We start from the raw sequence: 56973 nt of genomic DNA, 5'->3' as shown, positions 1-56973 counted from the left end.
GGATTCATCTTCTCAGGAACATCTCCTGATGGACGTCTTGTTGAGATCATCGAGTTAGAAGATCATCCGTGGTTTGTTGCGTCACAGTTCCACCCAGAATTCACATCACGACCAACACGCCCGCAAGCACTATTCCGTGACTTTATCGGTGCAGTAACACAATTGAAGAACTAATTATGGCCGGCAGCTTCACTTTCTGAGTGGGAGCTGCCGTTTTTTTGCGTTTTATGTGATGTTTGTCTATTTTTATGTGATGAGCTCTAATTTTTATGTGATGGATTCCGATTTTTATGTGATTAACTATGCTTTTTATGTGATTGAGTTTTTATGGCGACTAGAAGTACATAATTTTAAAAGCCTGGCATACAGCCAGGCTTCATGTTATTCATCATATTCTTCTAAAATCTCTTCCGTCGTCAAAAATAAGGCGTAATACGCGAATAAAGCGGTCAATCCAGATGGAAAACCGAGTCGTGAGCCATCATCCAGGGGTACTAATCCGCGAACGGCCTTTGTATCGATCACGATATCGGCTAATTCCTCCACATTCACATCCATTTCAGCATCTTTTCGTCGTCCGCCGATCAAAATGACGTTGCAATCAACATTTTTACGTAATTCTGAACAAAGTGATACTGCTTCTTTGTCATCTAAAAAGCGCGAAGCCACTACTACACTATCGACGGGGAGCAGATCAGACAACGCTACATCTGAAAAATTAGCCCCGGCGCGAAATTTATTCTCTCCATACAGTGCTTCACTCACAACGGCTTTCATCTCATCAAAGCCTTTAAAATAGACTGTTCCTTCAGAAAGTACGCTTTGTGCCAACAAACGTGAAGCTTCTTCGATCGACTGTTCTTCTTTATCTGAAATGGATTTTAGCAATCCTGCAACTTGTGTTGAAAATATTTTTAACATGAAAAAGAACTCCTTACTTTTTTTCAAATCATCGTGTTTTTGTTTATTAATTTAGTATACTTAATTTAACAATACAAATCATCGGGAACAGCAGGAATTGGTATCCTCTGTCTCGAATGGTATAGGGACAATATGGTTTTGTAAAGAAACTCTAGATGAGGTGAGCAATAATGAGCGGGAAAATTTTAATTGTAGACGATCAGTATGGCATCAGAATTCTTTTGAACGAAATCTTTCAAAAAGAAGGTTATAAGACGTATCAGGCAGCGAACGGTGTACAAGCTCTTTCAATTGTGGAGAAGGACCGCCCTGATCTTGTCATTTTAGATATGAAGATTCCTGGAATGGATGGCTTAGAGATCCTTCGTCGTGTAAAAAAACATGATGAAACGATTCAAGTGATTATCATGACCGCTTATGGTGAGCTGGACATGATTCATGAGGCTATGAAGCTGGGAGCTATCACTCATTTTGCAAAACCTTTTGATATTGATGAGATTCGCGCAGCGGTTAGGAAAGAACTTCCATTAAACACGCCATCATCATAAAAGATTAAGAAATGCTGGTGTGTCGGCAATGATAGCGGTTACACCCCGAAAACGTTGATGTGTTGCGGTTTTCAGGCGATATTGGTATGCTATACTAGAATGAAATATGAGCATAATGAAATGTTTAGCAAGACGCCATGAAAGGTAAACTAAAGTGGCTTCTTTTTGCTGTGTATGCGCATTTCAGCAAATATACTATACAAAAATGTAGTTGGTCTGCTCGTGCCAATATCTAAGGAGGACATTACTATGCCTTTAGTTTCAATGAAAGAAATGCTTGAAAAAGCAAAAGCGGAAAATTATGCAGTTGGTCAATTCAACTTGAACAACCTTGAGTTCACTCAAGCGATCCTTAAAGCTGCTCAAGAAGAGAAATCTCCAGTAATTCTTGGTGTTTCTGAAGGTGCTGCTCGTTATATGGGCGGATTCAAACTTGTAGTAGCTATGGTTAAAGCTCTTATCGAAGAGTACAAAGTAACTGTACCTGTAGCGATCCACCTTGACCACGGTTCTAGCTACCAAAAGTGTGCTGAAGCGATTCATGCAGGCTTCACATCTGTAATGATCGACGGATCTCACCACCCATTAGAAGAGAATATCGCTCTTACTAAAAAAGTAGTTGAGCTTGCTCACTTCCACGGTGTTTCTGTTGAAGCAGAACTTGGCCGTATCGGTGGACAAGAAGATGATCTAGTTGTTGAAGATGCAGATGCAGCTTACGCGATTCCATCTGAGTGTGATCAACTTGTTCGTGAAACTGGTGTTGACTGCTTCGCGCCTGCACTAGGATCTGTTCACGGACCTTACAAAGGTGAGCCTAACTTAGGATTTGACCGCATGAAAGAAGTAATGGAACTAACTGGTGTACCTCTTGTACTTCATGGTGGTACTGGTATCCCAACAAAAGATATCCAAAAAGCAATTTCTTTAGGAACTGCTAAAATCAACGTAAACACAGAAAACCAAATTGCTTCTCACAAAGCAGTTAAAGAATACATCGGATCTAACCCAGACAAGTATGATCCTCGTAGCTACTTAACTGCAGCTCGTGATGCAATCCAAGCTACTGTAGCTGGAAAAATGCGTGAGTTTGGTTCTTCTAACAAAGCTTAATATAACCTTTCTCATGAAACCGCCTATACATCATAGGCGGTTTCATTTACACTATAAGAGTGCAAAAACACGATCCACGTATAGATAATAAAAGTATGATACGAAGTTTTGTAAGCGTAATCCTTCGTGTATGAAGACGAACATGTTATAAAAGAATATAAAAGATAGACATACTCAAAAAAACAGGAGTGATCATTTTTGAAATTCTTTATTGATACTGCAAACATTGATGATATTAAAGAAGCCTATGACCTGGGCATTTTATCTGGAGTAACGACGAACCCTTCTTTAGTCGCTAAAGAAAAAGGCGTTGATTTTCATGAAAGACTGAAGGAAATCACGAGCCTAGTCTCGGGTTCTGTTAGTGCTGAGGTGATCGGAACTTCTTATGAAGAAATGGTTTCAGAAGGTCGCGAACTAGCGAAAATCGCACCAAACATCACGGTAAAAGTTCCAATGACACTGGATGGATTAAAAGCGGTAAAAACGTTCTCTGATGAAAACATCAAAACAAACGTAACGCTTATTTTTAATGCAAACCAAGCCTTGCTTGCAGCTCGCGCAGGTGCAACGTATGTATCACCATTCTTAGGTCGTTTAGACGATATCGGTCAAGATGGCTTGGAGCTTGTTTCACAAGTGGCACAAATTTTTGCGATCCATGAGATTCCAACAGAGATCATCGCAGCATCGATCCGCCACCCTGTTCACGTAACAGAAGCGGCATTACGAGGCGCGCACATCGCAACAATTCCGCCAAACGTGATCAAAGGATTAGTAAAGCATCCACTAACAGATCAAGGGATCGAAAAATTCCTAGCTGACTGGGACGCTGCGAATAGAAAGTAATTGTAAACACTGCTTTTGGAAGTGGTTGATTTCCGTTACAGATGCTCGCTTTCCGTGGGGCAGGCCGTGAGCCACATTCGGACGTTTCACTCTTAAGTGTCTCACTTGTCTAGTTGCAGTGGCTAGACCCTCGAGGTCAAAAGTTAAATGGCTAAGAAGGCAAAGTGCGCCTTCAAATCCATTCACCTTTTGCTTGTCGGGTCTTAACGAGCCACTTCCACTTTTCGGACTGCCCGCCTGTCCCGCAGGAGTCTCGCATCTTTCACTCCAATCAACGATCATAGAAGACAAAATTTGAAAGTTACTTTCTTTTAGAAAAGTACGTCCTTTTAGATTTGTTTTTTCATCTTCATTGCAAGTTGATTGTAGCGGAAGGTTGCCGACTCCTATGGGACGAGTGGACTGGTGGAGACTCCTAATGGCGCAAAGCGGCAGGAGGCTCACCGTTCGCCCCATGGAAAGCGCGCAACCTGGAGCGGAAATCGACTACTCTCAAATAAAGCTACCTTAAACACTCAAATTTTCATACATGAAAAGAAAATATTGGTAAATAATAGTACTATCTAAAAAGGTAATGCAATCACAACTTTTGTGACTCTTACTGAAAGGAGTTTACCATGGAAAAACTGATGATTGAAGGGGGCTATCCTCTAGAAGGAACGGTCCATATAAGCGGAGCAAAAAACAGTGCGGTGGCTTTGATCCCCGCAACAATATTAGCAGAATCTACCGTTACCATTGAAGGTTTGCCTAACATATCAGACGTTCGTATTCTACGTGATCTGTTAGAGGAAATCGGAGGGGAAGCTTACCTGGATGAGAATCAGACTCTAACGGTTAACCCTGAAAAAATGATTGCGATGCCGCTGCCGAGCGGAAAAGTGAAAAAGCTTCGTGCTTCGTACTATTTGATGGGAGCGATGCTTGGCCGTTTCAAAAAAGCGGTCATTGGATTGCCAGGAGGCTGTAACCTAGGACCTCGTCCGATCGATCAGCACATCAAAGGCTTTGAAGCGTTAGGTGCAAAAGTAACGAACGAGCAAGGAGCGATCTATCTTCGCGCGGACGAGCTCGTTGGTGCAAAAATCTACTTAGACGTTGTTAGTGTTGGTGCGACCATCAATATCATGCTCGCAGCAGTAAGAGCAAAAGGCCAAACGATCATCGAAAACGCGGCTAAAGAACCTGAGATCATTGATGTGGCTACCCTTTTAACAAGCATGGGTGCCAAGATCAAAGGAGCAGGAACGGATGTTATTCGTATCGATGGTGTCGATGAGATGCATGGCTGCCGTCACTCGATCATACCTGACCGTATTGAAGCGGGAACATACATGATCCTAGCAGCATCTATGGGTCAGCAAGTATTGCTAGATAATGTGATTCCTCTACACTTAGAATCTCTCATTGCTAAATTGAGAGAGATGGGTGTATACATTGAAACAAAAGATGATCAAGTGCTCGTTTATCGTGGAAAAGATCCACTCAAGAGCGTTGACATCAAAACGCTCGTCTATCCAGGGTTTCCAACGGACCTTCAGCAACCGTTCACTTCACTTTTAACAAGCTCAGAAGGAACGAGCATTGTAACAGATACCATCTACAGTGCGCGTTTTAAACATATCGACGAACTTCGCCGTATGGGAGCGAATGTGAAAGTAGAAGGACGTTCTGCTATAATAAATGGGCCAGCCAAACTTGAAGGGGCAAAAGTGAAAGCTTCTGACCTTCGAGCAGGAGCAGCTCTTGTTGTAGCGGGTCTTATGGCTGAAGGTGTAACAGAGATCTCTGGTCTTGAGCATATCGATCGCGGCTATGAATCTTTAGTAGACAAGTTAAAAGGACTTGGAGCTAAGGTATGGCGTGAGAGCTTAGGTGCTGAAGAGTTGGAAGAGCTTAAGAATTCATAAGTTAAAACGAGAAATCACCATCACCTGGTGATTTTTCTTCAGGATAATTATGTAAGCGGTTAAAGTATGGGGAGGGAAACACACATGGAAAGAAGTTTATCGATGGAGCTTGTTCGTGTAACAGAGGCGGCAGCTCTTGCATCAGCACGTTGGATGGGAAGAGGAAAGAAAGACGAAGCGGACGATGCAGCAACAACTGCGATGCGTAACGTTTTTGATACGGTTCCGATGAAAGGGACAGTTGTGATTGGTGAAGGCGAGATGGATGAAGCTCCTATGCTTTATATCGGAGAAAAACTTGGGACAGGCTATGGTCCTCGTGTGGATGTTGCAGTAGATCCGTTAGAAGGAACGAACATCGTTGCATCTGGAACGTGGAACGCTTTAGCTGTTTTAGCGATTGCTGATCACGGAAACCTGCTTCATGCACCAGACATGTACATGGACAAGATTGCAGTTGGACGCGAAAGTGTTGGCAAGATTGACATTAACGCACCTGTTATCGATAACTTACGAGCAGTAGCAGAAGCGAAAAACAAGAATATCGAGGACTTGGTAGCAGTAATCCTAGACCGACCACGTCATGAGCAGATTATTCAAGATATTCGTGAAGCTGGTGCGCGTATCAAGCTGATTTCAGATGGCGATGTAGCAGCGGCGATCAATACGGCGTTTGACGATACCGGTGTTGATATTTTATTCGGTTCAGGAGGAGCTCCTGAAGGTGTAATCGCAGCTGTTGCATTAAAATGCCTTGGCGGAGAACTACAAGGTAAGCTGCTTCCTCAAAACGACGAAGAATTAGAACGCTGCAAACGCATGGGCATTGACGACGTTAATCGTGTATTGTACATGGACGACCTTGTAAAAGGGGACGACGCGATCTTTGCTGCAACAGGTGTTACAGACGGCGAGCTTTTAAAAGGAGTACGTTTTGACGGATCGACAGGTACAACGCAATCTGTTGTTATGCGTGCAAAGTCAGGAACCGTACGATTTATTGATGGAAGACACAGTTTGAAGAAGAAACCAGATCTTGTGATCAAACCATAAATAACGAGTGAGGCCGGACAACTTCGTCCGGTCTTTCCGTTACATTTATATGAATTAATCTTAGATTCAGTTGCAAAAGCTCGAGATGTATTGTAAATTCTCGTTAGAAGTGATTTACTTCTGAGTTTCTGTTGCTTGATTAAAGACCGAATATGTGGTTAAAATAAGAAGTATGATTCATTTTGTTCGATACATTTTCTTCATACCCACTAATACCCTTAACTTTCAAAGGAACTCCTTCCATTAAAAAAACCAAAACCAAACCAACAAAACAAACAAAAAAATCCCATCATAATTTTTAATAGATGTTTAGTTAGTTATTAATAGAAAAGCGTGGTGTCACTATGGGGATAGATTTAGCAACATTAGAGACAAAGAAATTAAAAGAGCTTTATGAGCTTGCCAAACAATATAATATTCAATATTACGGTAAATTAACAAAGCGTGAATTGATGTTTTCAATTTTGAAAGCACAAGCAGAACTTGATGGTTATTCATTCATGGAAGGTGTTTTGGAGATCATCCCGAACGAAGGATTCGGCTTCTTGCGTCCGATCAACTACTCACCGAGTTCTCAAGATATATACATCTCGGCTTCCCAGATCCGTCGATTCGATTTGAGAAACGGAGATAAAGTATCAGGGAAAGTTCGTCCTCCAAAGGAAAACGAACGCTATTATGGACTTTTACAAGTTAACGCGGTTAATGGTGAGGACCCTGAAACGGCAAAAGAGCGTGTGCATTTCCCTGCACTGACGGCTTTATATCCAGAAAAGAAAATGGTTATGGAGACAACAGGGAACAACATTTCAACGCGGATCATCGACATGATGGCGCCTGTTGGTTTTGGTCAGCGTGGTCTGATCGTCGCTCCTCCAAAAGCGGGTAAGACAAGCTTGCTAAAGGAAATCGCACATAGTGTGACGACGAACAACCCGCAAGTGGAGCTGATCGTCTTGCTTATCGATGAGCGTCCTGAGGAAGTAACAGATATCGAGCGTTCTGTTAAAGGAGACGTTGTAAGCTCAACGTTTGATGAAGTGCCAGAAAACCATATTAAAGTGGCAGAGCTTGTATTAGAGCGTGCCATGAGACTTGTTGAGCACAAAAAGGATGTTGTTATCCTGCTCGATAGCATCACTCGTCTGGCACGTGCATACAACCTTGTTATTCCGCCAAGCGGCCGTACACTATCTGGTGGTATCGACCCTGCTGCGTTCCACCGTCCGAAGCGTTTCTTCGGTGCTGCTCGTAACATCGAAGAAGGTGGGAGCTTAACGATCCTAGCAACGGCTCTAGTTGATACGGGATCTCGTATGGATGATGTGATCTACGAGGAGTTCAAAGGAACAGGAAACATGGAGCTTCACTTAGACCGTAAGCTGGCTGAGCGCCGTATTTTCCCTGCGATCGACATTCGCCGTTCTGGAACGAGAAAAGAAGAGATGCTTATCGCAAAGGATCATCTTGAGGCACTTTGGTCGATCCGTAAAACGATGGATGACTCGTTCGATTTCGTAGACAAGTTCATGAAACGCATGCGTAAAACGGAAAATAACGAAGAGTTTTTCGAGCTTTTTGAGAGTGAAAAAAAGGGAGCGCCAAAGCGAGCTAAACCCGTAACAAACTAACGAAAAAGTATGGTTGCAAATGGGTTTTGTCCCTGTTATACTATTTTTATGTGTTTATAACTCTGTCTCCGCATAGGAAACAGGGCAGAAGGAGTGGAATTAGAATGAAACAAGGAATTCATCCGAATTATAAAAAGGTTATCTTTGTTGACGCTCAAAGCGGATTTAGCTTCCTTTCAGGATCAACTTTGTCTTCAAGCGAGACAATGAAGTGGGAAGACGGTAACGAATATCCAGTAATTAAAGTGGATGTTAGTTCTGACACTCACCCGTTCTACACTGGCCGTCAGAAGTTCTCTGATGTTGGTGGACGTGTTGACCGCTTTAAGAAGAAATACAACCTTAAGTAATTTGTTGCAAGTAAAAGGGCAGGAGTCTTTCTTGCCCTTTTTTCTTTTGTATTTTATAGAAAACAAGAACTCGGTAACTGTTTTGATGGACCGGGTTTTTTATACGCCTTAAAAGGAGTAAAGCACTCCTGTAACGAACGTTTATGTATGGTAAAACATCATACATTTCGTACATACTAAGGAAAAGATTGTTGCGAAAGGGGGAGCAGGCCATGTATGTGATGAATCAAAATGGCTGGATCGAATTGATCTGCGGCAGCATGTTCTCTGGAAAATCAGAAGAACTTATTCGCCGCGTAAGAAGAGCGACGTATGCAAAGCAAAAAGTACAGGTGTTTAAGCCGCTTATCGATAACCGCTACAGCGAGGAATCGGTTGTGTCTCATAACGGAACCGCTGTTATGGCTGAACCAGTTGGACGTTCTGTTGAGATCTTAAAAAACGTATTGCCTGAAACCGAAGTCGTAGCGATCGACGAAGTGCAATTCTTTGATGAAGATATCATTCCGGTTGCTCAAGAATTAGCGGATCAAGGAATGCGCGTTATCGTTGCTGGACTAGATCAGGACTTTAAAGGCGAGCCGTTTGGACCCGTTCCAAAGATGATGGCTCTTGCTGAACATGTGACAAAGCTTCAAGCAATCTGCATGGTTTGCGGATCACCTGCGAGCCGTACACAGCGTTTGATCGATAACAGACCTGCTTCTTACGATGATCCAGTGATCTTAGTGGGAGCATCGGAGTCTTATGAGCCGCGCTGCCGCCATTGTCATGAAGTACCAGGAAAAAAAAGAAACCTCCTATCAAGCGCAGAGGGCTTAGAAGGTCGGTTGAAATAATATAGTGTGATCTGATTAGATATAGTCCGGGAGCTTTGTGCTCTCGGGCTTTTTTTGACGTTGGTGGTGCTTGCGGAAGGCAGCATTCAGTTGGAGTGGAGTCGAAACATGTCGTGGTGTGTCGACTCGTGGATAAATGGCCAAAACTTGTGGATTGAACGAAGAAATTTATGGATTGAAGGCCAAAACTTGTGGATTCAAGCTCCAAACTTGTAGATTCATCGCTACCTTTGACAATCATCCAGCCTAAAAACGTCTACCAACTTAACATAATCACCTCCTAAACAGGAAATCCTAACGATATGGGAGGTGTTTATAGTGAAAAAGGCAATCTATGCGCCGCTTTTAGCACTATTGGTAACAACAGCATGTTCACCTATGCAGTCTTATAAAGAAGAAGGGGCTAAAATTGAGCCTGCCGCTCATGAAGATAAACGGGATATTCGGGATAACCTGTTTGGTCATGGGATTATCAATTACCACCTAACCAAAAACGAACCACGAAACAACTACAGCTATGACACCAATATGAATCCAAATGATTATCGGACGATGAATACCACACGATTTGATCTTTCCGATGATCAAGATATGATTCGTCAGGCTGTTATTGATTCATCTGGGATCAATCCGCAGATGGTCACAGTAAACGGAAATTATGCACACATTCATGTGAATGTGCCGCATGATATGTCCAAGAAAGAACGGGCAGCTACGCATCGTAAAATTATGAACGCTGTAGAACGAGCAGTTCCACGATACAATTTCTCATTAAAAATCGATCATTAATGTGGGAAATAAAATGGGAAATGGGGTCAGACCCCATTTCCCATTTTATTTCCCAAGTCTTCGAGATGCTTGCTGGATAGGATCCCATGACCCATTATAAGGAGGAGCGTATGCTAAATCCAAATCTGCCAATTCCTCTACATCCATCTCATGATAAAGTGCTGTTGCGAGGACGTCGATCCGTTTATCTACGCCTTCTTCACCGACAATTTGTGCACCTAGTAATTTCTCTGTTTCTTTGTGATACGTTAATTTTATTTCTAACTTCTTTGGATTAGGATAATAACCGGCATGACTTTTCGAAGTAATCTTGATCTCTGCAAAAGGAATGTTCAGTTTTTCTGCTTCTTTATTCGATAATCCAGTTTTTCCTAGTGTTAGGTCCATGAATTGGATGATGGACGTTCCGACGATTCCTTTAAACGGTTTCTTTACACCCACCATGTTTAATCCGGCAATCCGCCCTTGCTTATTTGCTGTTGTTCCAAGTGGAATATGATCATTTAGTTTTTTTACACGGTGATAGTGAGTCGCACAATCACCAGCGGCATACACACCGTCCACACTCGTTTCCATCGACTCATTTACGACGACAACTCCCTGTTCATTGAGTGCCACGTCCGTTTCTTTTAAAAAGCCTGTGTTGGGTGACACACCGACTGACACGATTACAAGGTCTGTTGGATAATCTTTTTTAGCTGTTTTTACGAATTGAACGTGATCGTCGCCTTTAAAACCGAGCACTTCTTCTTCTAAACAAAGTTCGATCCCATGTTTCTCTGCTTCTTCATGGATGAATGGAGCAAAATCAGGATCAAAGATATTTCCAAGCTGATTGCTGCGCTGGATGATACGTACCTTTTTACCGAGTCTTAGTACGTTTTCGGCCATCTCAAGACCGATGTATCCTCCACCGATGATGGTTACGTGTTGAACATTTTTTAACCCAGCCATGAGATTCTCGGCATCAGGAATCGTCTTAAGCGGATAGATTCCCTGTAGATGCAATCCTGTCCATTGCTTCGGTATGATCGGACTAACCCCTGTCGCAACTAAGAGCTTATCATAAGGCACCTCAAACGATTGCCCTGTCTTCGTATGTATACCAGTCACTTTTTTAGAGTTGGTATCTATAGCTTTTACTTCGTGAAACGTACGAGCATCCATGCCGTATTTTTCCCGGAACGTCTCAATACTGCGAGCGATAAGTTCATCAGTAGAAGGGATGAGCCCGCCTACTACATAAGGAAGTCCACATTGTCCATAAGAATAGATACCGCCTTTTTCAAGAACGGTTATGTTAGCATCTTTTTCATTTCGAACAATCTGCATAGCGGCACTCATACCAGCCGCATCTCCACCAATAATGCAATATTTCATCTGATCAGCTCCTTACGTCTCTCTAACCATATAGTATTCCCATTGTTGCGAAAAAAGTAACGTTTATAAGTATGATGCCACAACTCTCTTCACTTTGACCAACAAGAAGTACAGAGTTAAAACGAACTATGATAGTAGAAAGAGGTGGTGGACTGTGCTAGAGATCAAATCGAACGGAACGGACTGGAACGCACCGGTTCAGCCGATTCATACACTGATAAAAAAGCTTGAACAAAAACCATTGGATCCTGTCTATGAAGGCATGGGCAATTTTATTATTAAATATAAGAATGAAAATCAAACGGACAACCCGCGTTATGTTGGTTGTACGCATTTTCTTGGTCATTTTGCGACCATCCCTTATGTGTTCAATGTGATCACGAACGAAAAAGTGGTGATAGAGGAGCTGACGAAAGCGATTCGAATGAACCAAGAACGTATCGATTATGAGCAGTTGCGTCGCAATATCTTTTCCTATTAATTTCCTTTTGTCCTGTGCTATGCTTTTTGTGAGGTGAGGGGAATGATGGGCAATATAGCTTCGTTAAACATTAAGCTGCCAGAAGAAGTTAAGACACAAACTAAAACTTTTTTTACAGCCTACAATAAAAAGCCGCAGCAGCAACCTGTTTTTTTACATAAAACTCATTTTGAAGGTGACGGAGTAGGGGATACGAAGCACCATGGTGGAGCAGATAAAGCAGTATGTGTGTACCCGTTTGAGCATTATGAAAAATGGACCACTGAGCTGAATTTAGAAGCACCGTTGTCTGTCCCAGCATTTGGAGAAAACCTTACTGTTAAAGGTCTTTTAGAGGATGATGTTTGTATTGGTGACGTGTTTTCTGTGGGTAAAGCGATCGTGCAGATCACACAGCCTCGTCAGCCATGTCAGACGTTAGCTTCTATTCTTTGTCGGCCAGATATGATCAAAAAGGTTGTTGATACGGGGCGAACCGGTTATTACCTTCGAGTTTTAAAAGAAGGATTGGTTGCAGAAGGTGATGAGATGTTGCTGATTGAAAAACACCCTGCACACATTTCTGTAACAGAATCGAACAGGATCAAGTATGGGTTTTTAAAAGATGCTGAAAAAATTCAAAGACTGATCGAAGTGAAAGAATTGGCTGAATCGATGAGAGAGTCGCTGCAAAAACGAAAAATGTAAATATCGTCTCAAGTTTCATAAAGGCTCTCTTTTTAAGGAAAGGGCGGCCTTTTTTATTGATTTCGTTCCTTTTTGCTTTTGACTGTAACACCTGTAATAGTCTATAATTATAATGTTATGCATATAAAACAGAGGTGAAAAACCATGTTAGAACGTTTAGAGACGATCGAAGCAAGATATGACAAGTTAAATGAATTACTCAGTGACCCTGAGGTTATAAATGATACGAATAAGCTGCGCGATTATTCAAAAGAGCAATCTTCCCTTCAAGATACAGTAGCGGTTTACCGTGAGTATAAAGAAGCGAAAGAGCAATTAGATGAAGCAAAATTAATGCTCGAAGATAAGCTTGATGCTGAAATGACAGCGATGGTAAAAGAAGAGATCTCAGGGCTAAACCAACAGATCGAAGAATTTACTGCTCAGTTAAAAATTCTATTGCTTCCAAAAGATCCGAACGACGACAAGAACGTTATCGTCGAGGTTCGTGGTGCGGCAGGTGGAGACGAAGCGGCACTTTTCGCTGGCGACCTTTACCGTATGTACACGCGTTATGCAGAGATGCAAGGATGGAAGTCTGAAGTAATCGAAGCTTCTTACACAGAGCTTGGTGGATACAAAGAGATCATCTTTATGATCAATGGTGCTGGTGCTTATTCGAAGCTTAAATATGAAAACGGCGCACACCGTGTTCAGCGTGTCCCTTCAACAGAATCAGGCGGACGTATTCATACGTCAACAGCGACGGTTGCTGTACTGCCTGAGGCTGAAGAGGTTGAAGTTGAGATTCACGAAAAAGACGTTCGCGTTGATACGTTTACATCTTCAGGTCCTGGAGGGCAGTCTGTAAACACGACACAATCAGCGGTTCGTTTAACACACGTTCCTACAGGTACAGTTGTATCGTGTCAGGATGAAAAATCACAGATCAAGAACAAAGAAAAAGCGATGAAGGTTCTTCGTGCGCGTGTATATGATAAAATTCAGCGCGAAATTCAAAAAGAGTACGATGAGACACGTAAGAGTGCGGTTGGTTCTGGAGACCGTTCAGAGCGTATTCGTACGTACAACTTCCCGCAAAACCGTGTGACCGATCACCGTATCGGTCTAACGATTCAAAAGCTTGATCAGATCCTTCTTGGTAAGATGGATGAGTTCGTTGAAGCACTTATTACAGAAGATCAAACAAGCAAGATGAAAGCTCAGGCGGACGCGTAAAATGAGTACAAAAGTTCATGAAGCCCTCGCGTGGGCTTCTTCTTTTTTAGCTGAAAACGGACGTGAAAGTTTTGCTGCAGAAATTTTGATGAGACATGTGTTAGGGGATGTGAACCGAACAGAGATGCTTATGCGCCTTCATGATGTGATGAGTGAGGAGAATGAAGCGCAGCTTAAATCTGTGGTCGCTCGCCACGTTGAAGGAGAGCCTGTTCAATATATTATCGGTAAAGAAGAATTTTACGGTCGGACGTTCTCTGTGAACGAAGAAGTATTAATTCCAAGACCAGAAACAGAAGAGTTGGTCGAACACATCCTAACGCTGATCTCTGAACATTTTCGTGAGGATGAGACTGTTGCAGTTGCAGATATCGGAACAGGAAGCGGAGCCATTTCGATTTCATTAGCATTGGAAAATAATCGACTAAACGTATACACGGTTGATATTGCAGAGGAATCGATTGAGGTAGCGAAAGGAAACGCAGATCGACTTGGTGCAGAGGTTACATTCCTGCACGGAGACCTTTTACAGCCATTTATCGCTAAAGGGAAAAAACTTGATGTAGTCGTATCGAATCCGCCGTACATTCCTGATCATGAGATCGCCGTCCTTGAAACGATCGTAAAAGACCGTGAACCGATGAGAGCACTAAGCGGCGGGGAAGACGGCTATGTGTTCTATCGACGATTTATGGAAGAATTACCGCTCGTTCTGAAAGAAAAAGCGATTGTAGGCTTTGAAGTAGGAGCAGGGCAGGGCGAGACGGTAGCTGGCATGCTTCGTGTCACGTTCCCTGGTGCGGATGTGTATGTAAAGGAAGACATCAGCGGCAAGGATCGCATGGTGTTCGCCATCCTCGGGAAATAACGTGGGAAATGGGGTCTGACCCCGGGTCAGACCCCAAACAATTTACACACAATTCAAAGGCTGACTGAGTCCAAGCATGTTTCGCTTACACCCAGTCGGCCTTTTCTAACTTCATTCTTTCTTTCTATTATTATTTCTCCTCTTCACCTAGCTCTTACTCTTTCACCATCAACTTAAGTGGTGCTGCAATTTTCTTTTCTACTTTCTTTCCTGCTAGTACGTCGGATGCGGCTTTCACTGCAAGTTCACCGATCAGGTCAGGCTGCTGTGCAACGGTTGCTGCAAGCTTTCCTTCTTTTACAGCATTGATCGCATCTTCATTTCCGTCAAAGCCGACTACAAGCACATCTCGACCAGAGCTGTTGATCGCTTGAAGTGCGCCTAGCGCCATCTCATCGTTATGAGCGAATACGGCTTTAATATCTGGATTTCCTTGTAGAACGTTCTCCATAACATTTAATCCTTTTGTTCGATCAAAGTCAGCCGTTTGTTTGGCAACAATATCTAACTTTTGATCCGCTACATTGTGAAACCCTTTTCCGCGCTCACGTGTTGCAGAAGCGCCTGGTACACCTTCTAGTTCAGCTACTTTTGCACCTTCACCAAGCTGCTTCACGATAAAGTCACCCGCCATCTGGCCGCCTTTTACATTATCTGAGGCAACAAGAGTGGAGACATCTCCTTTATCTGTTGAACGGTCTAGTGTGACAACCGGAACATCAAGGTTGTTTGCAGATTGAACAGCAGTGGAGATTGCTGCAGAATCGGTTGGATTGATCAACAGAGCGTCAATGCCTTGCTGCAAAAGATCTTCTACATCGTTTACTTGTTTCGCAGAATCATTCTGTGCATCGACAACAATCACTTCTGCACCTTGCTTTCTCGCTTCATCGATCACGCCGTTTTTCATCGATACGAAGAACGGATTGTTAAGCGTTGAAACGGATAGACCGATTTTAATCTTTTCTCCGTCACCTTTTTTAGCCGGTTTTGCCCATGAAGGGGGCTCTAATGAACAGGCACCTAATAAGAAAATAGATAAAGACATGATGAGTAATAATGCTTTTTTCATTTAGAAACCCTCCTAAGCTGCTTTTTTACGGTCGATTAATACCGCGATTAGAATAACAATCCCTTTTACGACCATTTGGAAGAATGATGATACACCTAACAAGTTCAAACCGTTGTTCAACGTTCCGATAATCAATGCACCGATCAATGTTCCGACGATCAGTCCGCGTCCACCTGATAAGCTTGTTCCACCGAGAACAACAGCTGCGATCGCGTCGAGTTCATACGATGTACCGGCAGTCGGTTGAGCAGAGTTAAGACGTGAAGTAAGAATCGCTCCAGCTAGTGCTGCTAATAGCCCTGCTAGGGAATAGATCATAACTTTTACTTTTGTTACTTTGATTCCTGAGATGATCGCAGCTTTTTCGTTTCCGCCGATCGCATACGTTTTTCGTCCGAACGGTGTTTTATGAAGGATCACCCAAAACGCTGCAAATGCAAGCATCATCGTGATCGCTGGTACCGGAATACCTAAGAAATAACCTCGTCCAAACAGTTGGAACATATAGCTTTCGCCTAGACCCGTAATCGGATTTCCGTCTGTATACACTAACGTTAATCCACGGAAAATGGTCATCGTTGCGAGTGTAGCGATAAAAGGAGCCATTTTTCCTTTTGTGATCAAAAGGCCGTTGATCGCACCCATTACAGCACCTAGCAAACATCCGATCAAGATTGCTAGCATCGGATCGACGCCGGATACGATCATACCTGCCATCAATGCACTCGACAACGCGAGAATGGCACCAACAGATAAGTCGATTCCGCCTGTTAGAATAACGAATGTCATACCAAAGGCGATCAATGCGTTAATTGCGACTTGGCGCAGCAAGTTTAATAAGTTAAGGGGTTCTAGAAAACTAGGATTAAGGATTGAGACGATCGTTACGAGAATCAACAGTCCTAATAGAGGTCCAAGTTTCTGCATCAAATTTTCTACATGATTTACTTTAGCCGGTGACGTTTTCATTTTATTGTCCTCCCGTTGCATATGTCATAATTCTTTCTTGCGTGGCTTCAGTCTTCGTGAGCTCACCACTGATCTGTCCTTCGTGAACGACAAGAATGCGATCACTCATGCCAAGAACTTCTGGAAGTTCTGACGAGACCATAATAATCGCTACACCTCGATCGGTGAGTTCGTTCATCAACTGATAGATCTCACGCTTGGCACCAACATCAACACCTCTTGTTGGCTCGTCCAATATCAATACTTTAGGTCCGATTCCAACCCATTTTGCTATTACAACTTTTTGCTGGTTACCTCCGGAAAGGTTCTTGGCGTTTGTTTCGCTCGATTCGGTCTTGATCTGTAAACGTTTGATGAGCATGTCAACAAAGTCAGACTCTGTTTTATAATCGATCACGCCATTTTTAGAAAAACTTCGTAAGTTCGGCAGTGCCATGTTTTCACGTATCGAAAAATCGAGCACCAAGCCTTCGTTCTTTCTATCTTCTGTGATAAAACCGATTCCGCGTTTTACGGCTTCGTAAGGGTTTTTAATAGAAACCTTCTGACCGCCAACCCAGATCTCGCCCGAATCAAGCTGATCGAGACCGAATAATGCGCGCATGATCTCCGTACGACCTGCACCCATAAGTCCTGAAACGCCAACGATCTCACCGGCTCTTACAGAGAAATTAATATTTTCAAAGATTCCATTTCTTGTCGCGTTCTTTACTTCTAAAACGGTCTCACCAACTTGTGGATTTCGCTCTGGAAAGCGATCTGTAAGCTCGCGACCGACCATCTTTCGTACCACTTCATCAAAGCTAGTCTCTGAGATCGCTTTCGTATCAACCGTTCTACCATCTCTCATCACCGTAATACGGTCACAGATCGCGAAGATCTCTTCCATGCGGTGTGAGATGTAAACGATCGATACACCTTCTTTTCGTAGAGCGTTGATCACGTCAAACAATTTCTCGATCTCACGCTCTGTAAGGGCAGCGGTCGGCTCGTCCATAATGATGATTTTGGCGTTTGTCATAAGCGCCTTCGCGATCTCGATCATCTGCTGTTCACCAACTGAACAGAGTCCAGCGTCTTTTTCAAGTGGAATGGTAACGGCTAACTTTTCAAATTGCTTTTTTGCCAACGCTTTCATTTCTTTTGTTTTTAATAGACCGAACGGTGACCGCAGCTCTTTTCCGATAAAAAGGTTATCAAGCACGGTCATGTCAGGCCATACGTTCAATTCTTGGTGGATGAACGCGACCCCGTGCTTCTCGGCTTCTTTCGGGTTATCAAAATATCGTTCTTGTCCATCGATTCGAATGGTTCCTGAATCTCGTTTATGAAGACCGGTTAAAATGTTCATCAACGTTGATTTTCCAGCGCCGTTTTCACCCATTAAGGCGTGCACTTCGCCTGATTGAAGGTCGAAGTCAACACCTGATAAGACTTGATTGGCACCAAATGCTTTATATATGTCGTTCATTTGAATGTGCAACACGATCACCTCTTTTTAGAAGATTACACCTGCTTGCAGGATACAGTTCGCATACGGAGTGACTTCACCAGTTCGAATGACTACTTTCGCCTGCTTTGTTAATTGTTTAAACGCTTCATGAGAAACGAACTTTTGTTCAGATTCAGAAAACGTCTCGTTCATAAACGTTAAAGTCTTTTCGTTTTTCTCTTTAATCTCACTCGCAAGTATCACTTGTTCCACGACCATATCCTCTGATACAGCAGAAACAACATCCGAGAAGCTCGGTACCCCAAGCGTAAGTGCGAGATCGATCCGCGGAACATCGCTAGGAATCGGAAGGCCAGCATCAGCGATCACGATAAGATCGGTGTGTCCGAGGTCACTTAATACTTTAGAGATATGACTGTTTAAGATGCCGTGTCGTTTCATAGAGATGCCTCCACTTCCGATCGATTCGGCATGCCGCCTTGAGCACCGAACTTTGTAACGGATAGGGAAGCGGCTCGGTTGGCGAACTGCAAACTTTCAGAGATGCTTTTTCCTTCTGCTAATGCAACGGCTAATGCCGCATTGAATGTATCTCCAGCACCTGTCGTATCTATCGCCTCTACTGTGTAAGAAGGAACGGTGATCTCTTTTTTACCATCAAAATAACGAGCGCCTTCTTTTCCCTCTGTAATAAATACTTTGTTCGGATATTGTTTCAGTGCAGCCTCTGTTGACAGTCCATCGAAAAGAACAGCAGCTTCATGTTCGTTCGGTGTAATATAGCTTGCGGAGTCGATCACTTCTTTAGAGAGTTGGCGAGCAGGTGCTGGATTCAATAACAACGGAACATCAAGTTCCTTGCAAAGCTCACTTACATATTCAACCGTTTCTTCCGGAATCTCTTGTTGAATGAGCACCATATCCGCTTGTTTGATGAGTGCTTCTGATTTTTTTACATAATGGGGAGTCACATGATCGTTCGCACCTTTGACAACGACGATGCTGTTATCACCTTCAGCTAAAATGATATGAGCCGTACCGCTCTCTGTATCTGTAACCGGTTCCACATTCGTTACATCAACACCGTTTTGTTTAAAATTTTCTAGAATCGCTGTTCCATAATGATCGTCACCAACACATCCGATCATGTAAACCTCTGCACCAAGACGAGCAGCCGCGACTGCTTGGTTCGCTCCTTTTCCTCCGGGTACGGTTTTAAACGAACGTCCCAAAACAGTTTCTCCCGCTCCTGGACGTTGATCAGATGTCACGACGAGGTCCATCGAAGAACTTCCGATGACTACAATTTTAACCATTTGTATCAACCTTTCTTGTTGTGTTTCGATCTATAAATGTAACAGGCAGTTGAACTTGCTGTTGATGAATCTTTTCTTGATTGATAATCTTCACAAGCAGCTGTGCCGCTTCTTTTCCCATCTCATAAGCCGGTTGGCGGATGGTAGAAAGGGAAGGGAACAACAAACTACTTTGCGGAATATCGTCAAACCCAATAATCTGCAGTTGTTCTGGAATTGATTTTCCGAGACGAAGAGCTTCATGTAAGACGGCTGTGGCCACAATATCATTGCTCGCTAACACACCATCTGTATCAGGATACGTTGCAAAAAGTTCTTTCGCCCATTTCTCTGCATCTTCAAATGCAAAAGAAGTCGTCGACATCACATGAAAATCAATGTTCGATTGACTTAACACTTCTAACGCGCCTTGAAAACGGTCTTGGGCTGGCTGGATATGCGCGGGACCTTTTAAAATCGTGATCCGCTTGCTGCCTCTTTTTACGATCTCTTCTGCAGCTATTCTTCCGCCTTCTTTTCCATCCGCATAGACCGATGGATAATCACTTGAAGTTCGGTCTAGAAAGACTACGGGAATGGACAGGTTTTTATAGTTGTTCTTTGCTTTATTGTTGGTGGCTGAGATGATGCCGACTACATTGTTCTGAGTAAACGTGTTCAAATAATCGAGCTCTTTTTCCGCATTCTCATCACTGTTTCCAAAAAGAATACGATAACCGCCTTTTTGCATCTCATCTTCCACACCTCTTGCCAGCTGTGGAAAGAAGGGGTTCGTGATGTCCGGCAGCAATAAGCCGACCAGTTTGGATTTCTTTTTATAGAGGGAACGGGCGACTTCGTTTGGGCTATACTTCAGCTCAGCAACAGCAGCCATCACTTTTTTACGCGTATCTTCATGAACGTATCCATTCGCATTCAAAACGCGAGATACCGTCGCAACCGATACACCTGATTTCTTTGCCACATCACGAATAGTAACCAAATTTCCGCCTCCTCTAAAACAAATATGTAACCGTTTACACATTTAAGTTAACAGAAAAAGAACCAGCATGCAAGTTGGTAAATATTTCTCTTGTTTGGTTGTGTTTAAAAAGACTTTCTTCAGATCTTACTCTCCCGCATCTTTGAAAAGTTGATTGAAGTGAAAGGTGCGAGACTCCTGGGGGATCAGCGGGACAGGTGAGACACCTAACAGTGCAGAGCGCTAGGTGGCTCACCGCACGCCCCCCGGAAAGCGAGCATCCTGTAACGGAAATCAACCACTTTCATCACGACAAAGCACTAGCAGAAGTGTTTTTGTCGAATCATACAGAACGAAATTTACTAGATTACTAGTATGAAAAAATCCCACCGTGTCCAAACTGTGGTTAGATACGACGGGGGAGGAAAAAACAATGAAAAAGCGCAATCATTTCTTTATTCTAGTTCTTATCTCTTTAGCGGTGATGTTCTTATTTTTTGAAACACAAACCAAGGTGGCGAACGCAACAATGAACGCCTCTGTTAAAATACCGGAAGAGTCGATCAGACTTCGCATTCTAGCAAACAGCAATACGGATGCTGACCAAAAGCTGAAGCGCGAGATCCGTGACGAAGTGAACGCCCAGATCACAACTTGGGTGGATGAGTTATCTACGATTTCTGAAGCACGTGAAATCATTCGTAAACAACTGCCAACGATTGAAAAGATCGTTCAAAGTAAGCTGGATGAAGCAGGGCTTGAGAAGACGTTTTCTGTAGAATTAAACAAAGTAGCTTTCCCTACTAAAATGTACGGTGACTTCATCTATCCAGCAGGTCAATATGAAGCGGTCCTAATTACACTTGGTGAAGGTGAAGGGAAGAACTGGTGGTGTGTACTTTTTCCTCCATTATGCTTTCTAGACTTTGAAAATGGTGATGCAGTAAAAGAGAATAAAGATGGTAAAGGTGATGTAGTAGATACGGCTACTGATGCAGGTGCAGATCAAGCGAATCAAGCAGATGAAGCTGAGGAAATCGAAACGAAATTCTTTGTGGTAGAACTATTTGATAGCCTCTTCAGCTTTGTAGGTTCCTTATTCTCGTAAAATGTGCATATTTTCCTCCCTATTTTCATAGATTATAGAAAATGAAGAAGGTGACCGAGTGGTGGTTAGCCTTCTTTTTTAAAATGATTTTTGCGATGAAGGTGAAAAACAGCTGAATGAAGGCTGAAATTATATAGGAATAGGGGAGTTAGTGATGACGATTATTTTAAGGCAGGCTATGCAACACGAAGCAAAAGATCTGTTACAGCTAGTCGGAAAAGCTGGACTTCAGTCTGAAGGGATCAAAGACAGCATCGAAAATTATTTAGTGGTTGTAAACGATCAGGGTGAGACGATTGGTACGGTAGGTTTGGAGAGAATCGGAAACGACGGCTTGCTCCGTTCTTTCGTACTGAAGCAGAAATATTCCTCAGAGACGCTTCTGCTTAAACTCATTGATAAAATTTTGGTATACTCAAAAGATAAAGGAGTCGAAACCCTTTATTTACTTACGAAAGCTGTGCACATGTTTGAGCAACTTTCTTTTAAAACGATTCCTAAAGATAAAGTGCCTCCACACATTGAGAGTGCGGATCATATAAAAAATAACGCAACATCAGGAGCAGAACTTTTAGCTTATGCACTGGATTAACAAGTGTTTGTCAACAAGTTGTCCACAATTTCCGACAAATTGTGTATAACTCTGTGGATATAAAAGTTTTGTAATCGACCTTTTCATATCATGTCGGCCTGAGTAATAGAAAGGATTTATCATATGAAATCATTCCAAACGGAACGCTGGCCTGTGGATAAAACAGAAAAATCTTTAGTAAATCATCCACATATTATTCAAGCTTCCCTGTGGATAAATAAGAACGAAGTAGTCGCTATCCCAACAGAAACGGTCTACGGATTGGCTGGAAATGCGAGAAGCGACGACGCCATCAAACGCATTTTTGAAGCGAAGGGAAGACCGAGTGATAACCCTCTGATCGTTCATATCTCTGATAACTCGCAACTAGAAGGTCTCGTTTCTTCTGTTTCACATACCGCTCAGAAATTGATGGACGCTTTTTGGCCGGGACCTTTAACGATTGTATTACCAAAAGGAGAAAACGTTAGTGAACGAGTAACCGCAGGGTTATCCACAGTTGCTGTAAGGATGCCGGACCACGAGATTGCGCTCGCTGTCATCGCAGCTTCAGATGTTCCACTTGCAGCACCAAGCGCGAACCTTTCTGGAAAACCAAGCCCCACTTCAGCTCAGCATGTATATGAAGATCTGAAGGGTAGGATTCCGGGAATTGTAGATGGCGGTTCAACAGGTGTGGGCGTAGAATCTACGGTCGTGGAATGTACAGATGACCTTGTCACGATTTTAAGACCTGGTGGAATAACGTTAGAAAAGCTTGAAAAAGTAGTGGGTGCAGGACGAGTTGTGGTAGATCCGGGATTGGAGAACGAAACGCATGCTCCTAAATCGCCAGGTATGAAATATACACACTATGCACCTGACGCACCGTTCGTTCTTGTGGATGGAAGCCAGGAGTTTTTGCAGAAACTTGTGGATAAAGAACGCGAAGCAGGAAAACGGATTGGAATTCTGACGACAGAAGAAAGAGCTGGTGTTTATAAAGCGGATTGTGTGATTCCAGCTGGAAATCGTTCCAATCCTGAAACAGTGGCTCAACATCTATACGAAGCGTTACGAGCATTTAACGAAGCTGGTGTAGATCAGATTTTCGGAGAGGTTTTTCCGAAAACAGGCGTTGGAGTCGCGATTATGAACAGACTTGAAAAATCGGCCGGTGGAAATATCATTAAAGAGTAGAATTATGGCTCTGATTCAATGTTTATTGATTGAATCAGAGCTTTTTTTGTTCGACACTAACTTCAACGTATTCTGAATGCCTCTTTTAAAGATAATTACGAGGTAATTCATAATAATTACGAGGTAATCCCAAATATATCCGTAAATAAAAGCAATATATCCGTAGATAAAAATTTTTATCCGATTTTCGACAAACCGCGGGCTAAACCAAGAGCCCCAGAAGAAAACAAGCCAGCGTCTACTTAAGACGCTGGCTTGTTTTTATCAATCGGAAGCAGGATCGAAAAGGTCGTTCCTTCATCAATCTTGCTGTTGATCAAGATTTTACCGTGGTGGTTCTCTACAATTTTGTAACAGATCATGAGGCCGAGGCCGGTACCTTTTTCTTTTGTGGTATAAAATGGTTCGCCTAAGGTTGGCAGACGTTCTTCTGAAATCCCGCAGCCATGGTCGATGAAAGAAGCGACTACATATCCGCTTTCTCTCTTTAAATGAATATGTACAGAGCCGCCGGTTGGCATCGCTTCGATTGCGTTTTTTAGCATGTTCACAAATACTTGCTTGATCTGATTGTCAACACACCATATTTCGGGCAGATCAGGTTCACTCTCGAAATAGATCTGGACATTCGTTAAAATCGCCTGAGTATCAAGAATCGATATAACGTGACGCAACAATTGGCGAAGGTCGGTTTGTGTAAAGTTCATCGCTTGCGGTTTGGCGAGTAACATAAACTCTCCGACGATGCTGTTGATTCGATCGATCTCTGAAAGCATGATCTCGTAATAGTCCTCGTTCTCTGATGCTCTAGACTGCAGAAGCTGTAAAAAACCGCGAATCGAGGTGAGCGGGTTGCGGATCTCATGCGCAACACCAGCGGCAAGCTGGCCGAGTACAGAGAGCTTGTCAGATTTTCTTAGCATTTCCTCAGTCTTTTTTCGTTCGGTTAGGTCGCGTGCTACAACAACGAACGAGTCAGGCTGATCAGAATCGTTTGCGATAGGGGTCGCGTTTGCTTCAAGGGTTACCCAGTGTCCGTGTGCGTGCTTGCATCGAACTTCAAACTTCACAGGCTTTTGCGTTTGAACCATCTCGTTCATTGCCATTCTTACTTTTGCCCGGTCATCTGAATGAAAGAATCCTTGAATCTTTTTTCCATCATAAAGTGAGGGATCAAAACCCAGTAAGAGACGATTTGAAGGAGATACATATTTGACGTTTCCTTCTAGGTCAACGACACCTACTAGATCAGTCGTGTTCTCTGCAATGATTCGATACTTTTCTTCGCTTTCTTTCAACGCTTTTTCTTTTAGTTTTTTATCCGTAATATCTCTTGATATCGCAGAAAGTGCGACGACTTCACCGTTTTCGCCATAAATGGGGCTTAAGGAAAGGCTTACATTTAATCGTTTGCCACACTTCGTCAATCGTATAGTCTCTACACCTTTTACATATCCTCCATGCTTGACGATCGTCATCAGTCTTTCGGATTCAGCTTCTTTATCTTCAGGTACTACGGGAAGGATGTGTGAAGTCAGGTTGTTGAGCTCGTCTTGAGACCATCCGTATATAAATTCAAACGCAGGGTTCACTTTTACAGAGTAGTCGGTTAAGTGGACGACCGAAATCGCGTCACTAGAATGATAGATAACAGATTCCAGCAGATCCTTTGTTTCTCGAAGTTCTTTTTCTGATTCTCGTTTTGCGGTTACGTCTTTAGCGATCCCGAAAACACCGAGAACTTTATTGAGCACGATGATCGGGGTAAGGGTGAACATGATCTGACGCGTTCCACCGTTCTTTTGCTGAATTCGCGTTTCATACATTTTGGATTGGCCGTTTAGCGCATCCTTAAACTGATCGATCGCAGCGGCTCTTCGGTCAGGCATCATGAACGGATTAAAAGTCATGTTCAAAAGCTCCGTCTCACTATAACCGCTCAATGTCGTACACGCTTTATTGACCGTCGTAAACTTGCCTTCGAGGTCCAGTGAAAAAAGAGCATCGATGTTATGATCCATCAAGGATCGAAAACGCTGTTCACTTTCGGCGAGCTGAGTCTCAACAGATACTCTCTCTGTCAGATCGACACAGAATCCATAAACCTCAGAAACGGTACCATCGCTTTTATAAATAGGTCCGATCGCAGCTAGAAAAGGAATGCCGTTCAGCTCAGATTCGTACGTAAGGCTCTCTCCGTTTAGTGCTCTTTCGTACATTTCTTTTTTAAAGTCTGCCATCTCTTTAGGAAAGATGTCTTCAATTCTCTTTTGCAGTACGTTTTCTCGTTTGAGGCCAAACAAGTCAAACAGTTCACCTTCGCTCTCGGTCATAATGAGATCTTCATTATGCTTCATACATCGAAAAGTCATGCTTTTTTGGCGTGAAAGGCCAGTCGGGAATGGTGACGATCGCCACATGTCTTTTTCATTTTTCGTAATGGCCGATGCGTTATGGACCATGCTTGTTCCTCTCCTTTACGTACAGATTCACTTCCTTTTATATACGATATAAATCACATTATCCCTTCCTCTAAAGCGGTAAAGAGTTCATTTTTTCATCCGCTCAATAGCTTGTTTGTTTTTTAGTCTTTTTAAAAGTAGACATGCATAGTCTGAAAGTATGATGGTTAAGGGAGTGGGAACTATTTGGCAACCATGGGAGAATGGATGACACTTTTGTTTATGTCTGTTGCGCTAGGTATGGACGCTTTTTCGATCGGCCTAGGGATGGGGATGTTATCACTTCGATTCAAACAAATTATGAAAATAGGAATAACGATAGGGCTTTTTCATATGCTCATGCCGCTCGCTGGAATGTCGATCGGTAAACAGATCTCTGTGCATTTTGGAGGTATCGCAACCATTATTGGTGGGATTTTGCTCGTTATCCTAGGTGTTACGATGATTCGGTCGTCCTTTTCAAATGATGATGAACCGTTCGTGCGTCCGGTTGGGTTTGGTCTATTCGTCTTTGCGTTGAGTGCTTCGTTAGATAGTTTTTCAGTTGGATTATCTTTAGGGATCTATGGAGCAAAAACATGGCTAACCATTGTGATGTTCGGGATGATGAGCATGATCTTAACGTGGGCAGGGTTGATGATGGGGAAAAAAGTGCAGAAGTGGCTCGGGTCGTATGGAGAAGCGTTCGGCGGCTGCATCCTGCTTGCTTTTGGGGTGAAGATTCTTCTGCCGTTTTAGAAAAACGCAGATGCTGCAAGGAAGAGTTGATTTCCGTTTCAGGTGCTCCCTTTCCGGGGGGCGTGCGGTGAGCCTATTAGCGCTTTGCGCTGTTAATAGTCTCACCTGTCCCGCTGATCCCCCAGGAGTCTCGCACCTTTCTCTCCAATCAACTTGTCAATGAAGTCAGCGGTACTGTAAGACAAAAGTAAGCGTGATGAAGAATGTGAAACTATGTTGCTCATGTGAGTTATTACTATCGTCACTCGTGCATGACTTAAAGGTGAAAAACGAAGCACCTTCCTATATTTTTAATTCACTGATCCGATGATATACTTACTAATAAGAGCGTTAACCTATAGAAAAATAGGGAAAGATAGAATATGAGGTGAATTCACCATGAATGTTTTATTTATTTGTACAGGCAATACGTGTCGCAGTCCGATGGCTGAGGCCATTTTACGCAAAAAAGGAAAAGGTAAGTTCAACGTTAAATCAGCTGGTGTATTTGCTGGAAACGGTGCCGTGATGAGTTCGAACGCGACACAAGCTCTTTCAGAAAGAAGTATTAAAGAAAGTCATCAGTCACAAGGCGTGTCCGATTATTTGATTGAGTGGGCAGATCTTATCTTAACGATGACCGAGAGCCACAAGCATGCGCTCGTCGGACGTTGGCCAGATGCTGTGAATAAGACGTATACATTAAAAGAGTATGTTCTTGACGACGATGAGCAGAAGAAGATTGAAGAGATCTATGAGCTCTATACAGAGATCGAGATGCTGAAGCTTCAATACATGTCAAAGGATTCTGCAGATGAAGAAGTGAGACAGGCGTTTGAAAGGGAAGTTCGGCCGCTCGTTGAAAGAAGGATGAAGCTAGAAAGTGAAGTACCTTCTATAGACATTACAGATCCTTTCGGTGGACCGCTTCATCTTTACCAAGAAACAAGAGATGAGATTGAAGCGCTTATTGAAAAACTAATGAAAAAAGACGATAGCAAGAAGTAGTAAGACAAAATGAGGTAAGGCTGTCCTAAATTGCCTAGGAGTGACATTGAATAGGGAATGGGGACAGCATATAATGAAAAAAAGTATGAGAGAGCAGGTGCACACAACATGAAAGTAGCAATTGGATCAGATCACGCCGGAGTTGAATTAAGAAAAGAAATAATCAGCATGATTGAAGAGCTGGGTATGCAAGTGGAGGATGTTGGCTGTGAATGCGACACATCTGTAGACTATCCAGACTATGCGATTCCTGTAGCAGAAAAAGTAGCCAACGGTGAAGCTGATCGCGGAATTCTAATCTGCGGTACGGGCATTGGAATGAGCATCGCAGCGAACAAAGTCAAAGGAATCCGCTGTGCGCTTGTTCATGATCTATTCAGCGCAAAAGCTACAAGACAGCATAATGACAGCAATGTACTTGCAATGGGTGAACGTGTCATCGGGCCAGGTCTCGCACTCGAAATCGCAAAAGTATGGCTGACGACAGAATATGAAGGCGGACGTCACGGTCGCCGTGTAGATAAAATCTCTCAATATGAAGGCCAATAGCAATAAAGCTATAAACCTATAAAATGAAGGGAAGACCATCTCATGAGCGATGAGCTCCAACAAATTCAAGACCAAGTCCTGAATGTTTTGCAAGATCTGCAAAAGCATGCACAATTAAGACCTTCACAATTATTAGTAGTAGGCGCAAGCACGAGCGAAGTAATTGGTGAACGAATTGGCACATCAGGCACGATGGATACAGCGGGTGCACTTTACCGTGGTATCTTAGCGTTTCAAGAGGAAACAGGCGTGGCACTAGCCGTGCAATGCTGTGAACACTTGAACCGTGCGCTTGTCATCGAGCGCGAAGAAGCAGAACGACGAGGCTATGAAGAAGTGCGGGTCGTTCCAGCGCGATCAGCTGGAGGTGCGTTGGCAACACATGCCTACCACCATATGAATGAACCCGTGATCGTTGAATATATAAAAGCCGACGCAGGCATCGACATCGGTGACACCTTTATCGGCATGCACTTGAAACATGTAGCCGTGCCAGTTCGCAGTGAAGTGAAAAAGGTCGGCGCCGCACACGTGACGTTGGCGAAGACACGTCCGAAGTTAATCGGCGGTGAACGCGCGGTGTATCCGAGTAAAGAAGACATACGGTGTTTTTAAATCGTGGAAAGCCCTCCTGGTGAGGGCTTTTTTCTATTGTGGTCGTGCCTTGCAACGATGACAGGTTGTCGTTATGTGTCGAGGATTGTAGACTCGCGGATAAACTGCCAAAACTTTTGGATTCAGAGGCAAAACTCGTGGATAAAATACCCAAACTTGTGGATTCCAAGCCAAAACTCGCGGATTCACTCTTATTTAGTTGTGTTCAATCTCGTAATGAATCCACTCTGAATTGATGTTTTTTCCGCCCATCTTCTTGTAAAGAGCTTGTGCAGACGTATTATCAGTCGCGGTTTGCCAAGACATGTACGCGTAGCCTTCCTTTTTCGTGTATTCCAGCACATGCAAAAACAGTTTTTCTCCTAAACCAGCACCACGGAATTCAGCATCTACAAAAAGATCGTTCAAAATGGCAATCTTCTGCAGCCGGGTCGTACTGAACGAAAAGTAGAGGGTTGCGAATCCCGCTAATCGGCCATCCTCTGTCTCAGCAACAAATTGAGTTCCTGCTTCATCTGAAGTAAGCAGATGCTTGATATGATCCTCCAACTTTGATCCCTCAGGAGTTTTTCCTTTATAAAAATCAACAATGTAACGATGCATCATACCCTTCAACTGTTCCAAATCATCTACTATAACAGGGCGAACTCTAAAACTAGTCATCGTTATCCATCTCCTCTAATCTGGTTTCCTTAACAAAAGAAGCATTCATTTTACATCTATATTAAGTGATTCTTTCTGGTCTGAATAGTATGATGAATGAGTCAAAGTAGAATCGGGCATTGTTTAGGAAGGGCATACTATGTTTGCTTCCTTTTTTATGTGAAAGGAGAAAGAGATCTTGAGAAATTATGCGATCGGAATAGATATTGGTACAACAAGTACGAAGGTTGTTCTTTTTGATGAAAAAGGAGCGGCTGTCGCACATCATTCAAAAAATTACCCGTTGCTGTCGGAAGAACCAGGAGCTGCCGAGCAGAAGCCGGATGAAATTTATGAAGCAGTGAATGAATCGCTAAGAGAAACAGTGCGAAAAAGTGGAGATCTCGCGGAAAGAATCGGCTTCATTTCTTTTAGCACAGCCATGCATTCATTAATTGCAGTGGATTCTGATGGGACACCCCTTACAAACAGCATCACATGGGCTGATATTCGAAGTGAACCATACGTAGCAGCTTATAAATCAGATTACGGTGATGAAGCAGTTGAACTTTATAAACGGACCGGTGTCCCGCAGCATCCGATGACACCTCTTTTTAAATTGCAGTGGTTAAAAAATGATTGTCCCGATATTTTTCAGAAAGCAGCAAGATTTGTTGGCATTAAAGATTACATACTGTTCCGTTGGTTCGGTGAGTGGAAGACAGATCACGCATCAGCCGCAGCGACAAGCCTTTGGAACATGCATACAAAAACGTGGGATGAAGAAGCGCTGAAACTTGCAGATGTCACTCCAGAAAAACTTCCGACACTGCAACCATCGACGTATTATTGGGAGCAATTATCTGACGTTCTCACGAAGAAATCGGGTCTCGATTCCTCTGTAAAAGTGGTGATCGGTGCAACGGACGGTCCGTTGTCTAACCTTGGTGTCGGCGCGATCTCACCTGGAGATGTTGCGGTAACGATAGGTACGAGCGGTGCGATTCGAACTACTTCAGCTACACCAATACTTGATACAGATGGCCGCACGTTCTGTTATCCGCTCACGGAAAATCATTGGGTATCAGGCGGACCGGTTAACAACGGTGGAATCGCGTTTCAATGGATTCATGATATCTTGCAAAAAGACAGTGACAGTGCGGTCCATGAAAAGCTGTCTAGAGATGCCGAACAGATACAGCCTGGTGCAGAAGGCTTAGTATTCCTGCCTTATCTGACAGGAGAACGAGCACCATTATGGGATGCACAGGCAAAAGCATCGTTTATAGGGCTGACACTTCGCCATGATCATAATCATATGGTGCGGGCTGTGCTTGAAGGGACGATTCTTAACTTATTCAGCGTATACTCACTAATAAAAGGTCAAGTGGCAGACATGGAAGTGAAGATCTTTGCAACAGGAGGCTTTACGAACTCGCCGCTTTGGAAACAGATAGTAGCAGATATTTTTCAAACAAAAGTGAGTATTCCTGAACATACGGAGAGCTCGTGCTTAGGTGCGGTCTTGCTCGGTCGATTCGCGATCGGTGAAACGAAAACGCTAGAAGAAGCGCCTGTTGAAACGAAGCAGTACGAAGAAATCACGCCTAATCCCGATCACAAGACAATCTACGAAGAGCTGTTCCAACTTTATCAATCTCTATCTGAAACGATGCAATCACAATATAAAGCGCTTCACGAATTTCAAAATAAGCATAAAAAAGAGAGCGGAAAATAATTCCGCTCTTTGTTTCTTAGTTGATATATGTCGCGTTGATCAGCGGAAGTCCGGTCTTAGCATCCTTACCTGTCTTAACGTTTCCGAATACTGTGACCTCAGAACCCTTTTCAAAGCCGCTGCCCATCGTAAAGTTCATCACTCTAAACTTGGTTTCTCCAACTTGGAACTCAAAGCTTCCGCCCATTCCTTTTTCATTATCCGTTAGCACTTTTCCAGTCGCTTTAACGATTTTTTCTTCGTACGCTTTTGGGTCTGCTTCAAGTGCTTTTGGATCTAACTGAACAGCTTTTTCTTCCATGTTCTTTATGATCTCAGCTTGTTGACCAGCAAGATCATCCGTTGTGCTTTGATCTTCGTTATCTCGTGTTTCTACTTTTTCCTTTGCTTCAGGCTTTGCTTTTTCTTCGCTACAGCCAGCCAAAGCTAGTACAAAAATAAGGAGACTCGCTCCAAACCACTTCTTCATCATGTTGATAACACCCCTTATAAATAGCTCTTTCTCTCTATTATGTATCATCATACCATGTTCATCCCTATCAAATAAAATGAATTTTCACACTTGTGCATTTCCTCTTACAACTTAAAGCTTTAACGTGTAAGATAGAGGGGTATGTTACAATCATAATTATTTTTCACATAAGGTAAGGGGGAAGCGAAATTGAACCATTTGAAAACAGCTGATCAAGAAGTCTACCAATCCATCATGGATGAATTGCACCGCCAGCGTACGAAAATTGAATTGATTGCTTCTGAAAACTTTGTAAGTCAAGCCGTAATGGAAGCGCAAGGCTCTGTACTTACGAATAAATATGCAGAAGGCTACCCGTCCAAACGCTATTATGGCGGATGTGAACATGTGGATGTTGTTGAAAACTTAGCAAGAGACCGCGCCAAGCAAATCTTTGGTGCTGAGCATGCTAACGTTCAACCTCACTCAGGTGCACAAGCAAACATGGCTGTATACTTTACGATTCTCGAGCAAGGCGACACCGTTCTAGGTATGAACCTTTCTCATGGCGGTCACTTAACACACGGAAGTGCCGTTAACTTTTCTGGCATTCAATATAACTTTGTGGAATATGGCGTAGATGCAAAGAAGAATGTTATCGATTACGAAGATGTTCGTCAAAAAGCACTAGAGCACCGTCCGAAGCTGATCGTAGCTGGAGCGAGCGCGTATCCGCGTGCGATTGATTTTGCAAAGTTCCGCGAGATCGCTGATGAAGTTGAAGCTTACCTTATGGTGGATATGGCCCATATCGCAGGTTTAGTGGCAGCAGGCCTTCACCAAAATCCAGTTCCTTATGCAGATTTTGTAACAACGACTACACATAAAACACTTCGCGGCCCTCGTGGCGGTATGATTCTTTGTAAAGAAGAATTCGCGAAAAAAATTGATAAATCGATCTTCCCAGGCATCCAAGGTGGTCCTTTGATGCATGTTATCGCAGCAAAAGCGGTATCGTTCGGTGAAGTGTTAACAGATGAGTTCAAGAGCTACGCTGAGCAGATCGTGAAGAACGCGAAGCGCTTAGCAGAATCTTTGAAAAAAGAAGGCATTACTATCGTTTCTGATGGTACAGACAATCACTTGATTCTGATCAATGTGAGTGAACTTGCACTAACAGGAAAAGTGGCTGAAAAAGCATTAGATGATATCGGAATCACGGTTAATAAGAACACGATTCCGTTTGATAAAGAAAGCCCGTTCGTAACGAGCGGTATCCGTATCGGAACAGCTGCTGTTACATCACGTGGTTTTGTTGAAGAAGATATGGACGAGATCGCTTCAATCATGGCGTCTGTATTGAAAAACATCGAGGACGAATCGGTGTTGAAGGATGCTGAATCACGCGTTGAGAAGCTAGCAGGAAAATATAAGTTGTACGAATAGGATAGCAATAAAAAAACCAGTTTCTTAAGCAGAAACTGGTTTTCTTTGTATTGCAGATTTGTTTTTGTTTCGTTTAGTTGGTACTGGGATAATAAATTGATGCTTGGGTACTTGCTGAATGATTTTAACAAAGAAAATAGTTGTGAACAGAACAACAAAGAACATAATAGGCATAAATCTTGTTTGCCATACTTCTGGTGGTAATGTTTTTGTAAACAGTATTAAAGTAAATGGGTGTATCAAATAGATGCCCATAGACAACTTTCCTATTACTTGTAATGAAACTTTCATCCAGTTTAATTTAACTAAATAAAAATATAATCCAATCGTTGCAAAACTTAAAATTGGGATGTTAATTAAATTTGTCTCTCTTCTAGATGAAATGCTTCCTACTATTTTGTATTCTAAATAAGCTCCAACATAGACGATTACAACACCTAAAGCAAGAAGTACAGAGTGTTTTTTTACCCAAACGGAAATCGGCTTCCAATAATGAGCTAGAAATCCTCCAAAGACAAAATAAAAGATCCAATGCATCACGAATACCTTATCAATTAAAACTTTTTCAATAATACCAGAAGCAAATGGTACGTCTATCAGATTTGTAAAATAAAGACTTATTGCCGCAGAAACAATTAATCCGATCCACCAGCCCATACCGCTTCTAATGAATTGAAGGATTGGAAACATAACATAAAACTGAACAACGATTGCCATAAAATAGAGATGGTAGAACGATTCTCCCATTGTAAAGTTGTATAGAAGCACTTTTGGATCTGTTGGAATGGTGCCTCCAAGAAAATATACAGTGACAAACTGATAGAACAAGCTCCAAATTACAAAAGGCATAATAATCTTAGTTGTACGTGAAGTAATAAAAGGTTTAAAAGAGAATCCTTTTTTATTTACTCCATTAAAAAGTAAAAAACCACTAATAACAGCAAACGTAGGTGTTCCAAATCGGCCTAACTGATTAAAGAAATAAGTAAACCAATTCCACACACCATCGGCTTCATTAAAGTAAGTTGCCGATACATGAACCAATAAAACACCAATACACGCGAAAGCTCTCAAAAAGTGAATCTCATTGAAGTATTCTTTGTTGTTAAGCTTAGTATCCACTTTTTACATCCTCTCCATGAACAAATCTCTCTTTTTTGGGTTAAATGCTATACGATAATTATTTCACGATAATAACCTTCGTTTCCATTTAGTTATTAACAAGGGTAAAAAGACTTGTAATAAATGGGAGATACAAAAAGAGGTATATTTCCGGCTTTTTCGAATAATACATCTACGTGTACAAAAAAAAGAAAAGAGGGAATGGTGTGTGTGGATAACGTAATTGTCGTTCAAGCTTTAAACAAGTCCTACGGAACAAAAAAAGCAGTTAACAATCTTTCTTTTTCTGTTAAAAAGGGTGAAATTTTTGGCATTATCGGACCAAACGGAGCTGGAAAGACGACCACGATCGAGATCATGGAAGGTCTTCGAAAAAAGGATAGCGGTGAAGTGTCTATTTTAGGCATGAATCCTGAAAAAGATCGGAAGGTGTTGAATCACCGCATTGGTGTTCAGTTTCAAGCAACTTCAATTCAAAAGAAGATGAAAGTAAAAGAGGCGCTGAAATTATTTGCAGCGATCTACAATAAAAGCAATACAGGCGATGAGATGCTGAAGCTGCTCGGTTTAGAGGAGAAGATGGATACATACTTTGATGATCTTTCCGGTGGACAAAAGCAGCGATTAACATTGGCCCTAGCTACTTTACATGAACCTGAGATCATCTTCTTAGACGAGCCGAGCATGGGGCTCGATCCGCATGCAAGGCGTGAGATGTGGAACATTATCCGTTCGCTGAGAGATCGAGGCACAACGATTGTAGTAACCACACATTACATGGAGGAAGCGGAAAAACTGTGTGACAGGGTCGCGATGATCTATAACGGAGAACTTCGTGCACTCGATGAACCAAGCAGATTGGTTGAGGATATCTCTTCTCACTTCATCAGTTTCCGAAGTCCCGATTTTCCTGTCGCTCTACTTCATCAGATTGCCGGTGTCATAGAGGTGGAACATGATAAAGAGCTAGATGCGTTCAAGATTTATACCGAAGATCTTCAATTTTGCTCTTATTTCTTATTTAAAACAGCACATGAAGAAAACTATCATATCTCGGATTACAAATTTGAGAGAGGCACACTCGATGACTTGTTCGTTCACTATCTAAAAGGAGGGGAATCTGCATGACAGCCCTATGGCAACTAACACTGCTTGAGACGAAGATGTTTTTTCGAGATAAGCTGCAGGTGTTTTGGACGTTTCTGTTCCCCGTACTCATGATTTGGTTGTTCGGTTCGATGTTTGAAAACCAAGCTCCCGAAGGCTTTTCATTTGCGAGTCTTTATATCCCCTCATGGATTGGGGTAAATATCGTAACAACCGCCTTTTTTACATTGGGGACGGTCCTCACAGGATACAGGGAAACTGGAGTTCTTCGCAGATATCAATCAACACCACTCGCTCCATGGAAGATTCTCTTTGCTCACACGATTCAAGGAACGGTGATTTTTAGTTTTTCAGCAGTTGTTCTTGTGGTGTTCGGAACGCTCATGTTTGACCTTCATGCCCCTGTCTATTTAGGAAGCACGCTAGTCGCTTTGTTGCTAAGCATCCTTGCCTTCTTTCCGTTCGCACTCTTCTTAACATCCCTAGCGAAAAACGTAGGAACAGCAGCAGCGATCAGCTCGCTTTTTCTAAACCTTATGCTGTTTTTATCAGGAGCCACATTCCCGTTAGAGATGATGCCTGACGTTCTGCAATATATAGCAAAAATCCTACCTCTTTACTATGTGATCGAATTGCTGCGTGCAACATGGAACACATCTCCACTTTGGGAAAACTGGACGCCTGTTTTGGTGTTAAGCTCTATTGCTCTCGTTTCAATCGTGTTGTCGTCTGTGTTCTTTAAGTGGAGCGGAAAAGCGGAATAATAGAAGGTTAAACTTTTGAAAAAGTATTGGGCTTAGATTAGCCAATACTTTTTGTTTTGGACATGTATTTTCTAGGTGTTTTTTGGCGTGCTGAAAACGAAGTGGACAGTAAAAAGCGGAAAGTGGACAGTATTTATGCCGAAGTGGACAGTAAAACAGGAAAAGCGGACAGTAAAGTTTTTTTGAGTACTATAAGGCAGGATGCTTAGCGAAAGTTTTCAGGATTTCACCTCTAAATTCAGGGAATAGTAGTAGAGGAGTTTATATGTAAAATTTGGAGGCAGAAAACTATCGTTTCTATGCTGATTTCCCTTGAAGTGAAGGTTGTTTTTCTGTACAATGCTAGAGATGCTTTTTGAACGAAAATAAATGTTACATAAGGAGAGGTGCTTAAAACATGAGTGAGGTATATGTCCTTGATCATCCGTTAATTCAGCATAAATTAACATACATCCGTGACGAACGTACGGGTACGAAAGAATTTCGTGAGCTTGTTGATGAAGTAGCGGGGCTTATGGCTTTTGAAATTACACGTGATCTTCCATTGCAAGAGGTAACGGTGAAAACGCCGGTTGCTGAAGCGACTATGAAAACGATCGCTGGGAAAAAACTAGGGCTAGTACCGATCCTTCGTGCAGGGCTTGGAATGGTAGACGGAATCCTTAAACTTATTCCAGCAGCAAAAGTTGGACATGTTGGGCTTTACCGTGATCCTGAAACATTAACACCGATCGAATACTATGTGAAGCTTCCTTCTGATGTAGAAGAGCGTGATTTTATCGTGATCGACCCGATGCTTGCAACAGGTGGATCTGCAGCAGCAGCGATTGAATCAATCAAGAAGCGCGGCGCGAAAAATATTAAGCTTATGTGTTTAGTGGCAGCTCCAGAAGGTATTAAAGTGATTCAAGACGAGCACCCAGACGTTGATATTTTCTTAGCAGCACTTGATGAAAAATTAAACGACCACGGCTACATCGTTCCAGGTTTAGGCGATGCTGGAGACCGTTTATTCGGAACTAAATAAGCAGTAAATAAAAAACTGACTTGATCGCGGGTGTAAACCCTCTTTCGGGGCAGTTTTTTTGTTCGTAAAAAGGATTAAATCTTCGTTGTGAGCGAAACGCAAGTAATCCTGAGCGAAAACCAGACTCCATTGAGCGAACGGAGATCAAACTGAGCGAAAACTCTGCTTAACTGAGCGAAACTCATGGTCTAGTGCGCGAACGTGTAATAAATAAAAGAACACGTACCGTAAAACCGAAAAAAGAAGGCTGACATCCGTCAGCCCGCACATAACGTTTATTTAATTCATTTCCTCAAACTTCATATCAATAAGCTTGTTGTCATCATGCATTACGCCAACTTTTACAAGGTGCATCTTATCTTGTTGATACAACGTGAAGTCAAAGTAATCCGAGATTGTGCCGTCCGGACTGATGTTCCGTGTATCGTACTGATAATCACTTACTCTGCTGTTCGGATATTTTTTCCTCGTCTCAGCCAGAGCCATCTTGCCCCATTTTGCATAGTCTTTTTGTGTCACAGATGAATTTAAATCTTCTGACGGGGTCTGGTCATTATACTGAACGTTCAATGGCTTGGTACGATCTTTTTCCACATTATTTCTCATATCTGTAGATTCTTCTGTAGGCTTTTTGTCATTGTTCATGCAGCCGCCCGTCACTAAAATTCCAGTCAACGCGAAGAAAAGAATTAATTTTTGTTTCATGTCGAACAAGCTCCTTCCATATATTTAATGTAAGTATTTATCAAATAGGGTGATTTATTCAGGAATATGGAAAGTGCAGGCAGAAGTAGTAAACAAAGTGAATAATAAACCATTGAAACAAGCCACAAAATTTCCACAATTTATTTAATAAACCGTCCCGTAAGTCGTTGACATAGAAATGTCACTATTGTATTCTTACAAAGGGAATATGGTAAGGTTTACATTCTTGTGTTTACAAGGGTTTTCAAGAAAATTATTACCAGATTTCCAGAAGGAAGGAGTCCATACGATATGAGCAACGGGAAACGCCCTTATAAAGCGATGGCTTTAATGTCTGGCATTCTTTCTCAGCTTGTTGGATGCATTTTAGTTGGACTTTTTGGAGGGAAATGGCTGGACGAGAAAGTCGGCAATGAATTTCCAATCTTCCTTATCATCGGGTTGTTTCTAGGTCTTGGAACAGGTGTTTACGGGATGATCCGCTTAATATCGAAGTTTTCAGGGGACGGGCAATGATGAATGAGTACAAATCGGTGTTTTTCAAATACATAAAGTACACATTATATCTTCTCTCTCTTTTTTTCGTCGGTTATGCTGTCACTCCTTACAAAGCTATCTTTTTAGGACTGGCTCTAGGAACTGTGTTTAGTCTCTACAATCTTTGGAGCATGTATTCGAAGATCGACCGCATGGGACAAGCAGTGATTCAGCAGAAAAGAGTGAAAACACTCGGTTCACTTTCAAGGCTCCTCTTTGCAGGGTTAGCGGTGCTCATCGCGATGAAATACCCGGAACATTTTCATTTATTAAGTGTGGTAGTGGGATTGATGTCAGTCTACATTATCATGTTAATAGATTCACTAACTCAAGTTACACGTACTCCAAAGGAAAAGAGGTGAACATAGGTGGAACATGGTGCAGTTACAGCTGATTTTCTAGGTTTGACGTTTAACCTGTCAAACGTACTAATGATCACAGTTTCATCCGTTATTGTTTTCCTTATTGCGGTACTCGCTACTCGAACCCTGTCAATGCGACCAGGAGGAATGCAAAACTTCCTTGAATGGGTAGTCGATTTCGTAAAAGGAATCATCAACAGCACAATGGATTGGCATACGGGCGGACGCTTTTTAGCTTTAGGACTTACATTAATCATGTATATTTTCGTTGCCAACATGCTGGGATTACCTTTTGCAGTAGTAGTCGACCATAATCTATGGTGGAAATCCCCTACTGCAGACCCAACTATTACTTTGACTCTAGCAGTTATGGTAGTGGCGCTATCACACTATTACGGTGTGAGAATGAAAGGGTTCAAGGAATATGGAGCTGAATTCTTCAAACCGATGAAGTTCTTGTTCCCACTAAAGATTATTGAAGAGTTTGCGAACACATTAACGCTTGGTCTTCGTCTTTACGGTAACATCTTCGCAGGTGAGATGCTTTTAGGTCTATTGGTAGGTTTAACTAAGATGGGTATTTTTGCTGGCGTACTTGGAATCTTCCCATTAATCGTGTGGCAAGGCTTCTCAGTATTCGTTGGTGCAATCCAAGCATTTATCTTCACGATGCTAACAATGGTTTACTTGGCACATAAAGTAAGTCACGATCACTAATCTTCAGGAAATATCAAGCTTCTATAATAAGAAGCCCATTTTCATAAAAACTTTAAGGGAATTCAGAAGGGAGAAATTTTATCATGAATCTTATTGCAGCTGCAATCGCGGTAGGTCTAGCGGCACTTGGTGCTGGTATTGGTAACGGTTTAATCGTAGGACGTACAGTTGAGGGGATCGCTCGTCAACCAGAACTACGTGGTACTCTTCAAACAACAATGTTCATCGGGGTTGCATTAGTTGAGGCACTTCCAATCATCGGTGTGGTTATCGCGTTCATCGCGCTTGGTTCTTAATCCTTAAAACAACCACTGTTTATTACGATTTCTATAATGGCGAAGCAAGTTTCCCAATAGGGACTACCCTTCGCCATTCCTTATGTATGATTGATTGAAGGGAGGAAATGGTGTGCAAAACTTAATTCTAGGTGCTGCTGCAGGTGGAGGCCTGAACACAGGTGATATTCTTTACCAATTAGCTGCATTTTTAATCCTACTAGTATTATTGCGTAAATTCGCATGGGGCCCGTTAATGGGAATCATGAAGGAGCGCCAATCACATATCAACAGCGAAATTGATGCGGCTGAAAAATCCCGTCAAGAAGCTAAGAGCTATCTTGAGTCTCAAGTTGCTGAGTTAAAGAAAGCGAAAGAAGAAGCAAAGTCTATTATCGACAATGCTAAAAAGCAAGGCGAAGCACAAGGTGAAGCAATCATTAAAGCATCTCGTGATGAAGCTGAGCGTGTAAAAGAAGCTGCATTGGCTGAGATCGCTTCTGAAAAAGAAAAAGCAGTTGCTACACTTCGTCAAGAAGTTGCTGCTCTATCCGTTAAGATCGCTTCTAAAGTTATTGCAAAAGAACTTGATGAGAGCTCTCAGGAGAAGCTTATTAACGAATACCTTCAAGAGGTAGGCGAGTCTCGATGAGCAAAGATCAAGCAGTCGTAGCAAAACGTTATGCATTAGCACTTTTTGAAGTAGTTGGTGTTACGAAACTTGAAGATACAGTTTCAGAATTGCGTCTTGTGAAGAACGTACTGGAGCTTAACAAAGAGCTTCAAAAAGTTCTATCACATCCAAAAGTATCGAAGGATCAAAAGAAATCTTTGATCAAAGAGAGCGTTGGAGCTGAACTTTCTACCGCTGTAATGAACACGATCTATCTGATGGTAGACCGTAACCGTTACACATACATCACAGAGATGGCAGCGCAGTTCATTGAATTAGCAAATGAAGCACAAGGCATTGCCGACGCAAATGTATATTCTGTACGTCCTTTATCAGACTCAGAGATACAGAAGTTGGAGCAAACGTTTGCTGCCCGAGTCGGCAAAAGAGCGTTGCGCATTAATAATATTGTAGATTCTTCTCTTGTTGGAGGAATTAAGATCCGCATTGGCAACCGTATTTTTGACGGAAGCATCAGCGGAAAGTTGAATCGAATGGAACGTCAATTAGCTTCTAACGGAAGCTGAGAGGATAGGGGTGAAATTCATGAGCATTAAAGCTGAAGAAATCAGTGCTTTAATTAAAAAACAGATTGAAAACTATCAATCTGAGATCGAAGTTAATGATGTGGGTACAGTTATCCAGGTCGGTGACGGTATTGCCCGTGCCCATGGATTAGATAACGTAATGGCTGGTGAGCTAGTTGAATTTTCTAACGGTGTAATGGGTATGGCCCAAAACCTTGAAGAAAACAACGTAGGTATCATCATTCTTGGGCCTTACCAAGAAATTCGTGAAGGTGACGAAGTAAAACGTACAGGACGTATCATGGAAGTTCCTGTAGGTGAAGAGCTTCTTGGCCGTGTAGTTAACCCACTTGGACAGCCTATCGATGGCAAAGGTCCAATTGCGACTACAAAAACACGTCCTATCGAGCAAAAAGCTCCAGGCGTAATGGCTCGTAAATCTGTACATGAGCCGCTTCAAACAGGTATTAAAGCGATTGACGCACTTGTGCCAATCGGACGCGGACAACGTGAGCTTATCATCGGTGACCGTCAAACAGGTAAAACAGCTGTAGCGATCGATACGATCCTTAACCAAAAAGATCAAGATATGATCTGTATCTATGTAGCGATCGGTCAAAAAGAATCAACAGTTGCGGGCGTAGTAGAAACACTTCGTGCACACGGAGCGCTTGATTACACAATCGTTGTATCAGCATCTGCTTCTCAACCTGCACCAATGTTGTTCCTAGCTCCTTATGCTGGGGTATCTATGGCTGAAGAATTCATGTGGGCTGGCAAGCACGTATTGATCATCTATGATGATCTTTCTAAGCAAGCTGCTGCATACCGTGAGCTTTCCTTGTTACTTCGTCGTCCTCCAGGCCGCGAAGCTTACCCAGGGGACGTATTCTACCTTCACTCACGTCTATTAGAGCGTGCAGCGAAGTTGAATGACGACTTAGGTGGCGGATCCATCACAGCGCTTCCGTTCATTGAAACGCAAGCATCTGACGTATCTGCTTATATTCCAACAAACGTTATCTCTATCACAGACGGACAGATCTTCTTACAATCTGACTTGTTCTTCTCCGGAGTTCGTCCAGCGATCAACGCAGGTATCTCCGTTTCTCGTGTAGGGGGAGCAGCTCAGATCAAAGCGATGAGCAAAGTATCTGGTACACTTCGTCTAGATCTTGCTTCATACCGTGAACTAGAAGCATTCGCTCAGTTCGGATCTGACCTTGATAAAGCGACTCAAGCAAAACTTAACCGTGGTGCACGTACAGTTGAAGTACTTAAGCAAGGACTTCACAAGCCACTAAAAGTTGAGCACCAAGTTGCAATCCTTTATGCATTGACTCGTGGTTACATCGATGATGTAGCTGTTGAAGATGTAAACCGCTTTGAAGAAGCGCTTTACGCTCACATGGAAGCTAACTCTAAAGACGTTCTTGATGCAATCAAAACGACTGGTAAACTTCCTGAAGGTGACAGCCTAGACGAAGCGATCAAAGCATTCAAAAAGACATTCGCGTAAGATATATAGACTTTAAAAGCAGAGGTGCAGTTGCAGTGATGAGCTGCGCCTTGCAACCAGCTTACTATGTTTAAAATGAGGTTAACCGATTTTTAAACTACCAATAAAGGTGGTGAAAATGAATGGCATTAAAAGATATTAAAGCACGTATAGACTCCACTAAAAAGACCATGCAGATCACAAAAGCGATGGAGATGGTTTCAGCTGCAAAGCTAAACCGCGCTGAGCAAAATGCGAAATCTTTCGGCCCTTACGTGGACAAGATCCAAGAAGTGGTAGGAAGCATCGCATCTGGAAGCAACGCGAAACACTCTATGCTTTTAACACGTCCAGTGAAGAAGACGGGTTACTTCGTCGTTACAGCTGACCGTGGATTAGCAGGAGCTTATAACTCGAATATTTTGCGCCACGTTTACCGTACGATTCAAGAGCGTCACAAATCAGCAGATGAGTATGCATTGATCGTAATCGGTAAAGTTGGTGTGAACTTTTTCAAAAGCCGTAAGATGTCGATCTTGGACAGCATCACAGGCGTGGCAGACCAGCCATCCTTTGCTGAAATCAAGGCAATCGCTTCAAAGGCAGTCGGTCTTTATGCGGACGGAACATTTGATGAGCTTTACATGTATTACAACCATTTTGTAAGTGCCATTCAGAGCGATCTGACGGAGAAGAAGCTTCTTCCGTTAACAGATATCGCTGCAACAAAATCAAAATCTTCCTATGAGTACGAACCATCAGAGGACGAGATCCTTGAAGTGCTTCTTCCTCAATATGCGGAGAGCTTGATTTATGGTGCTTTACTTGATGCGAAAGCAGCCGAGCATGCTTCTCGTATGACTGCGATGAGAAATGCAACGGATAACGCTAATGAACTGATCGGCCAATTGAACCTCTCGTACAACCGTGAGCGTCAAGCAGCCATCACTCAGGAAATTACGGAAATCGTCGGCGGTGTAGCAGCTCTAGAATAGACTTTTATAAGTGATTCTAGCAGCTATTTTGCAAAGTAAGATAGGAGGGAAACCGATGAATAAAGGCTATATTACTCAAATTCTTGGACCGGTCGTTGACGTTAAGTTCGAAGGCCAGCTTCCAGAATTGCTTAACGCTTTAACTGTTAGCGCTGAGGGTGTTGACTTAACACTAGAAGTAGCACTTCACCTTGGTGATAACATGGTTCGTACAATCGCAATGGATTCAACGGATGGTCTTGTTCGTGGAATGGAAATCGCTGACTCAGGTAAGCCGATCTCTGTACCAGTAGGTGAAGCAACTCTTGGACGTGTATTTAACGTAACAGGTGATCACATTGACCTTGGTGAGGCAGTACCGGCAGATGTTCGCCGTGACCCGATCCACCGTTCAGCACCTTCTTTTGAAGAATTAACAACAAAAACGGAGATCCTTGAAACAGGGATTAAAGTAGTTGACCTTATCGCTCCATACGTAAAAGGTGGAAAAATCGGTCTTTTCGGTGGTGCGGGTGTAGGTAAAACAGTTCTTATCCAGGAGCTTATCAACAACATCGCACAAGAACACGGTGGTATCTCCGTATTCGCAGGTGTTGGTGAGCGTACTCGTGAAGGAAATGACCTTTTCCACGAGATGAGTGACTCTGGTGTTATCAAGAAAACGGCAATGGTATTCGGACAGATGAACGAGCCACCTGGAGCACGTGCACGTATCGCTCTTTCTGGTTTGACAATGGCTGAATTCTTCCGTGACGAGGAAGGACAAGACGTTCTTTTCTTCGTAGATAACATCTTCCGTTTCACGCAAGCAGGTTCTGAAGTATCTGCCCTTCTTGGCCGTATGCCATCAGCGGTAGGTTACCAGCCAACTCTTGCAACTGAGATGGGTCAATTACAAGAGCGTATCACATCTACGAAAAAAGGTTCTGTAACATCTATCCAAGCGATCTATGTACCTGCCGATGACTATACGGATCCGGCTCCAGCTACAGCGTTCGCCCACTTAGATGCAACAACTAACCTTGAGCGTAAACTAACAGCTATGGGTATCTATCCAGCGGTAGATCCACTAGCTTCAACTTCACGTGCACTTTCTCCTGAGATCGTTGGAGAAGAGCATTACGAAGTAGCTCGTAAAGTACAGGCGACTTTACAGCGTTATAAAGAGCTTCAAGATATCATCGCAATCCTTGGTATGGACGAGCTTTCTGAAGACGACAAGCTAGTTGTACACCGTGCGCGTCGTATCCAGTTCTTCTTATCTCAAAACTTCCACGTTGCAGAACAATTTACAGGACAAAAAGGTTCATACGTTCCTGTTAAAGAAACAGTTCGTGGATTCAAAGAAATCCTTGAAGGAAAATACGATGATCTTCCGGAATCAGCGTTCCATCTCGTAGGCTCTATTGAGGATGCTATTGAAAAAGCAAAAACTTTGGCCTAATGCCTGAAAGGGGTAAGATTGGATGAAAACCATTCAAGTCAGCGTAGTAACCCCTGATGGTCCTGTGTTTGAAGGAAATGCGAAAATGGTCAGCGCGAAAGCAAAAAGTGGGGAGCTTGGAATTCTTCCAGGCCATATCCCTCTTGTAGCTCCTTTAACGATCAGCGCCGTGCGTGTTCACGACGTTGATGGGAAAACACAATATGTGGCCGTTAGCGGTGGATTTATTGAAGTGCGACCTGAAAAAGTCACGATTTTAGCAGAAGCTGCTGAGATCGCTGGCGACATCGAAGTAGATCGTGCACGTGCAGCAAAAGAGCGTGCCGAACAGCGTCTTGCTAGCAACAGACAAGACAACCTAGATGCAGCTCGTGCGGAGTTTGCGCTTAAACGCGCAATGAACCGTATCGACATAGCAACAAAACGTTAAGTCAAAAGCCCTTCAGCTCTCTTTTGAGAGAGTTGGAGGGCTTTTTTTGTGTTTCTAGGGGGTATGTGATGGTATAGGGAGTGCGAGCGATGTCGAGGATTGTAAACTCGTGGATAAAGGAGCAAAACTTTTGGATTGAGGACTGAAATTCGTGGATAAACAGGCAAAACTTCTGGATAAACAGCCTAAACTTTTGGATTGCACAAATTTTATACCCCATAAGGTATATCGATTGTACAGTTTCGGGAACCGAAACTGTACCTGACCTTTTTCAGAAATCAAAAACCCCTCTGACTTGTCCAAAAATAAAGTCAAAGGGGTTCTATACGAGGACATCACGTTCAGTTTGAGAAGGTTGAACATCGGATGAATCGTTTTTTATTTAGTTTCTTCCAAAATTCGGCGGAGCACATGAGACCCTACGTAACCACAGCTGATCGCCATTTTCATCAGTCATCGCGTTCGTTTCTGTTACCTCTTCCATTTGAACCACTTCATCACCAAAAGGATTTTGAAAGTCGCCAACAGGAGAGATCACAGGTTTTTTTCTCTTTTTAATCATGCTTTTCACCTCCTCAAGCAAAGGAAGTGCTTAAAATATAGCTTCATTAAAAAAGCTATACACTATTTAATGCTCGTCCGTCGGTAGTTGTATGTGTTATTATCACTTAATATGTAAAAAAGGCGGTTTACCGGGGTTTTGCAATAAAATGTGAGAACTGGTGAATGATAAGAACGTAAGGGGTGTGCAAGATGAGCTTCCATGGACAAAAAGTTTTGCCGGCAGCGAGAAAGATGAAGGATTTTGAGAAGCTGCTAAACAGCAAATACACATATATCGTATGTTTGGATACGCATATCAGTCAGTTGAAATTCATGATTGCTATGGCGAACGAAAGAAAGAAGAAAGTTTTGGTTCATCTCGATCTGATCAACGGGCTGAAAGCAAATGAGTATGCAGTCGACTTTTTAGCACAAGAAATGAAACCAGCAGGAATCATTTCTACCCGGTCTAACTGCATCATTCGTGCTAAAAAGAAGAACATGATCGCGGTTCAGCGTTTGTTTTTATTAGATTCATTAGCACTTGAAACGAGTTATAAAGTGATCGAACGTGCTCAGCCAGACTATTTAGAGGTTTTGCCAGGCATCATGCCGGAAATAATAAGAGAAGTGAGTGAGCAAGCGGGTATACCGGTAATTGCTGGTGGATTAATTCGTACAAAAGTGAACGTAATGGAAGCACTTGAAGCAGGTGCAGAGGCTGTGACGACTTCAAACCCGGAATTGTGGATCTAATGTTCTTGTGAAATAACGTTTGACAACGTTTTCATCCTTGTTATAATAGAGACAAGTTCATAAACGTGACGGAGAACATGGAGATCCACAAGGGTTACTTATAGCAAAACTATAGGTATCTTTTGCTGGGTCTTTTTTTGATGAAATCCGGACACATCATTGCACTTATATTTGATAGCGATTGCACAAAAGGAGGAAAATACATGTCAACATTTATGGCAGAACTGATAGGAACAATGATTCTAATCATATTTGGCGGGGGCGTTGTTGCAAACGTTTCCTTGAATAAATCAAAAGCCCAAGGTGGGGGATGGATCGTTGTCGCACTTGCTTGGGGGTTAGCTGTTGCAATGGCGGTATATGCAGTCGGAAGCTTTAGCGGTGCACACCTTAATCCGGCAGTAACACTAGGTCTTGCTTCAATCGGTGAATTTGCTTGGTCGGATGTGCCAGCATATATCATTGCACAAATAATCGGTGGTATCTTAGGAGGAATGGTTGTATACTTCCACTTCCTTCCTCACTGGAAAGCAACAGATGATCCAGCGGTAAAATTAGGAGTTTTTTCAACGGACCCTGCAATTCCGCATACGTTTTCGAATCTTTTATCAGAATTCATTGGAACTGCGGTTTTACTAGTAGGATTATTGTCAATTGGAGCGAATAAATTTTCAGACGGGTTAAATCCACTGATCGTCGGATTCCTAATCGTAGCAATCGGGTTGTCACTTGGAGGACCAACAGGTTATGCCATCAATCCGGCACGTGACCTTGGTCCAAGGATCGCACATTTTATCTTGCCTATACCAGGTAAGGGTGGATCCAACTGGACGTACTCGTGGATTCCAGTTGTAGGACCAGTGCTTGGAGGAGTTTTCGGAGCATTGTTCTATCAAGCTGTTTTTACAGGAAAAGTTACAACGTTATTCTGGATTTGGACAGTGGTATCACTAGCAATCTTTGCTATAACGTTCTTCTTAGGAAGTAAAGGCACACATGCACTGCCTCATGGAGATGAAATAGAAAACTAAAACAAGAACAAACCATTTTGGGAGGGTTTACCTATGGAAAAGAAATATATCATTGCACTCGATCAAGGAACGACAAGCTCAAGAGCGATCCTTTTTAACAAAGCAGGAGAAGTCGTTGAGATCTCACAAAAGGAATTTAAGCAGCACTTCCCGAAGCCAGGCTGGGTAGAGCATGATGCACAAGAAATTTGGGGAACGATTTTAGCAGTAGTGGCTGAAGTTTTATCAAAAACAGATACAGACCCAGGCGAGATTGCTTCGATCGGAATCACGAATCAGCGTGAAACAACGGTCGTTTGGGACAAAAACACTGGAAAACCTGTTCACAACGCGATTGTTTGGCAGTCTCGTCAAACCGCTGAAATCTGTGATGAGCTAAAAAACCAAGGCTTAAACGATAAATTCCGAGATAAAACAGGACTGTTGATCGATGCTTATTTCTCAGGAACAAAAGTTAAATGGATTCTTGATAACGTTGAAGGTGCTCGTGAAAAAGCAGAAAACGGTGATCTATTATTCGGTACGATCGATACATGGCTAGTTTGGAAGCTAACAGGTGGAAGAGCGCACGTAACGGACTATTCAAATGCTTCACGTACACTCATGTACAATATTTACGATCTTAAATGGGATGACGAGCTTCTTGAGATCTTAGGCGTTCCGAAATCTATGCTTCCTGAAGTAAAATCATCTTCAGAAGTATACGGTGAAACGATCGACTATCACTTCTTCGGTAAAAATATTCCGATCGCAGGTATCGCAGGCGATCAGCAAGCGGCACTTTTCGGACAAGCTTGTTTTGAAAAAGGAATGGCGAAGAACACGTATGGTACAGGCTGTTTCATGCTTATGAACACAGGAGAAAAAGCGGTTAAGTCAGAGCATGGCCTTTTAACGACGATCGCTTGGGGTGTGGACGGGAAAGTAGAGTACGCACTTGAAGGAAGTATTTTTGTTGCTGGATCTGCCATTCAATGGCTTCGTGACGGACTTCGTATGTTAAAAGATGCGGCAGACAGTGAAGATTATGCAGAGCGCGTTGCATCAACAGATGGCGTTTATGTTGTGCCAGCATTCGTTGGCCTCGGAACTCCTTACTGGGATTCAGAAGCACGCGGTGCGATCTTCGGACTGACACGCGGTACAGAAAAAGAGCACTTCGTTCGTGCAACACTTGAGTCACTTGCGTATCAAACGGCTGATGTTTTAACAGCGATGGAAGCAGACTCAGGTATCGAGTTGAAAAAACTTCGTGTTGATGGCGGAGCAGTTAAGAACAATTTCTTGATGCAGTTCCAAAGTGATATTTTAAACGTTCCGGTTGAGCGTCCAGAAATCAATGAAACGACGGCACTCGGCGCTGCATATTTGGCAGGTCTAGCAGTCGGTTTCTGGGGCGATCGTCAAGAAATTGCAGATAAATGGAAAGTGGACAGAGACTTCGACGTAAACATGAAAGAGGAAGAGCGTAAAGAGCTTTATGATGGCTGGAAAAAAGCTGTTGAAGCAACGATTGCGTATAAACCTAAAGCATAACCCTTTCAAAATCTAGAAAACTGCGTTATACTAATCACAAGTTGATATTGAACCGGTTGGAGATCAGGAGAGACCACAAAACCTCGTACAAACGATGCGGGGTTCTTGTGGTCTTTTTTGCGTGCATACGTGCCAATACACGGAAATGTTGAAAAATGTGTGTTGGGTTCGCTGATTCCGGGAAAACTACCCGTATTATATATGTCCAACGGTTCTGTACAGAAGGAGTGAAGAGAAAATGACAGCATCATTTTCAACATATAAAAGAGAAGAAATCATCACAGGTATGAAACAAGAGAAGCTTGATCTTCTTGTAATCGGAGGAGGCGTAACAGGAGCGGGAATTCTTTTAGATGCCCAAACGCGTGGTATGAAAGTAGGTCTTGTTGAGATGCAGGACTTTGCTGCTGGAACATCCAGCCGATCTACAAAACTTGTTCACGGCGGACTTCGTTATTTAAAACAGTTCGAAGTAAAACTCGTTGCAGAAGTTGGTAAAGAACGTGCGATCGTATACGAGAACGCTCCACACGTAACAACACCAGAATGGATGCTGCTTCCGTTTTATAAAGGCGGTACGTTCGGAAAGTTCTCCACATCCATCGGTCTAAAAGTGTACGATTTCTTAGCAGGCGTAAAACGTAAAGAACGCAGAAAGATGTTTTCAGCTGAAGAAACATTACGCCGTGAACCACTTTTGAAAAAGGATAACTTACTTGGCGGCGGATATTATGTTGAATACAAAACAGATGACGCTCGTCTAACGCTTGAGATTATGAAAGAAGCAGTAGCACGCGGAGCATCAGCTGTGAACTACGCGAAAGTTACAAGCTTTATCTATAACGGAAAAAGAGCGGTCGGTGTAAAAGTGGAAGACCAGCTCACTGGTGAAATTCATGAGATCTACGCGAAAAAGATCGTAAACGCAACAGGTCCATGGGTAGATGAGCTTCGTGAAGAAGACCGTTCGAAAACAGGAAAAGAGATCCACCACACAAAAGGGATTCACCTTGTTATTGATGGCTCAAAGTTCCCATTAAAACAAGCGGTCTATTATGATACAGAAGATGGCCGTATGGTTTTCGCGATCCCACGTGCGGGTAAAACATATATTGGTACGACAGATACAGATTATAAAGGAGACCTTGCAAACCCAGGTATGACGGAAGAGGATCTTCAATATGTATTGAACACGATCCACTTCATGTTCCCAGACGTGAAGATCACGCGCGACGATGTTGAATCTTCATGGTCAGGACTGCGTCCGTTGATTCACGAACCGAAAAAAGGACCTTCAGAAATTTCTCGTAAAGATGAAGTGTTCCACTCACCATCCGGATTGTTAACAATCGCAGGTGGTAAGCTGACTGGTTACCGTAAGATGGCTGAAAAAGTCGTGGATATCGTTCGTGATCAGCTAGGTGAAGAAGAAGGCGCGAAATTCCCTGGATGCCGCACGCAACACATGGAATTATCTGGCGGTAAGATGGGTGGGAGCCAAAACTTCGCAGACTTCCTTCGTACGAAAGTACAAGAAGGCTTGGCGTTAGGTTTGGATGACGCGAAAGCTCGTGAGCTCGTTCAACGTTATGGCACGAACATCGATATCGTTTATGGTTATATGAAAGAACGCGGTGAAGAGGCGAAGAGCTACAACTTACCAGTAAGTTTGTACGCATCACTACTCTACGCATTAGAGTATGAGATGACATCAACACCATCTGACTTCTTGATCCGCCGTACGTCGGCTCTATACTTTGACATCGATACGGTGTATGAGTGGAAAGAAAATGTGATCAACTGCATGGCAGACAAATTGGGCTGGAACGCAGAACAAAAACGTGAGCATGCAGAAGATTTCGAAGAGCAATTGCGATTGTCTGTTGAGGCGATCTGATAAAAGTATATAGGTATGGCAGAAAGGCATCCCGCTTGGTTGAGCGGGGTGTTTTTTTATGTGTGGGGTATATGAGGAGTTATTTGTGACTGACAGGTGTCGAGGTTTGTCGACTTGAGGATAAATAGCCAAAACTTTTGGATTCAAGCTAAAAACTCGTGGATTGTACACCGAATTTTGTGGATTGAAGGCTTAAATTTCTGGATTGGATCTCAAAGATACCCAACAGGGTATACATAACAAACAGTTTCGTTCACCGAAACTGCACCTATATTAGCCAAAACAAAAGGATGATCCCATAACACGGCGGGAGCATCCTCAATTCTTGATAAATGTTGAACGTGATAAGTAATCTGAAGGGTATTTTTGAAGCAAATATTGCAAAAAAAGATCCATTTCATAAGGCATTTCATCATAATACTCTTCATCTGACTCTCTCAACGTGGTCAGCAGCGAAAAAAAGTGCTGCTTGTCCACTTCCTCGGCTGATTTTTTAAAATAACCCCAAACATGTTCTAATGTGTTGCATAAAGCACGTCGCTCAAAAGGTTTTTCCTTATACTCAGCAATCAACAGCTTAACTTTTTCATAGTCAGAGTCAGATTGAGCATCCCTCATCTGCCCTTGAACCTCTTTGTAAAAGTTGTAGCCCTTAGCCATCACGGTGTATTTTTCACTCGCCCACAGCTGTTCGGTCTCTTTTTTCAATTGAGATCACATCCTATAATAACGACATTTCATTAAAGATAAATGTAGAGAGCAAGTGCGATGATCGAAACAAGGATCACCACTGCATAGATGAGTGTAAGGCGCACGAGGTTCTGACGCGTTGAACTTCCGTATTTTTCGTCCTGTGTTTTAGAAATCATGATCGTACCGACTAACCCAGCGATCGAGATTACGACAATCAAGAAATAAGCAATCCACCATATATCCATTACGAATCTCCCCTTTACACCTATCATACTGCTAACGGTGACGAGTCACATCCAAAAAATTTACAGGATTATGAACATTTCTATAGAAAAATAAGGGGGAGACCCTAATATAGTGTAAGTAACATATGTGAAGAAGCACATCGACACAAAATATGGAATTTGCTATAATTAAAGCGGTTACAGAATTTAAAAAATTCTGAAGATTAGGAGGTAGTCAGAATGGATTTTTATCATCTGTATCAAAACAATTACCTCATTGTGGCTGTATTTTTATTTTTAGGGGTCCTTTTGCCGGTTGTCGCATTGACTGCAGGCCGTTTATTGCGCCCTTATAAACCATCAGCAGAAAAATACACCACCTACGAAAGCGGCATTGAGCCATTTCATCAAAGTTGGGTTCAGTACAATGTCCGCTATTATTTGTTTGCGCTCATGTTCGTTATTTTTGATGTTGAAACCGTATTTTTATACCCCTGGGCCGTTGCCTATGAAGAGCTAGGCGTGTTCGCTCTCATCGAAATGGGGATTTTTGTTGTTCTTTTAACGTTAGGTCTTGTATACGCTTGGAAAAAGAAGGTGCTGAAATGGACATAAAGTGGGAACTTACGGCTGAAGAACGCGCCGAACTAGACCGCAACGTATTCATGGTAACACTCGAACAAGTGAAAGCCTGGGCCAGAAGTAACTCACTATGGCCGTTAACCTTTGGACTCGCCTGCTGTGCGATTGAAATGATGGGCACAGGTTCGTCTCATTATGACTTAGACCGTTTCGGAAGTATATTCCGTACTTCACCTCGTCAATCTGACGTGATGATCGTTTCAGGAACCGTAACGAAAAAGATGGCGCCCGTTTTAAAGCGATTATATGAACAGATGCCAGAACCAAAGTGGGTCATCGCGATGGGATCATGCGCCACAGCTGGAGGACCTTACATCAAATCGTATGCTGTCGTAAAAGGTGTCGATCAGATCGTACCCGTGGATGTATACATACCAGGATGTCCACCTAACCCTGCTGCACTCATTTATGGCATCAACAAGCTTCAAGAAAAAATCCGTTATGAAGCGAAGACAGGCAAGAAGGTGATGAGCGAATGACAGATAAGCAAAATGATTCTAATGAAGGATTATCGATAGAAGAACAAAAGAAAAAAGCAGCCTCAGAAGCGAAAGCAAAAGCGTTGGAGCTTGCGAAACAGCGCCAGGCTGAAAAGGCAAAGGCGGCTGAACAGTCAGAGCCGAAAGCAGCCGAACCGGAGTTAACAAAAGAAGAGCTAAAAAAGAAGGCAGCCGCAGAGGCAAAAACCAAAGCCCTTGAGCTCGCGAAACAGCGCCAGGCTGAAAAGGCAAAAGCTGCAGAAGTAACAGAGCCGACCGCAGCTGAACCGGAGCTAACAAAAGAAGAGCTAAAAAAGAAAGCGGCTGCAGAAGCGAAGGCAAAAGCGCTTGAACTTGCAAAACAGCGTCAGGCTGAGAAAGCAGAAACATCAGAAGTTCCAAAAATCGATGAGCCAACAGACGATCTTGCGAAACAAAAAGCACTAGCCGCCGCGAAAGCGAAAGCAGCCGCAGCAGCAAAGGCGAAGGCAGCAGCTGCCGCTAAAGCAAAACTAGCAAGAGAGAGTGGAGGCAACGCATCCACCGAACCCGCTTCAGACGATGAAAAAGCGAAAGCAGCGGCAAAAGCAAAGGCTGTCGCTGCAGCCAAGGCAAAAGCTGCCGCCGCTGCAAAAGCGAAGGCTTCCCGTGAAGCAGGGTCAGATGCACCAACTAGTCCAGCAGGTGATGACGAAAAAGCGAAAGCGATCGCCGCAGCCAAAGCAAAAGCAGCTGCAGCCGCAAAAGCACGTGCTGCCGCGAATGCAAAAGGTGCAGCAACTGAACCTGTCGCAGAAGAAAAACCATCACCAAACCAACCTATCCTCGATACCTACACAAAAGTCATCAAAGAACATCTAGGAGAAGATGTACTCGAAGATTCCTATATTAACAGACTGTCAAAAGACGTCCCTACCTTAGTTGCAAAACCTGAATCCTATTATAAAATTGCGGAGTTTTTAAAATATAACGACCAGCTTCGTTTTGATTATTTATCTGAAATGCACGGCACGGATTTTGAAACGCATTTTGAAGTCTATAACCACCTGTATTCTTACAATCATCGCCAGTCCGTTGCATTAAAAGTAAAGATAGACAGAACGAGCGCTACTACCCATTCCATTACCCCGTTATGGGAGGGAGCAAACTGGCCAGAGCGTGAAACGTATGATCTTTTAGGCATCCATTTTGAAGGTCATCCGAACTTAACGCGCATCATGCTGCCAGACGATTGGGTAGGATATCCGCTTAGAAAAGATTACGAACCACATGACGTGGAGGTGTAGAGACATTGATCAGAACAGAAGAGATGCTCCTCAACGTTGGGCCTCAGCATCCGAGTACGCACGGTGTTTTTCGAATCGTACTAAAAATTGACGGAGAGACGATCATCGAAGCTACGCCAGTGATCGGATATCTTCACCGAGGCACTGAGAAATTAGCAGAAAACCTTCAGTACACGCAGATTATTCCATACACAGACCGCATGGATTATTTAGCGGCCATGACGAACAACTACGTGATCTGCCATGCGGTTGAAACGATGATGAGTTTAGAGATACCAGAACGAGCGGAATATTTGCGCGTGATTGTGATGGAGCTCGGCCGCATCGCAAGCCATCTCGTTTGGTTCGGTACATATTTATTGGATATCGGGGCGATGAGCCCATTTCTATACGCGTTTCGTGAACGAGAAGCCATCATTAATATGCTGAATGAGATCTGTGGGGCTCGCCTTACGTTCAACTATATGCGTGTTGGCGGTGTGAAGTGGGACGCACCAGAAGGCTGGATCGAGAAAGTCCGAGATTTTGTTCCGTACATGAGAGAAGAGCTTGCTGGCTATCACGACCTTGTGACAGGCAACGAAATCTTCTTGAATCGTGTTAAAGGAATCGGTTACTACACGAAAGAAGAAGCACTGAACTTTTCCTTAAGCGGCGCGAACTTAAGATGCACGGGTACGAATTGGGATCTTAGAAAAGATGAACCTTATTCGATCTATGACCGTTTTGATTTTGATGTACCGGTGTTTCATACAGGCGATGCATGGGCGCGCTATCAGTGCCGCATGCAAGAGATCGAAGAATCACTCAAGATTGTAGAACAAGCGGTGAAACAGTTTCCAGAAGAAGGCCCTGTCATGGCAAAAGTACCAAGAATTATCAAGCCGCCAAAGGGTGAAGCCTTCGTTCGCATCGAGTCGCCTCGCGGAGAGATCGGCTGCTACATCGCGTCAGAAGGAAAAAAAGAACCTTACCGCTTGAAGTTTCGCAGGCCATCTTTTTACAACCTTCAGATTCTGCCAAAACTTTTAGTGGGTGAAAACATCTCCAACTTGATTACCATCTTAGGCGGGATTGATATCGTTCTCGGGGAGGTCGATGGCTGATGGAGGAGCTTTTATACGCACAGCCAGGCTGGACGCATGTTGCGATTTTCTTTGCGCTCGGCGCGGCATTACTCGTCACGGTGCTCGGTTTCGTAACATACGCGATTCTAGCCGAACGAAAAGTGCTCGGGTTCATGCAGATGCGAACAGGACCGAACCGGGTTGGAGGAAGATTCGGTCTTCTCCAAACGGTAGCAGATGTTTTTAAACTTTTGATAAAAGAAGACACCATACCGAAACTAGCTGATCGGCCGTTGTTCATCTTAGCACCGGTCATCGCATTTGCACCAGCGTTCATGGTGCTTGCGACGATTCCGTTCTCAGAAAACATGCAGTTCGCAGACCTCGGTGTCGGCCTTCTGTATTACGTAGCTGTTTCCGGAATCTCAACGATCGGCATCTTAATGGGTGGCTGGGCATCGAATAATAAATACTCGTTACTCGGCGGCATGCGTGCTGCAGCACAGATGATTTCGTACGAAATTCCGCTCGTCATCTCTGTAATCGGGGTGATTCTGTTCGCTGGAAGTCTAAACTTAAACGATATCGTAAGAGGACAAGAAAACATTGCGTACATCTTTTTAACACCGATCGGCTTTTTCGTTTTCTTGATTTCTTCCATCGCTGAGTTGAACCGTACACCGTTCGATTTACCTGAAGCAGAGTCAGAGCTCGTTGCAGGGTATCACGTCGAATACTCAGGGTTTCGCTGGGCGTTCTTCATGCTCACAGAATATGTATATCTGTTTGCAATGGCTTCCTTAACGACTGTCCTGTTTCTCGGCGGCTGGAATCCGATTCCGTTCTTAGATTTTATTCCAGGTATGCTGTGGTTCGGCGTCAAATTCAGCATCGTCGTATTTTTTATGATCTGGATCCGTGGAACACTGCCACGACTCCGCGCCGATCAACTGATGGGCTTTGCCTGGAAGGTCCTACTACCGCTAGCACTGCTAAACATTTTCGTCAGTGCAGCAGTTAAGGAATTGTTTTTATAAAAGTGTTTAGAGCAGACTGCTGGTTATTGAGGGTGTTGGTTTCCGTTACAGGTGTTCGCTTTCCGCGGGGCAGGCGGTGAGCCACATTCGAATGTTTTACATTTAAGTGTCTCACCCGCCCACCTGTCCCGCAGGAGTCTCACACCTTTCACTACAACCAATAGTTCAAAGAAGACGAAAAATGATTGAACAGCAACAAGCTTCTAGAAACTTCTAGAAAAAAGAATCTTATAGAATGACCTTAGCCATAACTTTAAGTTTCGAAGGTCAGGCTACAAATCATTGGAAGTATTACAAGCATACTTCCTCGAATAGTTGATTGGAGCGCAAGGTGCGAGACTCCTGGGGGATCAGCGGGACAGTTCGAAAAGTGGAAGTGGCTTGTTCAGCCCCGACAAGCAAAAGATAAATGGGTTTGAAGGCGCACTTTGCCTTCTTAGCCATTTAACTTTTGACCTCGAGGGGCTAGCCACTGTAACTAGACAGGTGAGACTCTTAACAGTGCAAGGCACTAAGAGGCTCACCGCACGCCCCCCGGAAAGCGAGCAACCTGGAGCGGAAATCAACACTTTCAAAATGCTCTACCAATCGAAAGACCAACGCATAAGGAGCGTGATCTCAGGATGAAAGGTCTTGTAAAAGGTTTAAGCTATACCGTCAAAAACCTAACAAAGCAAAACATCA

64 protein-coding genes (2 of these 64 running past the window's edge) are annotated in these 56973 nt (G+C 43.0%); 46 read left to right on the top strand and 18 right to left on the bottom strand.

The genetic code is table 11. From position 1 onward, the window contains the following. Window positions 1-174: the end of a CTP synthase gene (locus tag IHV12_RS05930; protein ID WP_144696861.1), read on the top strand. 1428 nt of this gene lie to the left of the window's left edge; 174 of the gene's 1602 nt are visible here — the last part of the coding sequence; the start codon falls outside the window, past its left edge; it ends in the stop codon at window positions 172-174. A 207-nt stretch (window positions 175-381) separates the two neighbouring features. Here the strand turns inward: IHV12_RS05930 and IHV12_RS05925 are convergent, their stop codons facing one another. Beyond that, window positions 382-921 carry a DUF2529 family protein gene (locus IHV12_RS05925; protein ID WP_197190186.1) on the bottom strand — a complete coding sequence of 180 codons (540 nt, stop codon included), beginning with the start codon at window positions 919-921 and terminating at the stop codon, window positions 382-384. A gap of 167 nt (window positions 922-1088) precedes the next feature. Between IHV12_RS05925 and IHV12_RS05920 the strand changes: the two genes are divergently transcribed. The 3 genes from IHV12_RS05920 to fsa all read left to right on the top strand — a co-directional run bounded on the left by IHV12_RS05920 (window position 1089) and on the right by fsa (window position 3431). Further along, window positions 1089-1469, top strand: a complete 381-nt coding sequence (locus IHV12_RS05920) for a response regulator (RefSeq protein ID WP_171005594.1) — start codon at window positions 1089-1091, stop codon at window positions 1467-1469. Window positions 1470-1718: 249 nt separating this feature from the next. Beyond that, the gene (fba, locus tag IHV12_RS05915) at window positions 1719-2582 is read left to right on the top strand and encodes a class II fructose-1,6-bisphosphate aldolase (RefSeq protein WP_066399034.1); all 864 of its coding nucleotides are present in this window, start codon (window positions 1719-1721) and stop codon (window positions 2580-2582) included. A gap of 198 nt (window positions 2583-2780) precedes the next feature. Further along, entirely contained in the window at window positions 2781-3431 is a 651-nt protein-coding gene (fsa, locus tag IHV12_RS05910) for a fructose-6-phosphate aldolase (protein ID WP_197128276.1), read from the top strand. On the opposite strand, the gene IHV12_RS05905 is transcribed toward fsa, so the two are convergent. Next, a complete protein-coding gene (locus IHV12_RS05905) occupies window positions 3399-3887 on the bottom strand; it encodes a hypothetical protein (protein ID WP_197190185.1) in 489 nt (162 codons plus the stop codon). The two genes, fsa and IHV12_RS05905, sit on opposite strands and share 33 nt — an antisense overlap. Before the next feature lie 161 nt (window positions 3888-4048). Between IHV12_RS05905 and IHV12_RS05900 the strand changes: the two genes are divergently transcribed. The 6 genes from IHV12_RS05900 (at window position 4049) to IHV12_RS05875 (ending at window position 10003) form a co-directional block, all read left to right on the top strand. Continuing rightward, a complete protein-coding gene (locus IHV12_RS05900) occupies window positions 4049-5341 on the top strand; it encodes a UDP-N-acetylglucosamine 1-carboxyvinyltransferase (RefSeq protein WP_197128278.1) in 1293 nt (430 codons plus the stop codon). A gap of 84 nt (window positions 5342-5425) precedes the next feature. Beyond that, window positions 5426-6394: a class II fructose-bisphosphatase gene (gene glpX / locus IHV12_RS05895; RefSeq protein ID WP_066244703.1), complete on the top strand. Its 969-nt coding sequence runs from the start codon at window positions 5426-5428 to the stop codon at window positions 6392-6394. 344 nt (window positions 6395-6738) lie between these two features. After that, on the top strand, window positions 6739-8025 hold the full coding sequence (gene rho, locus IHV12_RS05890; RefSeq protein ID WP_197128279.1) for a transcription termination factor Rho: 1287 nt from the start codon (window positions 6739-6741) through the stop codon (window positions 8023-8025). A 104-nt stretch (window positions 8026-8129) separates the two neighbouring features. Further along, entirely contained in the window at window positions 8130-8375 is a 246-nt protein-coding gene (locus IHV12_RS05885) for a type B 50S ribosomal protein L31 (RefSeq protein ID WP_066399025.1), read from the top strand. Window positions 8376-8587: 212 nt separating this feature from the next. Next, on the top strand, window positions 8588-9214 hold the full coding sequence (locus tag IHV12_RS05880) for a thymidine kinase (protein ID WP_197128280.1): 627 nt from the start codon (window positions 8588-8590) through the stop codon (window positions 9212-9214). A 318-nt stretch (window positions 9215-9532) separates the two neighbouring features. After that, the gene (locus tag IHV12_RS05875) at window positions 9533-10003 is read left to right on the top strand and encodes a hypothetical protein (protein ID WP_197128281.1); all 471 of its coding nucleotides are present in this window, start codon (window positions 9533-9535) and stop codon (window positions 10001-10003) included. A gap of 45 nt (window positions 10004-10048) precedes the next feature. On the opposite strand, the gene IHV12_RS05870 is transcribed toward IHV12_RS05875, so the two are convergent. Then, window positions 10049-11383 (bottom strand): FAD-dependent oxidoreductase, encoded by a 1335-nt coding sequence (locus IHV12_RS05870; RefSeq protein ID WP_197190184.1) that lies wholly within the window; start codon window positions 11381-11383, stop codon window positions 10049-10051. A gap of 154 nt (window positions 11384-11537) precedes the next feature. Here IHV12_RS05870 and IHV12_RS05865 point away from each other — a divergent pair, with 154 nt between their 5' ends. From IHV12_RS05865 to prmC, 4 genes are all read left to right on the top strand, one after another. After that, window positions 11538-11864 (top strand): hypothetical protein, encoded by a 327-nt coding sequence (locus IHV12_RS05865; RefSeq protein ID WP_144696872.1) that lies wholly within the window; start codon window positions 11538-11540, stop codon window positions 11862-11864. Window positions 11865-11906: 42 nt separating this feature from the next. Then, on the top strand, window positions 11907-12551 hold the full coding sequence (locus IHV12_RS05860; protein WP_197190183.1) for an MOSC domain-containing protein: 645 nt from the start codon (window positions 11907-11909) through the stop codon (window positions 12549-12551). Window positions 12552-12695: 144 nt separating this feature from the next. Beyond that, window positions 12696-13769: a peptide chain release factor 1 gene (prfA, locus tag IHV12_RS05855; RefSeq protein WP_066399006.1), complete on the top strand. Its 1074-nt coding sequence runs from the start codon at window positions 12696-12698 to the stop codon at window positions 13767-13769. Window position 13770: 1 nt separating this feature from the next. Then, complete coding sequence (gene prmC / locus IHV12_RS05850) at window positions 13771-14637, top strand: peptide chain release factor N(5)-glutamine methyltransferase (RefSeq protein ID WP_197190182.1); 867 nt, start codon at window positions 13771-13773, stop codon at window positions 14635-14637. A 154-nt stretch (window positions 14638-14791) separates the two neighbouring features. Here prmC and rbsB read toward each other — a convergent pair whose 3' ends face one another. Genes rbsB through IHV12_RS05820 form a run of 6 tightly spaced genes read right to left on the bottom strand, consistent with a single transcriptional unit; the run spans window position 14792 to window position 20429 of the window. After that, window positions 14792-15709 carry a ribose ABC transporter substrate-binding protein RbsB gene (rbsB, locus tag IHV12_RS05845; protein ID WP_197190181.1) on the bottom strand — a complete coding sequence of 306 codons (918 nt, stop codon included), beginning with the start codon at window positions 15707-15709 and terminating at the stop codon, window positions 14792-14794. 12 nt (window positions 15710-15721) lie between these two features. Continuing rightward, the gene (rbsC, locus tag IHV12_RS05840; RefSeq protein WP_144696880.1) at window positions 15722-16678 is read right to left on the bottom strand and encodes a ribose ABC transporter permease RbsC; all 957 of its coding nucleotides are present in this window, start codon (window positions 16676-16678) and stop codon (window positions 15722-15724) included. A gap of 1 nt (window position 16679) precedes the next feature. Further along, the gene (locus tag IHV12_RS05835; RefSeq protein WP_197190376.1) at window positions 16680-18161 is read right to left on the bottom strand and encodes a sugar ABC transporter ATP-binding protein; all 1482 of its coding nucleotides are present in this window, start codon (window positions 18159-18161) and stop codon (window positions 16680-16682) included. 15 nt (window positions 18162-18176) lie between these two features. Beyond that, window positions 18177-18572 carry a D-ribose pyranase gene (rbsD, locus tag IHV12_RS05830; RefSeq protein WP_197128287.1) on the bottom strand — a complete coding sequence of 132 codons (396 nt, stop codon included), beginning with the start codon at window positions 18570-18572 and terminating at the stop codon, window positions 18177-18179. Beyond that, entirely contained in the window at window positions 18569-19447 is an 879-nt protein-coding gene (gene rbsK, locus IHV12_RS05825; RefSeq protein ID WP_197190180.1) for a ribokinase, read from the bottom strand. The genes rbsD and rbsK overlap by 4 nt, the downstream gene beginning before the upstream one ends. Continuing rightward, a complete protein-coding gene (locus IHV12_RS05820) occupies window positions 19440-20429 on the bottom strand; it encodes a LacI family DNA-binding transcriptional regulator (protein WP_197190179.1) in 990 nt (329 codons plus the stop codon). Before IHV12_RS05820 ends, rbsK begins: the two co-directional genes overlap by 8 nt. A gap of 412 nt (window positions 20430-20841) precedes the next feature. Here IHV12_RS05820 and spoIIR point away from each other — a divergent pair, with 412 nt between their 5' ends. The 3 genes from spoIIR to IHV12_RS05805 all read left to right on the top strand — a co-directional run bounded on the left by spoIIR (window position 20842) and on the right by IHV12_RS05805 (window position 23287). Next, complete coding sequence (spoIIR, locus tag IHV12_RS05815; RefSeq protein ID WP_197190178.1) at window positions 20842-21516, top strand: stage II sporulation protein R; 675 nt, start codon at window positions 20842-20844, stop codon at window positions 21514-21516. 154 nt (window positions 21517-21670) lie between these two features. Continuing rightward, entirely contained in the window at window positions 21671-22108 is a 438-nt protein-coding gene (locus IHV12_RS05810; protein ID WP_066398985.1) for a GNAT family N-acetyltransferase, read from the top strand. Between the two features lie 123 nt (window positions 22109-22231). After that, on the top strand, window positions 22232-23287 hold the full coding sequence (locus tag IHV12_RS05805) for an L-threonylcarbamoyladenylate synthase (RefSeq protein WP_197190177.1): 1056 nt from the start codon (window positions 22232-22234) through the stop codon (window positions 23285-23287). A gap of 242 nt (window positions 23288-23529) precedes the next feature. On the opposite strand, the gene IHV12_RS05800 is transcribed toward IHV12_RS05805, so the two are convergent. Beyond that, entirely contained in the window at window positions 23530-25749 is a 2220-nt protein-coding gene (locus tag IHV12_RS05800) for a PAS domain S-box protein (protein ID WP_197190176.1), read from the bottom strand. 195 nt (window positions 25750-25944) lie between these two features. On the opposite strand from IHV12_RS05800, the gene IHV12_RS05795 reads away from it, so the two are divergent. From IHV12_RS05795 to IHV12_RS05780, 4 genes are all read left to right on the top strand, one after another. Beyond that, a complete protein-coding gene (locus tag IHV12_RS05795; RefSeq protein ID WP_231620674.1) occupies window positions 25945-26487 on the top strand; it encodes a manganese efflux pump MntP family protein in 543 nt (180 codons plus the stop codon). 378 nt (window positions 26488-26865) lie between these two features. After that, entirely contained in the window at window positions 26866-27474 is a 609-nt protein-coding gene (locus tag IHV12_RS05790) for a low molecular weight protein arginine phosphatase (RefSeq protein WP_197128293.1), read from the top strand. 108 nt (window positions 27475-27582) lie between these two features. Then, window positions 27583-28023 carry a ribose 5-phosphate isomerase B gene (rpiB, locus tag IHV12_RS05785; RefSeq protein ID WP_066398975.1) on the top strand — a complete coding sequence of 147 codons (441 nt, stop codon included), beginning with the start codon at window positions 27583-27585 and terminating at the stop codon, window positions 28021-28023. Between the two features lie 42 nt (window positions 28024-28065). Continuing rightward, on the top strand, window positions 28066-28638 hold the full coding sequence (locus IHV12_RS05780; protein WP_197128294.1) for a TIGR01440 family protein: 573 nt from the start codon (window positions 28066-28068) through the stop codon (window positions 28636-28638). A gap of 195 nt (window positions 28639-28833) precedes the next feature. Here the strand turns inward: IHV12_RS05780 and IHV12_RS05775 are convergent, their stop codons facing one another. Continuing rightward, window positions 28834-29301, bottom strand: a complete 468-nt coding sequence (locus tag IHV12_RS05775; protein WP_197190175.1) for a GNAT family N-acetyltransferase — start codon at window positions 29299-29301, stop codon at window positions 28834-28836. A gap of 178 nt (window positions 29302-29479) precedes the next feature. Between IHV12_RS05775 and IHV12_RS05770 the strand changes: the two genes are divergently transcribed. Further along, entirely contained in the window at window positions 29480-31018 is a 1539-nt protein-coding gene (locus IHV12_RS05770; RefSeq protein WP_231620640.1) for a gluconokinase, read from the top strand. 16 nt (window positions 31019-31034) lie between these two features. Here IHV12_RS05770 and IHV12_RS05765 read toward each other — a convergent pair whose 3' ends face one another. Then, window positions 31035-31490, bottom strand: a complete 456-nt coding sequence (locus IHV12_RS05765) for a hypothetical protein (protein WP_197128296.1) — start codon at window positions 31488-31490, stop codon at window positions 31035-31037. A gap of 189 nt (window positions 31491-31679) precedes the next feature. Here IHV12_RS05765 and glyA point away from each other — a divergent pair, with 189 nt between their 5' ends. After that, window positions 31680-32915 (top strand): serine hydroxymethyltransferase, encoded by a 1236-nt coding sequence (gene glyA / locus IHV12_RS05760; protein WP_197190174.1) that lies wholly within the window; start codon window positions 31680-31682, stop codon window positions 32913-32915. A 24-nt stretch (window positions 32916-32939) separates the two neighbouring features. On the opposite strand, the gene IHV12_RS05755 is transcribed toward glyA, so the two are convergent. Beyond that, on the bottom strand, window positions 32940-34037 hold the full coding sequence (locus IHV12_RS05755; RefSeq protein WP_197190173.1) for an acyltransferase: 1098 nt from the start codon (window positions 34035-34037) through the stop codon (window positions 32940-32942). A 210-nt stretch (window positions 34038-34247) separates the two neighbouring features. Between IHV12_RS05755 and IHV12_RS05750 the strand changes: the two genes are divergently transcribed. The 3 genes from IHV12_RS05750 (at window position 34248) to upp (ending at window position 36935) form a co-directional block, all read left to right on the top strand. Continuing rightward, window positions 34248-35165 carry an ABC transporter ATP-binding protein gene (locus tag IHV12_RS05750; protein WP_197190172.1) on the top strand — a complete coding sequence of 306 codons (918 nt, stop codon included), beginning with the start codon at window positions 34248-34250 and terminating at the stop codon, window positions 35163-35165. Then, the gene (locus tag IHV12_RS05745) at window positions 35162-35908 is read left to right on the top strand and encodes an ABC transporter permease (protein ID WP_197128299.1); all 747 of its coding nucleotides are present in this window, start codon (window positions 35162-35164) and stop codon (window positions 35906-35908) included. Before IHV12_RS05750 ends, IHV12_RS05745 begins: the two co-directional genes overlap by 4 nt. Window positions 35909-36305: 397 nt before the next feature. Next, window positions 36306-36935 (top strand): uracil phosphoribosyltransferase, encoded by a 630-nt coding sequence (gene upp / locus IHV12_RS05740; RefSeq protein WP_137791119.1) that lies wholly within the window; start codon window positions 36306-36308, stop codon window positions 36933-36935. A gap of 279 nt (window positions 36936-37214) precedes the next feature. Here the strand turns inward: upp and IHV12_RS05735 are convergent, their stop codons facing one another. Further along, window positions 37215-37640 carry a DUF3889 domain-containing protein gene (locus IHV12_RS05735; RefSeq protein WP_197190171.1) on the bottom strand — a complete coding sequence of 142 codons (426 nt, stop codon included), beginning with the start codon at window positions 37638-37640 and terminating at the stop codon, window positions 37215-37217. Window positions 37641-37931: 291 nt separating this feature from the next. Here IHV12_RS05735 and IHV12_RS05730 point away from each other — a divergent pair, with 291 nt between their 5' ends. The 10 genes from IHV12_RS05730 (at window position 37932) to IHV12_RS05685 (ending at window position 45098) form a co-directional block, all read left to right on the top strand. Beyond that, the gene (locus IHV12_RS05730) at window positions 37932-38156 is read left to right on the top strand and encodes an AtpZ/AtpI family protein (protein WP_066244770.1); all 225 of its coding nucleotides are present in this window, start codon (window positions 37932-37934) and stop codon (window positions 38154-38156) included. Then, entirely contained in the window at window positions 38153-38539 is a 387-nt protein-coding gene (locus tag IHV12_RS05725) for an ATP synthase subunit I (RefSeq protein WP_191754312.1), read from the top strand. The genes IHV12_RS05730 and IHV12_RS05725 overlap by 4 nt, the downstream gene beginning before the upstream one ends. A gap of 6 nt (window positions 38540-38545) precedes the next feature. Beyond that, window positions 38546-39256, top strand: coding sequence for a F0F1 ATP synthase subunit A (gene atpB / locus IHV12_RS05720; RefSeq protein WP_197128303.1), 711 nt, complete (start codon window positions 38546-38548; stop codon window positions 39254-39256). An 83-nt stretch (window positions 39257-39339) separates the two neighbouring features. Then, complete coding sequence (atpE, locus tag IHV12_RS05715) at window positions 39340-39552, top strand: F0F1 ATP synthase subunit C (RefSeq protein WP_066244772.1); 213 nt, start codon at window positions 39340-39342, stop codon at window positions 39550-39552. Between the two features lie 112 nt (window positions 39553-39664). After that, window positions 39665-40183: a F0F1 ATP synthase subunit B gene (gene atpF / locus IHV12_RS05710; RefSeq protein WP_137791115.1), complete on the top strand. Its 519-nt coding sequence runs from the start codon at window positions 39665-39667 to the stop codon at window positions 40181-40183. Beyond that, window positions 40180-40731 (top strand): F0F1 ATP synthase subunit delta, encoded by a 552-nt coding sequence (locus IHV12_RS05705; RefSeq protein ID WP_197190170.1) that lies wholly within the window; start codon window positions 40180-40182, stop codon window positions 40729-40731. Before atpF ends, IHV12_RS05705 begins: the two co-directional genes overlap by 4 nt. A gap of 19 nt (window positions 40732-40750) precedes the next feature. Next, a complete protein-coding gene (gene atpA / locus IHV12_RS05700; RefSeq protein ID WP_197190169.1) occupies window positions 40751-42250 on the top strand; it encodes a F0F1 ATP synthase subunit alpha in 1500 nt (499 codons plus the stop codon). Between the two features lie 122 nt (window positions 42251-42372). Continuing rightward, a complete protein-coding gene (gene atpG / locus IHV12_RS05695; protein WP_066398937.1) occupies window positions 42373-43224 on the top strand; it encodes an ATP synthase F1 subunit gamma in 852 nt (283 codons plus the stop codon). A gap of 55 nt (window positions 43225-43279) precedes the next feature. Continuing rightward, a complete protein-coding gene (atpD, locus tag IHV12_RS05690; protein ID WP_144696930.1) occupies window positions 43280-44668 on the top strand; it encodes a F0F1 ATP synthase subunit beta in 1389 nt (462 codons plus the stop codon). A gap of 22 nt (window positions 44669-44690) precedes the next feature. Further along, the gene (locus IHV12_RS05685) at window positions 44691-45098 is read left to right on the top strand and encodes a F0F1 ATP synthase subunit epsilon (protein WP_197190168.1); all 408 of its coding nucleotides are present in this window, start codon (window positions 44691-44693) and stop codon (window positions 45096-45098) included. Between the two features lie 382 nt (window positions 45099-45480). On the opposite strand, the gene IHV12_RS05680 is transcribed toward IHV12_RS05685, so the two are convergent. Next, complete coding sequence (locus tag IHV12_RS05680; protein ID WP_197190167.1) at window positions 45481-45660, bottom strand: hypothetical protein; 180 nt, start codon at window positions 45658-45660, stop codon at window positions 45481-45483. Between the two features lie 191 nt (window positions 45661-45851). On the opposite strand from IHV12_RS05680, the gene IHV12_RS05675 reads away from it, so the two are divergent. The 4 genes from IHV12_RS05675 (at window position 45852) to IHV12_RS05660 (ending at window position 50861) form a co-directional block, all read left to right on the top strand. Further along, complete coding sequence (locus IHV12_RS05675; protein ID WP_144696936.1) at window positions 45852-46397, top strand: glycerol-3-phosphate responsive antiterminator; 546 nt, start codon at window positions 45852-45854, stop codon at window positions 46395-46397. Window positions 46398-46600: 203 nt separating this feature from the next. Continuing rightward, a complete protein-coding gene (locus IHV12_RS05670; protein WP_197128307.1) occupies window positions 46601-47428 on the top strand; it encodes an MIP/aquaporin family protein in 828 nt (275 codons plus the stop codon). A gap of 33 nt (window positions 47429-47461) precedes the next feature. Further along, window positions 47462-48964 carry a glycerol kinase GlpK gene (glpK, locus tag IHV12_RS05665; protein ID WP_197190166.1) on the top strand — a complete coding sequence of 501 codons (1503 nt, stop codon included), beginning with the start codon at window positions 47462-47464 and terminating at the stop codon, window positions 48962-48964. Window positions 48965-49202: 238 nt separating this feature from the next. Further along, window positions 49203-50861: a glycerol-3-phosphate dehydrogenase/oxidase gene (locus IHV12_RS05660; RefSeq protein ID WP_197190165.1), complete on the top strand. Its 1659-nt coding sequence runs from the start codon at window positions 49203-49205 to the stop codon at window positions 50859-50861. Between the two features lie 318 nt (window positions 50862-51179). Here the strand turns inward: IHV12_RS05660 and IHV12_RS05655 are convergent, their stop codons facing one another. Beyond that, window positions 51180-51569, bottom strand: coding sequence for a DUF1722 domain-containing protein (locus IHV12_RS05655; protein WP_197190164.1), 390 nt, complete (start codon window positions 51567-51569; stop codon window positions 51180-51182). Between the two features lie 32 nt (window positions 51570-51601). Continuing rightward, window positions 51602-51799 (bottom strand): hypothetical protein, encoded by a 198-nt coding sequence (locus IHV12_RS05650; RefSeq protein ID WP_066398908.1) that lies wholly within the window; start codon window positions 51797-51799, stop codon window positions 51602-51604. A 219-nt stretch (window positions 51800-52018) separates the two neighbouring features. On the opposite strand from IHV12_RS05650, the gene IHV12_RS05645 reads away from it, so the two are divergent. The 5 genes from IHV12_RS05645 to nuoH are packed head-to-tail and all read left to right on the top strand — an operon-like array spanning window position 52019 to window position 56289. Next, the gene (locus IHV12_RS05645) at window positions 52019-52393 is read left to right on the top strand and encodes an NADH-quinone oxidoreductase subunit A (RefSeq protein ID WP_066398906.1); all 375 of its coding nucleotides are present in this window, start codon (window positions 52019-52021) and stop codon (window positions 52391-52393) included. After that, a complete protein-coding gene (locus tag IHV12_RS05640) occupies window positions 52384-52899 on the top strand; it encodes a NuoB/complex I 20 kDa subunit family protein (protein WP_137791106.1) in 516 nt (171 codons plus the stop codon). Before IHV12_RS05645 ends, IHV12_RS05640 begins: the two co-directional genes overlap by 10 nt. Continuing rightward, window positions 52896-54185: an NADH-quinone oxidoreductase subunit C gene (locus IHV12_RS05635; protein WP_197190163.1), complete on the top strand. Its 1290-nt coding sequence runs from the start codon at window positions 52896-52898 to the stop codon at window positions 54183-54185. The genes IHV12_RS05640 and IHV12_RS05635 overlap by 4 nt, the downstream gene beginning before the upstream one ends. A 5-nt stretch (window positions 54186-54190) precedes the next feature. After that, window positions 54191-55291 (top strand): NADH-quinone oxidoreductase subunit D, encoded by a 1101-nt coding sequence (locus tag IHV12_RS05630; RefSeq protein ID WP_197190162.1) that lies wholly within the window; start codon window positions 54191-54193, stop codon window positions 55289-55291. Continuing rightward, window positions 55288-56289: an NADH-quinone oxidoreductase subunit NuoH gene (gene nuoH / locus IHV12_RS05625; RefSeq protein ID WP_197129877.1), complete on the top strand. Its 1002-nt coding sequence runs from the start codon at window positions 55288-55290 to the stop codon at window positions 56287-56289. Before IHV12_RS05630 ends, nuoH begins: the two co-directional genes overlap by 4 nt. Here nuoH and IHV12_RS22860 read toward each other — a convergent pair. Beyond that, entirely contained in the window at window positions 56270-56404 is a 135-nt protein-coding gene (locus IHV12_RS22860; RefSeq protein WP_255552547.1) for a hypothetical protein, read from the bottom strand. The two genes, nuoH and IHV12_RS22860, sit on opposite strands and share 20 nt — an antisense overlap. A gap of 508 nt (window positions 56405-56912) precedes the next feature. Between IHV12_RS22860 and nuoI the strand changes: the two genes are divergently transcribed. After that, window positions 56913-56973, top strand: partial view of an NADH-quinone oxidoreductase subunit NuoI gene (nuoI, locus tag IHV12_RS05620; RefSeq protein WP_197128313.1) — the beginning only. 359 nt of this gene lie beyond the right edge of the window; the window shows 61 of its 420 coding nt (coding positions 1-61); the start codon lies at window positions 56913-56915; its stop codon lies off the right edge, out of view.

Origin of the sequence: Fictibacillus sp. 7GRE50 (genome assembly GCF_015903875.1) — a bacterium.
GTDB lineage: Bacteria > Bacillota > Bacilli > Bacillales > Fictibacillaceae > Fictibacillus > Fictibacillus phosphorivorans.
The sequence above is the reverse complement of the archived record's forward strand: the minus strand, read 5'-3'. Positions and strand labels throughout refer to the sequence as shown.

Bases quoted from the DNA above. Each gene is read 5' to 3' on its own strand.
- IHV12_RS05925 (WP_197190186.1), bottom strand. From the start codon at position 921: ATGTTAAAAATATTTTCAACACAAGTTGCAGGATTGCTAAAATCCATT.
- fba (WP_066399034.1), top strand. From the start codon at position 1,719: ATGCCTTTAGTTTCAATGAAAGAAATGCTTGAAAAAGCAAAAGCGGAA.
- IHV12_RS05905 (WP_197190185.1), bottom strand. From the start codon at position 3,887: ATGGGGCGAACGGTGAGCCTCCTGCCGCTTTGCGCCATTAGGAGTCTC.
- IHV12_RS05900 (WP_197128278.1), top strand. From the start codon at position 4,049: ATGGAAAAACTGATGATTGAAGGGGGCTATCCTCTAGAAGGAACGGTC.
- glpX (WP_066244703.1), top strand. From the start codon at position 5,426: ATGGAAAGAAGTTTATCGATGGAGCTTGTTCGTGTAACAGAGGCGGCA.
- rho (WP_197128279.1), top strand. From the start codon at position 6,739: ATGGGGATAGATTTAGCAACATTAGAGACAAAGAAATTAAAAGAGCTT.
- IHV12_RS05885 (WP_066399025.1), top strand. From the start codon at position 8,130: ATGAAACAAGGAATTCATCCGAATTATAAAAAGGTTATCTTTGTTGAC.
- IHV12_RS05880 (WP_197128280.1), top strand. From the start codon at position 8,588: ATGTATGTGATGAATCAAAATGGCTGGATCGAATTGATCTGCGGCAGC.
- IHV12_RS05870 (WP_197190184.1), bottom strand. From the start codon at position 11,383: ATGAAATATTGCATTATTGGTGGAGATGCGGCTGGTATGAGTGCCGCT.
- IHV12_RS05860 (WP_197190183.1), top strand. From the start codon at position 11,907: ATGATGGGCAATATAGCTTCGTTAAACATTAAGCTGCCAGAAGAAGTT.
- prfA (WP_066399006.1), top strand. From the start codon at position 12,696: ATGTTAGAACGTTTAGAGACGATCGAAGCAAGATATGACAAGTTAAAT.
- prmC (WP_197190182.1), top strand. From the start codon at position 13,771: ATGAGTACAAAAGTTCATGAAGCCCTCGCGTGGGCTTCTTCTTTTTTA.
- rbsB (WP_197190181.1), bottom strand. From the start codon at position 15,709: ATGAAAAAAGCATTATTACTCATCATGTCTTTATCTATTTTCTTATTA.
- rbsC (WP_144696880.1), bottom strand. From the start codon at position 16,678: ATGAAAACGTCACCGGCTAAAGTAAATCATGTAGAAAATTTGATGCAG.
- rbsD (WP_197128287.1), bottom strand. From the start codon at position 18,572: ATGAAACGACACGGCATCTTAAACAGTCATATCTCTAAAGTATTAAGT.
- rbsK (WP_197190180.1), bottom strand. From the start codon at position 19,447: ATGGTTAAAATTGTAGTCATCGGAAGTTCTTCGATGGACCTCGTCGTG.
- spoIIR (WP_197190178.1), top strand. From the start codon at position 20,842: ATGAAAAAGCGCAATCATTTCTTTATTCTAGTTCTTATCTCTTTAGCG.
- IHV12_RS05810 (WP_066398985.1), top strand. From the start codon at position 21,671: ATGACGATTATTTTAAGGCAGGCTATGCAACACGAAGCAAAAGATCTG.
- IHV12_RS05805 (WP_197190177.1), top strand. From the start codon at position 22,232: ATGAAATCATTCCAAACGGAACGCTGGCCTGTGGATAAAACAGAAAAA.
- IHV12_RS05800 (WP_197190176.1), bottom strand. From the start codon at position 25,749: ATGGTCCATAACGCATCGGCCATTACGAAAAATGAAAAAGACATGTGG.
- IHV12_RS05795 (WP_231620674.1), top strand. From the start codon at position 25,945: ATGGGAGAATGGATGACACTTTTGTTTATGTCTGTTGCGCTAGGTATG.
- IHV12_RS05790 (WP_197128293.1), top strand. From the start codon at position 26,866: ATGAATGTTTTATTTATTTGTACAGGCAATACGTGTCGCAGTCCGATG.
- rpiB (WP_066398975.1), top strand. From the start codon at position 27,583: ATGAAAGTAGCAATTGGATCAGATCACGCCGGAGTTGAATTAAGAAAA.
- IHV12_RS05780 (WP_197128294.1), top strand. From the start codon at position 28,066: ATGAGCGATGAGCTCCAACAAATTCAAGACCAAGTCCTGAATGTTTTG.
- IHV12_RS05775 (WP_197190175.1), bottom strand. From the start codon at position 29,301: ATGACTAGTTTTAGAGTTCGCCCTGTTATAGTAGATGATTTGGAACAG.
- IHV12_RS05765 (WP_197128296.1), bottom strand. From the start codon at position 31,490: ATGATGAAGAAGTGGTTTGGAGCGAGTCTCCTTATTTTTGTACTAGCT.
- IHV12_RS05745 (WP_197128299.1), top strand. From the start codon at position 35,162: ATGACAGCCCTATGGCAACTAACACTGCTTGAGACGAAGATGTTTTTT.
- upp (WP_137791119.1), top strand. From the start codon at position 36,306: ATGAGTGAGGTATATGTCCTTGATCATCCGTTAATTCAGCATAAATTA.
- IHV12_RS05735 (WP_197190171.1), bottom strand. From the start codon at position 37,640: ATGAAACAAAAATTAATTCTTTTCTTCGCGTTGACTGGAATTTTAGTG.
- IHV12_RS05730 (WP_066244770.1), top strand. From the start codon at position 37,932: ATGAGCAACGGGAAACGCCCTTATAAAGCGATGGCTTTAATGTCTGGC.
- IHV12_RS05725 (WP_191754312.1), top strand. From the start codon at position 38,153: ATGATGAATGAGTACAAATCGGTGTTTTTCAAATACATAAAGTACACA.
- atpE (WP_066244772.1), top strand. From the start codon at position 39,340: ATGAATCTTATTGCAGCTGCAATCGCGGTAGGTCTAGCGGCACTTGGT.
- IHV12_RS05705 (WP_197190170.1), top strand. From the start codon at position 40,180: ATGAGCAAAGATCAAGCAGTCGTAGCAAAACGTTATGCATTAGCACTT.
- atpA (WP_197190169.1), top strand. From the start codon at position 40,751: ATGAGCATTAAAGCTGAAGAAATCAGTGCTTTAATTAAAAAACAGATT.
- atpG (WP_066398937.1), top strand. From the start codon at position 42,373: ATGGCATTAAAAGATATTAAAGCACGTATAGACTCCACTAAAAAGACC.
- atpD (WP_144696930.1), top strand. From the start codon at position 43,280: ATGAATAAAGGCTATATTACTCAAATTCTTGGACCGGTCGTTGACGTT.
- IHV12_RS05685 (WP_197190168.1), top strand. From the start codon at position 44,691: ATGAAAACCATTCAAGTCAGCGTAGTAACCCCTGATGGTCCTGTGTTT.
- IHV12_RS05680 (WP_197190167.1), bottom strand. From the start codon at position 45,660: ATGATTAAAAAGAGAAAAAAACCTGTGATCTCTCCTGTTGGCGACTTT.
- IHV12_RS05675 (WP_144696936.1), top strand. From the start codon at position 45,852: ATGAGCTTCCATGGACAAAAAGTTTTGCCGGCAGCGAGAAAGATGAAG.
- IHV12_RS05670 (WP_197128307.1), top strand. From the start codon at position 46,601: ATGTCAACATTTATGGCAGAACTGATAGGAACAATGATTCTAATCATA.
- glpK (WP_197190166.1), top strand. From the start codon at position 47,462: ATGGAAAAGAAATATATCATTGCACTCGATCAAGGAACGACAAGCTCA.
- IHV12_RS05660 (WP_197190165.1), top strand. From the start codon at position 49,203: ATGACAGCATCATTTTCAACATATAAAAGAGAAGAAATCATCACAGGT.
- IHV12_RS05650 (WP_066398908.1), bottom strand. From the start codon at position 51,799: ATGGATATATGGTGGATTGCTTATTTCTTGATTGTCGTAATCTCGATC.
- IHV12_RS05645 (WP_066398906.1), top strand. From the start codon at position 52,019: ATGGATTTTTATCATCTGTATCAAAACAATTACCTCATTGTGGCTGTA.
- IHV12_RS05640 (WP_137791106.1), top strand. From the start codon at position 52,384: ATGGACATAAAGTGGGAACTTACGGCTGAAGAACGCGCCGAACTAGAC.
- IHV12_RS05635 (WP_197190163.1), top strand. From the start codon at position 52,896: ATGACAGATAAGCAAAATGATTCTAATGAAGGATTATCGATAGAAGAA.